General features: G+C 47.2%; 49 protein-coding genes and 1 riboswitch (2 of these 50 cut by a window edge). Of the genes, 11 read left to right on the top strand and 38 right to left on the bottom strand.

Annotated elements, in window-relative coordinates:
* On the top strand, positions 1–221 hold the 3' end of the coding sequence (locus ACFSVM_RS01725) for a helix-turn-helix domain-containing protein (protein WP_379262839.1). It extends 2,062 nt beyond the left edge of the window; the window shows 221 of its 2,283 coding nt (coding positions 2,063–2,283); its start codon lies off the left edge, out of view; it ends in the stop codon at positions 219–221.
* 91 nt (positions 222–312) lie between these two features.
* Here ACFSVM_RS01725 and ACFSVM_RS01720 read toward each other — a convergent pair whose 3' ends face one another.
* From ACFSVM_RS01720 to ACFSVM_RS01595, 26 genes are all read right to left on the bottom strand, one after another.
* Positions 313–1,935 carry an extracellular solute-binding protein gene (locus ACFSVM_RS01720; protein WP_076312195.1) on the bottom strand — a complete coding sequence of 541 codons (1,623 nt, stop codon included), beginning with the start codon at positions 1,933–1,935 and terminating at the stop codon, positions 313–315.
* Positions 1,936–1,974: 39 nt separating this feature from the next.
* The gene (locus ACFSVM_RS01715; protein ID WP_379260057.1) at positions 1,975–2,883 is read right to left on the bottom strand and encodes a carbohydrate ABC transporter permease; all 909 of its coding nucleotides are present in this window, start codon (positions 2,881–2,883) and stop codon (positions 1,975–1,977) included.
* A gap of 16 nt (positions 2,884–2,899) precedes the next feature.
* Positions 2,900–3,823: an ABC transporter permease gene (locus ACFSVM_RS01710; RefSeq protein ID WP_090726417.1), complete on the bottom strand. Its 924-nt coding sequence runs from the start codon at positions 3,821–3,823 to the stop codon at positions 2,900–2,902.
* A 471-nt stretch (positions 3,824–4,294) separates the two neighbouring features.
* On the bottom strand, positions 4,295–7,504 hold the full coding sequence (locus ACFSVM_RS01705) for an alpha-mannosidase (protein ID WP_379260055.1): 3,210 nt from the start codon (positions 7,502–7,504) through the stop codon (positions 4,295–4,297).
* 5 nt (positions 7,505–7,509) lie between these two features.
* On the bottom strand, positions 7,510–9,807 hold the full coding sequence (locus ACFSVM_RS01700) for a glycoside hydrolase family 3 N-terminal domain-containing protein (RefSeq protein ID WP_379260053.1): 2,298 nt from the start codon (positions 9,805–9,807) through the stop codon (positions 7,510–7,512).
* 311 nt (positions 9,808–10,118) lie between these two features.
* A complete protein-coding gene (locus tag ACFSVM_RS01695) occupies positions 10,119–10,937 on the bottom strand; it encodes a carbohydrate ABC transporter permease (RefSeq protein ID WP_047913487.1) in 819 nt (272 codons plus the stop codon).
* Between the two features lie 108 nt (positions 10,938–11,045).
* Positions 11,046–11,924, bottom strand: coding sequence for a carbohydrate ABC transporter permease (locus ACFSVM_RS01690; protein WP_076312198.1), 879 nt, complete (start codon positions 11,922–11,924; stop codon positions 11,046–11,048).
* A gap of 1 nt (position 11,925) precedes the next feature.
* Positions 11,926–13,029, bottom strand: a complete 1,104-nt coding sequence (locus tag ACFSVM_RS01685) for an ABC transporter ATP-binding protein (protein ID WP_076312199.1) — start codon at positions 13,027–13,029, stop codon at positions 11,926–11,928.
* 18 nt (positions 13,030–13,047) lie between these two features.
* Positions 13,048–14,376 (bottom strand): ABC transporter substrate-binding protein, encoded by a 1,329-nt coding sequence (locus ACFSVM_RS01680; RefSeq protein ID WP_379260050.1) that lies wholly within the window; start codon positions 14,374–14,376, stop codon positions 13,048–13,050.
* A 220-nt stretch (positions 14,377–14,596) separates the two neighbouring features.
* Entirely contained in the window at positions 14,597–15,265 is a 669-nt protein-coding gene (locus tag ACFSVM_RS01675; RefSeq protein WP_083655777.1) for a glycerol-3-phosphate responsive antiterminator, read from the bottom strand.
* Entirely contained in the window at positions 15,258–16,139 is an 882-nt protein-coding gene (locus ACFSVM_RS01670) for a metallophosphoesterase family protein (RefSeq protein WP_076312201.1), read from the bottom strand. Before ACFSVM_RS01670 ends, ACFSVM_RS01675 begins: the two co-directional genes overlap by 8 nt.
* A gap of 165 nt (positions 16,140–16,304) precedes the next feature.
* Complete coding sequence (locus ACFSVM_RS01665) at positions 16,305–16,739, bottom strand: helix-turn-helix domain-containing protein (RefSeq protein WP_076312202.1); 435 nt, start codon at positions 16,737–16,739, stop codon at positions 16,305–16,307.
* A gap of 497 nt (positions 16,740–17,236) precedes the next feature.
* Entirely contained in the window at positions 17,237–18,742 is a 1,506-nt protein-coding gene (melA, locus tag ACFSVM_RS01660) for an alpha-glucosidase/alpha-galactosidase (RefSeq protein WP_379260047.1), read from the bottom strand.
* A gap of 167 nt (positions 18,743–18,909) precedes the next feature.
* Entirely contained in the window at positions 18,910–19,797 is an 888-nt protein-coding gene (locus ACFSVM_RS01655) for a helix-turn-helix domain-containing protein (protein ID WP_379260046.1), read from the bottom strand.
* 12 nt (positions 19,798–19,809) lie between these two features.
* A complete protein-coding gene (locus ACFSVM_RS01650) occupies positions 19,810–21,717 on the bottom strand; it encodes a PAS domain S-box protein (protein WP_379260044.1) in 1,908 nt (635 codons plus the stop codon).
* 202 nt (positions 21,718–21,919) lie between these two features.
* Positions 21,920–24,199: a choice-of-anchor I family protein gene (locus ACFSVM_RS01645; protein ID WP_379260042.1), complete on the bottom strand. Its 2,280-nt coding sequence runs from the start codon at positions 24,197–24,199 to the stop codon at positions 21,920–21,922.
* A 196-nt stretch (positions 24,200–24,395) separates the two neighbouring features.
* Complete coding sequence (locus ACFSVM_RS01640) at positions 24,396–25,253, bottom strand: MetQ/NlpA family ABC transporter substrate-binding protein (protein WP_256209846.1); 858 nt, start codon at positions 25,251–25,253, stop codon at positions 24,396–24,398.
* A 31-nt stretch (positions 25,254–25,284) separates the two neighbouring features.
* On the bottom strand, positions 25,285–25,914 hold the full coding sequence (locus ACFSVM_RS01635) for a methionine ABC transporter permease (protein ID WP_076312627.1): 630 nt from the start codon (positions 25,912–25,914) through the stop codon (positions 25,285–25,287).
* A gap of 74 nt (positions 25,915–25,988) precedes the next feature.
* Positions 25,989–26,738: a methionine ABC transporter ATP-binding protein gene (locus tag ACFSVM_RS01630; RefSeq protein WP_379260040.1), complete on the bottom strand. Its 750-nt coding sequence runs from the start codon at positions 26,736–26,738 to the stop codon at positions 25,989–25,991.
* A 175-nt stretch (positions 26,739–26,913) separates the two neighbouring features.
* A complete protein-coding gene (locus ACFSVM_RS01625; RefSeq protein WP_379260038.1) occupies positions 26,914–27,603 on the bottom strand; it encodes a pectate lyase in 690 nt (229 codons plus the stop codon).
* Between the two features lie 252 nt (positions 27,604–27,855).
* A complete protein-coding gene (locus ACFSVM_RS01620) occupies positions 27,856–28,455 on the bottom strand; it encodes a response regulator transcription factor (protein ID WP_076312208.1) in 600 nt (199 codons plus the stop codon).
* A gap of 17 nt (positions 28,456–28,472) precedes the next feature.
* Complete coding sequence (locus ACFSVM_RS01615; protein WP_076312629.1) at positions 28,473–29,594, bottom strand: sensor histidine kinase; 1,122 nt, start codon at positions 29,592–29,594, stop codon at positions 28,473–28,475.
* A gap of 130 nt (positions 29,595–29,724) precedes the next feature.
* Positions 29,725–30,774 (bottom strand): fatty acid desaturase, encoded by a 1,050-nt coding sequence (locus ACFSVM_RS01610; RefSeq protein ID WP_076312209.1) that lies wholly within the window; start codon positions 30,772–30,774, stop codon positions 29,725–29,727.
* Positions 30,775–30,950: 176 nt separating this feature from the next.
* The gene (locus ACFSVM_RS01605; RefSeq protein ID WP_379260035.1) at positions 30,951–33,662 is read right to left on the bottom strand and encodes an energy-coupling factor transporter ATPase; all 2,712 of its coding nucleotides are present in this window, start codon (positions 33,660–33,662) and stop codon (positions 30,951–30,953) included.
* Positions 33,662–34,240: an ECF transporter S component gene (locus tag ACFSVM_RS01600; RefSeq protein WP_379260033.1), complete on the bottom strand. Its 579-nt coding sequence runs from the start codon at positions 34,238–34,240 to the stop codon at positions 33,662–33,664. The genes ACFSVM_RS01605 and ACFSVM_RS01600 overlap by 1 nt, the downstream gene beginning before the upstream one ends.
* 3 nt (positions 34,241–34,243) lie before the next feature.
* On the bottom strand, positions 34,244–34,852 hold the full coding sequence (locus ACFSVM_RS01595) for a YkoF family thiamine/hydroxymethylpyrimidine-binding protein (RefSeq protein ID WP_090726328.1): 609 nt from the start codon (positions 34,850–34,852) through the stop codon (positions 34,244–34,246).
* 154 nt (positions 34,853–35,006) lie between these two features.
* Positions 35,007–35,129, bottom strand: a riboswitch (TPP riboswitch).
* 121 nt (positions 35,130–35,250) lie between these two features.
* Here ACFSVM_RS01595 and ACFSVM_RS01590 point away from each other — a divergent pair.
* Complete coding sequence (locus ACFSVM_RS01590) at positions 35,251–35,901, top strand: LysE family translocator (protein ID WP_090726330.1); 651 nt, start codon at positions 35,251–35,253, stop codon at positions 35,899–35,901.
* A gap of 97 nt (positions 35,902–35,998) precedes the next feature.
* Complete coding sequence (locus ACFSVM_RS01585) at positions 35,999–36,235, top strand: DUF896 domain-containing protein (protein ID WP_076312214.1); 237 nt, start codon at positions 35,999–36,001, stop codon at positions 36,233–36,235.
* An 84-nt stretch (positions 36,236–36,319) separates the two neighbouring features.
* On the opposite strand, the gene ACFSVM_RS01580 is transcribed toward ACFSVM_RS01585, so the two are convergent.
* Entirely contained in the window at positions 36,320–39,616 is a 3,297-nt protein-coding gene (locus tag ACFSVM_RS01580; RefSeq protein ID WP_379260030.1) for a DEAD/DEAH box helicase, read from the bottom strand.
* A 248-nt stretch (positions 39,617–39,864) separates the two neighbouring features.
* The gene (locus ACFSVM_RS01575; protein WP_076312216.1) at positions 39,865–40,452 is read right to left on the bottom strand and encodes a TetR/AcrR family transcriptional regulator; all 588 of its coding nucleotides are present in this window, start codon (positions 40,450–40,452) and stop codon (positions 39,865–39,867) included.
* 151 nt (positions 40,453–40,603) lie between these two features.
* Here ACFSVM_RS01575 and ACFSVM_RS01570 point away from each other — a divergent pair, with 151 nt between their 5' ends.
* Together ACFSVM_RS01570 and ACFSVM_RS01565 are read left to right on the top strand one after the other, a co-directional pair.
* A complete protein-coding gene (locus ACFSVM_RS01570) occupies positions 40,604–41,806 on the top strand; it encodes an MFS transporter (protein WP_379262835.1) in 1,203 nt (400 codons plus the stop codon).
* 180 nt (positions 41,807–41,986) lie between these two features.
* Positions 41,987–42,763 (top strand): DUF817 domain-containing protein, encoded by a 777-nt coding sequence (locus tag ACFSVM_RS01565; protein WP_076312218.1) that lies wholly within the window; start codon positions 41,987–41,989, stop codon positions 42,761–42,763.
* 15 nt (positions 42,764–42,778) lie between these two features.
* Here the strand turns inward: ACFSVM_RS01565 and ACFSVM_RS01560 are convergent, their stop codons facing one another.
* Together ACFSVM_RS01560 and ACFSVM_RS01555 are read right to left on the bottom strand one after the other, a co-directional pair.
* On the bottom strand, positions 42,779–43,399 hold the full coding sequence (locus tag ACFSVM_RS01560) for a histidine phosphatase family protein (protein WP_379260027.1): 621 nt from the start codon (positions 43,397–43,399) through the stop codon (positions 42,779–42,781).
* 550 nt (positions 43,400–43,949) lie between these two features.
* Positions 43,950–44,462, bottom strand: a complete 513-nt coding sequence (locus ACFSVM_RS01555) for an AAA family ATPase (protein WP_379260025.1) — start codon at positions 44,460–44,462, stop codon at positions 43,950–43,952.
* A gap of 301 nt (positions 44,463–44,763) precedes the next feature.
* Between ACFSVM_RS01555 and ACFSVM_RS01550 the strand changes: the two genes are divergently transcribed.
* From ACFSVM_RS01550 to ACFSVM_RS01535, 4 genes are read left to right on the top strand one after another with little or no spacing between them, the layout of a single operon-like run.
* Positions 44,764–45,093, top strand: a complete 330-nt coding sequence (locus ACFSVM_RS01550; RefSeq protein ID WP_274338163.1) for a PadR family transcriptional regulator — start codon at positions 44,764–44,766, stop codon at positions 45,091–45,093.
* Between the two features lie 13 nt (positions 45,094–45,106).
* Positions 45,107–45,970, top strand: a complete 864-nt coding sequence (locus tag ACFSVM_RS01545) for a pentapeptide repeat-containing protein (RefSeq protein ID WP_205054025.1) — start codon at positions 45,107–45,109, stop codon at positions 45,968–45,970.
* A gap of 18 nt (positions 45,971–45,988) precedes the next feature.
* Positions 45,989–46,750 (top strand): ABC transporter ATP-binding protein, encoded by a 762-nt coding sequence (locus tag ACFSVM_RS01540; protein WP_379260022.1) that lies wholly within the window; start codon positions 45,989–45,991, stop codon positions 46,748–46,750.
* A 1-nt stretch (position 46,751) separates the two neighbouring features.
* On the top strand, positions 46,752–47,519 hold the full coding sequence (locus ACFSVM_RS01535; protein ID WP_379260020.1) for an ABC transporter permease: 768 nt from the start codon (positions 46,752–46,754) through the stop codon (positions 47,517–47,519).
* A gap of 103 nt (positions 47,520–47,622) precedes the next feature.
* Here ACFSVM_RS01535 and ACFSVM_RS01530 read toward each other — a convergent pair whose 3' ends face one another.
* The 8 genes from ACFSVM_RS01530 to ACFSVM_RS01495 all read right to left on the bottom strand — a co-directional run bounded on the left by ACFSVM_RS01530 (position 47,623) and on the right by ACFSVM_RS01495 (position 55,292).
* On the bottom strand, positions 47,623–48,243 hold the full coding sequence (locus ACFSVM_RS01530; protein WP_090726346.1) for a hypothetical protein: 621 nt from the start codon (positions 48,241–48,243) through the stop codon (positions 47,623–47,625).
* Positions 48,244–48,298: 55 nt separating this feature from the next.
* Complete coding sequence (locus ACFSVM_RS01525) at positions 48,299–48,757, bottom strand: hypothetical protein (protein WP_090726348.1); 459 nt, start codon at positions 48,755–48,757, stop codon at positions 48,299–48,301.
* 408 nt (positions 48,758–49,165) lie between these two features.
* Positions 49,166–49,681: a GrpB family protein gene (locus ACFSVM_RS01520; RefSeq protein WP_076312231.1), complete on the bottom strand. Its 516-nt coding sequence runs from the start codon at positions 49,679–49,681 to the stop codon at positions 49,166–49,168.
* Positions 49,682–49,713: 32 nt separating this feature from the next.
* The gene (locus ACFSVM_RS01515; RefSeq protein WP_090726350.1) at positions 49,714–50,646 is read right to left on the bottom strand and encodes a HEAT repeat domain-containing protein; all 933 of its coding nucleotides are present in this window, start codon (positions 50,644–50,646) and stop codon (positions 49,714–49,716) included.
* Positions 50,647–50,706: 60 nt separating this feature from the next.
* Positions 50,707–51,303 (bottom strand): hypothetical protein, encoded by a 597-nt coding sequence (locus ACFSVM_RS01510; protein WP_177178801.1) that lies wholly within the window; start codon positions 51,301–51,303, stop codon positions 50,707–50,709.
* Between the two features lie 193 nt (positions 51,304–51,496).
* Positions 51,497–52,918: an L-arabinose isomerase gene (gene araA, locus ACFSVM_RS01505; protein WP_090726354.1), complete on the bottom strand. Its 1,422-nt coding sequence runs from the start codon at positions 52,916–52,918 to the stop codon at positions 51,497–51,499.
* 57 nt (positions 52,919–52,975) lie between these two features.
* Positions 52,976–53,671 carry an L-ribulose-5-phosphate 4-epimerase gene (locus ACFSVM_RS01500; RefSeq protein ID WP_047913373.1) on the bottom strand — a complete coding sequence of 232 codons (696 nt, stop codon included), beginning with the start codon at positions 53,669–53,671 and terminating at the stop codon, positions 52,976–52,978.
* Between the two features lie 16 nt (positions 53,672–53,687).
* Positions 53,688–55,292 carry a xylulokinase gene (locus tag ACFSVM_RS01495; RefSeq protein ID WP_090726356.1) on the bottom strand — a complete coding sequence of 535 codons (1,605 nt, stop codon included), beginning with the start codon at positions 55,290–55,292 and terminating at the stop codon, positions 53,688–53,690.
* 369 nt (positions 55,293–55,661) lie between these two features.
* On the opposite strand from ACFSVM_RS01495, the gene ACFSVM_RS01490 reads away from it, so the two are divergent.
* Both ACFSVM_RS01490 and ACFSVM_RS01485 read left to right on the top strand, forming a co-directional pair.
* A complete protein-coding gene (locus ACFSVM_RS01490) occupies positions 55,662–56,744 on the top strand; it encodes a GntR family transcriptional regulator (protein WP_090726360.1) in 1,083 nt (360 codons plus the stop codon).
* A 709-nt stretch (positions 56,745–57,453) separates the two neighbouring features.
* Positions 57,454–57,671 carry the 5' portion of a hypothetical protein gene (locus tag ACFSVM_RS01485; protein WP_076312238.1) on the top strand. It continues 76 nt past the right edge of the window, so the window shows 218 of its 294 coding nt (coding positions 1–218); the start codon lies at positions 57,454–57,456; its stop codon lies off the right edge, out of view.

The raw sequence follows: 57,671 nt of genomic DNA, 5'->3' as shown, positions 1-57,671 counted from the left end.
TCAATTTCGTTCAGTACATCTGGCAGAAACGGCTCGATCGAATGATCCACCAGCTGAAGACAACCGATACACCGCTGAAGGATCTCATTCAGGAGGTCGGTTATCTGGATACACCGAACTTTATCCGCAAATTCAAGAAGGAAACCGGGCTTACGCCAGGACAATATCGCAAGCAGCACCGCAGCACCAATAATGATGAGGAAAGCGGCTCCGCCAGCTAGTGTGCGAAAAAAGCCAACATCCGTAAACTACGGTCTTTCGTAGAGGATGCTGGCTTTCTTCTTTTTTCACATTAGAGCAAGAGAATCTGTCTTATTGTCCTGCGGCATTCCATGTATCGTAAACTTCCTGATAAATCTCCTGAATGCGGTCCCCGCCCATCTTCTTCACCTGCTCCACGTAGCTGTCCCAATTGGACATAGGCTCTTCCCCGGTTACAAACTTTGCTTCCATCTGTGTTACATACGTGTTGAGGTCGGAGAGCAGCGCTGAGGCTTCATCCTGCTGTTCATTATTCAAGTAAGCATTCGGAAAAGGCGCTTTACCAATCGGTACGAGCTTCTCCTCATTCTCCTTGTTAATCCAATCATCAAACTCTGTTCTAAGCCCATTGGTCAGCTCAGGTGTGTTATATCCCGGGGTCAGCATGCCGAAGTTCGGTGTGATCGTGCCTCTGTACTCTTCGCGATCTCCACCGCCTGGAACAGGAAGCCATTCTTTTTCATACGTATCCTTATTGGTGTACTTCCACAGTGTTCCTTCAGGGCCTTGGTTAAACAAGGTTTGCCCTTCGATCGTATACAGATAATCAATCCAGCGCATAGTTGCTTCCGGATGCTCATTCACACTGGTAATCGCAAAGGTGCCGTTAGCGGACAGTCCTGGATGCATTCCATAGACTGGAGAACCCTCGATCTCGCTCGCAACCGGAGTCATCAGCGGATTATTCATTGCGTCATTCGGATCTCCACCCAAGGTAAAGTAGGAGTAGTAATCGTTAAAGACCGCAATCTGATTATTCTCGCCTTTAGCTTTTTTCTGCTCAGGCGTCTGGGAGAAGGTCTCATGATCCAACAGTTCCTCTTCCCATAGACGGTTCATGAATTCCAAATAACCCTTGTAGCCTTCCTGCATCGGACTGTAAAAAACTTGATCCTGTTTATCTACATAAACGACCGGATCGTAAATGCCCCAGAAGCCTAGGAAATACATCCGCAGATCATCCAGCTTAACCGACGTCAGCGGAATTTCGTCAGCCTGTCCGTTGCCGTTCGGATCTTCTGTCTTCACTCTTTTCAGAAACTCATACAGCTCCTCCGTTGTACCCGGAAGCTTGTCTACACCCAGGGCTTCCAGCATTTTGCCGTTATACCACATTGGACTGCGGTACCAGACAGCAGCACTGTCGATGAATGGGAGGGCGTATATATGTCCATCAGGTGTTGTAAAGGATTTGCGAATGTCGGGATTCTCATCGAACAATTTCTTAATATTTGGTGCGTAACCTCCATCAATGTAAGGCTCAAGCGGGATAAGAGAACCCTGAGTCCCGTAAGTCACCTGCTCTGCCGGTGTGAGATCCGCTGCATACAGGACGTCTGGCAGATCACCACTTGCAAAGACAAGGTTCTTCTTTGTTGCGAAGCTGTCAATCGGTGTGAGCTGATATTCGAACTTAATGTTCGTGAGCTTCTCTGCTTCCTGCAGGACCGGCATATTACTCCAGTCCGCTACACCAGCATCCTGGGACATCATGGTCATCGTGATCGGCTCGTCCACAATTGGAAAGCCCTCTTTCTTAACGCCAGTCTCCTCCGGGGTACCGGGCTCCGCCGTCTCGCCTGATTCAGAAGGTGAGGTTCCGCATGCGGCAAGCATGCTTGCGGAAAGGATCAAACTGAGAAGAACCGCTGACTTCTTACGAACTCTCTTCATGACAACAACTCCCTTTTCTGATGGTTTATATGGTAACGATCAGCCCTTTACGGAGCCGATCATAACACCCTGTACAAAATAGCGCTGCAAGAATGGATAGATAATGATGACCGGAAGCGTAGAGACGATGATAACGGCATATCGGACGAGCGCTGCTACCTCCGCTTTGTTATTGAGGGCCGTAGCGGATGTGCTGTCCATCATGCCAGAGCCTTGGGCCGACATTTCCTGCAGAACGAGAATCTGTCTGAGCACGAGCTGCAGTGGATATTTATCCGAATCATTGAAATAGATCATAGCGGAGAAGTAGCTGTTCCAGTGTCCTACTCCGTAGAAGAGCGCCATGACGGCAATGATTGGCATCGAGAGCGGTAATATAATTTTGAGAAACAGCTTCAAATTCGAGCATCCATCGATTTGCGCTGCTTCATGAAGCTCACCCGGGATTGTCCCCTGGAAGAAGGTGCGGGAGACGATAATGTTCCATACCGACGCGGCGGATGGAAGAATCAGCGCCCACATGCTGTTGATCATACCCAGCTCCTTGATCAGCAGATAGGTTGGCACAAGGCCTCCTCCGAAGAACATCGTGACCATAAACATCCCCATAAAAAAGTTTCTTCCTACAAAATCTCTTCGACTGAGTGCATAAGCTGCAGGTATGGTGACCATCAGGTTCACCGCAGTACCGACTACGGTGTATAGAATGGTGTTTGCGTAACCTGACCAGATCCGTGTATCCTGAAACACGCGCTGATACCCCTCAAAGGTAATATCTTTGGGAAAGAGCCACATCGCTCCGGAAGCAACGGCCTTTGGATCACTAATCGAAGCACTCATCATATAGACCAGCGGATAAGCGACAACAAGAAATGCAATCGTGACATAGAGATAATTCAGTGCCAGAAAAATTTTGTCTTGTCTCGTTTCTTTAATACCGGTTAGCATTGTCCAGCCCCCTCCTCTACCACAGACTATTCTCACTTGTCCTGCGTGCGATCTGATTAACTACAATGAGCAATATGGCGTTGATGACAGAATTGAACAGCCCGACAGCCGTTGAGAAACTGTACTGCGCATTCTCAAGCCCTGAACGGTATACAAAGGTCGAAATGACATCCGAAGATTCCATATTCAGCGGATTCTGCATGAGGAGAATCTTCTCGAAGCCGACGCCGAGCAGACTTCCCATGTTCAGAATGAGCAGAATGGTCATCGTTGGCACCAATACAGGAATGTTAATGTTCCATATCCGCTGCAGCCGGTTCGCCCCATCAATGATGGCTGCCTCATGAAGGCCAGGGTCTGCTGCTGACAACGCAGCCAGATAGATGATCGTTCCCCACCCGGCACTCTGCCATACGCCGGACAGCACATATACCGTCTTAAACCAGGCTGGACTTGTCAGAAAGGCTGGGGCATCAAAACCAAGCCATTCAATAAAATGGATTAGAATCCCCGTTGAAGGTGATAGGAATGAAATGATCATCCCGACCATAACGACCATGGAGATAAAATGAGGTGCGTAAGTGACGGTCTGGGCAAGCTTCTTGAAGCGCTTGTGCTTCAGTTCATTGAATGCCAGCGCCAGAATAATCGGAATCGGAAAACCAACAGCCAGCTCATATAAGCTGATCGTCAGCGTATTCCACATCAAATCCCAGAAATAATAAGAGTCAAAGAATCGAATAAAGTGATCGAAGCCAATCCAAGGGCTGCCGAATATCCCGCGAACCGGATTGTAATTCTTGAACGCAATCTGGATGCCATACATGGGTCCGTAATGGAATATAAGAAAATACAAAAATGCCGGTGCAATAAACAAATACAGCTCCCAGTTTCTCCAGATCTTCTGCCATTGCTTTCTGCTGCTTTTTGGCCTCGACATCGTCTGTTGTTTACTGACCGCCTTGATCTCCTGCACACAGGTTCGCCTCCTTCTGTCATCACTCATCTTGATCTTGCGCCAGGAGCAAGCCTCCAAATACAAATCCTGATATGTCAGTTTTGTTGGCGCAGCTTTAGGTTAACGATAGTGGATAAGGCTTCATTTCGTAAACATGTCATTTTGGCACACGGCATAAACGTTGATACATCAAGGTTTTATCAGGTTATAGTCAACAATTTACAATTCAATAATATGTTATTTTCGCACATAAGAAAGCGATTACATATGTGAAAACGGAAAAATACCAATAGAAAATGACTGTTTATTTCGATCCAACTTTACATATAATTTACCTCATTTTATTTGTAAGCGATTTTACGGTGTGAAATTAAGTGACATGTTTATTAAAAAATATAAAAAAATATCTTCGACCCGAAATTAACTTAACATGGTCGAAGATACTGTCCAAGACTATTTCATTTTTATCGTCTTAATTTCATAAGGCCGGAAGCTGAGATCAATGACTCCCTCCTGATGACTCAGCATACTCCGTTCTTTCTCCAGTGCATCGGATTCAAACACCTCGCTCAGCTTGGCAGGCCAGGTAAGGCGTGCCTGTCCATTTCCTCCAGAAGCTTCATACATTCTGACAATCCACCCCGTGCCGTCTTCTGCCGGTTTGAGTGTATCCAGAATGACATGCTGACTTTGAAATGGAAGCAATGAATATCTTTCCGGCAAAGTACCGGAAGAAGCATTGGAGCGTGCCTTACTCAACTGAATATCCGTATTCAGCTCTGCTGCCTTGCGGAGCGTCCCTGCCTCCTGCCAGCTTCCTAGATGCGGATATAGAGAGTAGGTAAAGCTATGCTCTCCCAAATCCGCTGTGAGATCCGGCCACTTCGGAGCCCGCAAGAGAGACAATCGAATCGTGCTCTCCTGAATGTCATATCCGTATTTACAGTCATTCAGCAGACTGACACCATATCCATGCTCTGACAGATCAACGAAGCGATGTCCGCACACCTCGAATTGGGCTTGTTCCCAGCTCGTATTCCGATGAACTGAACGCTCAATGGTGCCGAAAGGAATTTCGAATACCGCCTTGTTGGTCACGACCTGCACTGGGAAAGCAGCCTTGAGCAGCTTATGCGCTTCATTCCATTCCACATGGGTCTTGAAGTCAATACGCTTGTCGTGATGATAAAAAATAACGTCCTGCCGAATCGTCGACTGGCTCAGCTTCCAAGTGAACCGGAATATGTCCTGTACCTTGCCATGACTGAGCAGCTGTCGATGGACCAGGATCGGATCATCCGCCTTCTGCTGTTCATACCGAGGATCAATATCCCAAGCATCCCAATAGGTCGGCCGGTCGTGATACAGCTCCAATCGGTTGAGTTGCTCTCCTGGCCTTACAATTTCACGTGCGGCATCCTTATCCCATAGACTTGTTATTTCTCCATTTGCTCCAAATGTCACGGAATAATAGGCCGTTTCCCATTGATCAGGGAATTCCGCGGGTTGAGATGTTGCCTGTTCCTGAGCAAGGTCGTCCCCCGTCGCGATTCCTTGTTCTTTCAACCAAATGGTTCGATAACCAAAGGCTGGAATATCCTTCACAAGCACATGTAGACGCGAAGCTGGTTGTCCCTGCTCCTTCTGCTGCTTATCCTGCTCTTGCTCGCTATCCGGCTGATCATCCTGCTCCTCCTGCTCGTCATCCGGCTGCTCATTCCGTTCATATTGCAGAACCTGACCTGTCTCATCATAAGGAATCATATTTGCACCATGCACATCAAGGTCCACGATCGCATTTCTGGCCCATCCAAGACTGTTACATACGATATAGGGAATTCCAGCTCCATCAAGTGAAACGTGCTCTGCGATTTGCCGCAAACGTTCAGCTAACACTTCCGAGCCGATGTTAAAAATCTGTTTATACTCCTCAGAAGAGGTATCGTAAGTTTCCGTAATGGCAGAGCCAGGGATGATATCATGGAATTGATTCAGCAGAATCAGCTTCCACCCTTGCTCCAAATTCACGGATTCGATATGACCATTGTTATGATCTCCCCCTGCCAGCTTACTCAGGCTGTGCCATACTTCAGCCTCTCTATACAGAACTTCTGCCTTTCGGTTAGCCCGTTTATTCCTGGCATGAGTCGTATAGGTACCTCTGTGCAGCTCCAGATATAAATCCCCATGCCATTTGGGAAGCCGGTGCCGGGCCTCTTCCGTCGTCTGGAAGAATGCTGCAGCAGTACTGTACCGAACCTCCGGCTGTCCAACGAGCAGCTCACTGCGGTCCATGTATTCCAGCATCTCCCGGGTTACGCCGCCTCCTCCGTCTCCATGTCCATAGAGAAGCATCTGCTGTGGATGAACAGCCCGCTGCCGATAAGATTGCCAGTGCTCTTCGATATCCTTCGGCGATGTATCCTCATTCAATCCATGATTGAGATAAGAGAGCATCGGTGTACCATCAATACCGACCCATTGAAACAGGTCAAACGGAAATACATTAGTGTCATTCCAGTTCAGCTTGGTCGTCATGAAATAGCGAATACCGCCATGCTGCAGAATCTGGGGCAAGGAGGCACAATAACCAAACGTATCAGGGAGCCACTCGATCTCCGAAGTACGTCCGAATTCTTGTTCATAGAATCGCTGTCCATAGAGCATCTGCCGCATCAGTGACTCACCACTCGGAATATTCAGATCCGGTTCCACCCACATCCCCCCGACCAGCTCCCAGCGGCCTTCTTGAATGCGGCGTTTAACACGTTCATACAGTTCAGGGTCATGCTCCTTCAGGAATTGATACAGGATCGGCTGACTCTGTGCAAATTGGTACTCAGGGTACTCATCCATCAATCGATCTACGGTGGAGAAGGTTCGGCTCGTCTTGCGTACCGTTTCCCTGACCGGCCACAGCCAGGCAATATCAATGTGTGACTGACCGACCATATGCTCTATCCCTTCCGCACTTCCACCGATCTGCTTCACTAGAGCAATGAGCTGCTCCTCCAGCTCCCTTATCCGGCTTCCTTCACGAATGTCGGCTTCACTCATTCCGAGATAGCCATCCAGCGTCCGGTACATCGCTTCACGCAGTCTGACTCTCCGCATATCACTCTCCGCCAGCTGCTGTGCCGTGCCCAGTAGTGTTCGAAGGGTATACATTAAGCTCTGAACTGGACGATTCACCTTTACAAGCAGGCTGGTTATGCTGGAGATCGGTGCAGGTCTGTTCGCTTGATGGTTTAGCGGGTCAATCGGCTCTGGAATCGGATCATAGAGCTCAATCGTTAATTCCAGCTTTGAATTCTTCCCGGCATATGCCGGGTCAAGTGTCACATAGGTATGGTTCCGGTCCAAGCCCTGATAAGAAGTCCCATTGACTCTGAGTAGTCCTTCCCCGCTCCCGGCGTTAAACACAAGGCCGATCCCTTCCTTCCCCCAAGTCTCCGGCCAATCCAGCTCTTTTCTGAAGAAATAGGTGATTCCGTGCTGACCGGGAAACTGCGTAAGTGCTGTCCCCTCTGGAAGGGAGGTCTCCTCATCATATTCACCAGGCATGTGATACGTTGTGCTCGTCATTCCCCAATCGTTAATCTCTGTACTCTCCAGCCACTGTCTCTCGGATAGTTCCCGAATCATTCTTTGAATTCGCTGCATTTCGCTTAACCCTCCAGTACAGTAAGTTCTGTGGTCAGTGTGTCATCTACATGTCTGCCAATCCTGATGTGAAAAAGTCCGGGCTCAACAACCCGCTTATAATCTGCTCCAACATACTCCAGTTCTCCGCGTCCGATAGGAAACGTGATGCGTCTCTCCTCACCGGGTTCAAGCTCTACCTTGCGGAATCCTTTCAGCTCAAGCTTCGGTCTTGTATACAGACTTGCTGCATCCGAAATATACAGCTGAACGACTTCTGCCCCTCGGCAATCTCCTGTATTCTTTACGATGACTTCGGCTTCGACCGTATCCTCTATATACATCTCGGAGGCAGACAAACGGAGATCGCTATATGTAAACGAGGTGTAGCTGAGTCCATATCCGAAGGGATACATCGGCTTACTATCCTCTTCCAAATATCTTCTACCGCGTGAGCGCTTGCCCCGGTAATGTACAGGCAGCTGACCGACATGCTTCGGTATCGAAACGGTCAGCCGGCCTGACGGATTAACATCACCGAACAATACATCGGCTGCAGCATGTCCTCCCTCCTGTCCAGGGTACCAGGCTTCGAGAATAGCATCCGCATGTGCATCGAGCCAAGGCTCTGTTATCGGGCGGCCATTAATATATATCACGATCAGCTTCTTGCCAAGCTTATGAATCTCCTGCGCCAGCTGCAGCTGTACACCGGATAAAGTCAAGGTCATCCGGTCAATTCCTTCTCCACAGTCCATGTCATTCCATGTATCAGTAACGACAGAAGCACCGGTCCGAAGATCAATGGTCCCTTCTCCAAAATCCCTTGCACTCGACCCGCCAAGCACAAGCAAGACCGTATCTGCCTGGGCCGCACAGGCAAGTGCCGCCTCAAAGCCTTCACGGCTGTCCCCTTGAATTCGGCAGCCAGGCGCATATAATACCCGCTCGGGATGATCAGCGAGCTTAGCCTTGATTCCGTCCAGCACTGTCGTTACAGCCCCATCCGGCTGAGGAGATGTATAATCACCCAATTGATTATAGGCTTGATCCGCATTGGGTCCGATGACGGCGATTACACCGTTCGTCCTTGACAGCGGCAGAGCCTGGCCTTCATTTTTGAGCATTATGATTCCTTCGGCTGCCACCTGTCTTGCCAGCCGCTTATGCGCTGCGCTGCCGATGACTTCCCCGGCCTTCTTGGGGTCGCAATATGGATGATCGAACAGACCCAGCCTGAATTTCAGCGTCAGTACCCGCCGCACCGCCTGATCCAGTACTTCTATGTCTACCCTTCCTGTCTCCACGGCTTCTCCCAAATACTTCGCAAACATCTCCCCGGACATCTCCATATCAATACCGGCTGTGATCGCTTGGGCTGCGGCAGACAGACCATCCTCCGCGGTATCATGACCCCAGGCCAGCATATTGATTGCACCACAGTCGGTGATGACCATACCGTCGAAGCCCCACTCTGTGCGAAGAATGTCCTTCAGCAGTTCTTTATTCGACGTGCACGGTGTACCATCAATTTCATTGTAAGCCGGCATGATAGAAGCGGCTCCTGCCTCGACTGCACGGCGAAATGGATACAAATCAACTTCTCGCAGCTCACGCATCCCCATATGAACAGGGCCGGCATTTCTTCCGCCTTCCGAGCTGCCATATCCGGCAAAATGCTTCAGTGTAGCCGCAACAGAGGTCTGTTGATCGAGTGAATCACCTTGCAGTCCTTTAACTGAGGCCACTGCAAACTCACCAATCAGATAGGGGTCCTCACCGAAGCATTCTTCGGTTCTTCCCCATCTCGGATCACGCACCACATCAAGCACCGGCGAATACGTCACTGCTCCGCCCTGACTTCTCGTCTCCAGTGCAACAGCACGGCACATCTTGCTGTATAGCTCGGTATTCCACGTGCTGCCGATTAACAGAGGGACGGGAAATACAGTTGCACCAATGGCCATATGACCATGAGAGCATTCCTCTCCGAACAAGATCGGAATTCCGAGCCGCGAGTGCTGGATCGCATAACGCTGAATTTCATTGACCGCTCCTGCCCCCAGCTCAGGTGATAGTCCGTTCTCTATCGTTACCTCTGTCCATGGATCTGCCCTGAGAACACCATAGAGTGAGCCAATGCCGCCCTTATGCACCTGTCTGCGAAATTCTTCTGTTAAATTAATCTGACCTTCTGCGTTCTCGTACACTTTCCAGCCGAACGGCTGCACCAATTGTCCGATCTTCTCTTCCATTGTCATTTGCTTCAGCAGATCTTCCGTACGTTCTGTCACCGATTTTGCTGCATCTTTATAGATCATCATGCCAGCTCATCTCCTCTTTGTCTGTCGCATCAGCATTCACATCAAATCTATTCTTATAAGAGAGACCTTGAGGTCTATCCTTGCGAACACCATATCAGCTTTGATCTGACTGTAGAAGATAAGAGCAAAAATAACATATGGGCCGAAAATAACACACTTGCACGATTGTTGTGGATCCATTCCAGTCAGCTGCTCAAGTACAACTAAATTACGTAACATCCTGGAACGTAAAAAAAGTCCGGCTGTCAGCCGGACTTCAATTTAGATATAGTCGTTTCATGTATACAATTATCTATCAAAAGTTAGCTAAACTATTTCACACCGTTGTACACAAACGCCTTGATGATCGAACGCTGGGCGAAGAAAAAGACGACGAGAATCGGCAGAACCAGAATAAGATTGGCTGCCATAAGAATATTCCAAGTCGCGACTCCCTCCGTCTGTCGGATCTTCGCAATCCCGAGCGGCAGCGTTCTTGCTGTTTCATTCGTCGTCATGACAAGCGGCCAGAAGTAGTCATTCCAGTGACTGATGAAGCTGAACAGAGCAATGGTGATCAGTGCTGGACGTGCCATCGGAATCATCAGCTTCCACATAATCTTCCACTCCTTGGCCTTGTCGAGTCTGGCTGCTTCAATCAGCTCCTCGGGAACCTGTTTAAAGGACTGACGGAGCAGGAAGATGCCAAAAGCACTGGAGGCAAAGGGCAGAATCAGACCCAGATGGGTATTCAGCATGTTCCAGGAGCTGAGCTGCAAATAGACGGGAAGAAAGATCAGCTGGGATGGAATCATCAAGGTAACCATTACAAGTCCGAACAAAATACCCGAGCCCTTGAACTGAAATCTGGCAAAGGCATAGGCTGCAGGGATAATCGTCAGCATTTGCAGAATCAAGATCCCGACAGCGATGAGTACACTGTTCATAAAATAATGGAGAAACGGACCCGAGTTCCAGGCCTGGATAAAATTCTGCCATTGCGGATTATTTGGTATCCAATCCGGAGGAAAAATCATCGTCTCCGGCAGTGTTTTTAGAGATGTGGAGATCATCCACGCAAAGGGCAGTGCGAAGATCAGGACCAGGATCAGCAAGCCGATGACGTTGACGACCTTCAGGACGCTGTTCATTGCGCTCAGCCCACTCCAGCTCTGCTGTCTGCCTGTGTTCCCCGCGGTCTCCCTCGTTCTAGCTGTAGGATCTATTGCATTCACTTCATTTCCTCTCCTTCCTCATGCTTACCGGTAATGGACGCGTCTTGATAACATACGGAAATAAATGATGGTAAGCAAGCCGACAATGATAAGCAGTATGACACCCGCTGCAGAAGCGTAACCGATCTTGAAGAAGCGGAAGCCGTATTCATAAATGTAATAGACGAGTGTATTGGTCGAATTCACCGGACCGCCCTGCGTCATAATGGCAATGGTTTCAAACACCTGGAACGAACCGATCATGCTCATAATCGCCAGGAAGAATAGCGTTGGTGACAGCATGGGCAGCGTCAGCTTCCAGAAGGTCCGCAGCGGCTTGGATCGATCGAGTGCAGCGGCTTCATAGATACTTGGCGGTATGCTCTGAAGTCCTGCGATAAAGACAAGTGTATTAAAGCCGATCCCTTTCCACACGGCCACCAGAATGAGTGACATGAGTGACGTATCCGGATGCGACAGCCAATCCAGCGGCGCCATTCCAAACAGCCCGATAACCCAGTTGAGCAGCCCGTATTCCGGATCCATCAGCCAGCTCCACAGCAGGGAGATGGATACCAGAGAAATAATATGCGGACTGAAGATCGCGCCCTGAACAAACCCATAGAACAGCCCCGAGCGGTTAAGCCATAGTGCGATCAACAGTGAGAAGCTGAGTGTCAGTGCCACGGTGGCAAAGGTGTAAATTGTCGTATTCAGAAGAACCTGCATAAACTCTGAATCCGACAAAAGATCCGAAAAATTTTGCAAGCCTACATAATTCTTCGTCGGACTGACAAAATTCCAATCAAAAAAACTAAGATAGATCATATAAAAGATCGGATAAATAAAGAACACACCAAAGATCAATAGCGATGGAGATATCATTCCATAAGGTCTAAGCTTCTCCCAGAAACGAGATGTCATGCTACAGCCCTCCACCGATCGAGATCAATTCCGGAGCATTCGGCTTGGCCCCTTCATGCTCTTGCCTGATTTCATACTGCTTCAGTCTTTGACCTTCGGTATTAAAATAGTACAGGCGCTCATACGGAACCGTAATGTTGACTCTGTTATCCGGTACAAGCGGCTCTAGAAAGGTCTTGATTGAGAACACGCCGAATGGAGACCCAATCTGATAGATATTCTCTGCACCCAGACTTTCCCGTGTCATGATCTCTCCATCCAGGCGAAGACCTTCCGAGGAATCCTGTGGATTCAAGAGGGCATGCTCTGGCCGGAAGCCGAAGCTTGCTATGTCCTGTGATTTTCCTTGTGCCGAATGAAGCTTGAATCCCTTGTACGGAAGCACATTCATAGCCGGAGTACCAATAAACTGGGCTGCAAATACGTTAGCCGGATCGTTGTACAGCGTCATCGGCGATGCTGCCTGCTGAATGACGCCTTTGTTCATAATAACGATCTCATCCCCCATAGACATGGCTTCCACTTGATCATGAGTGACATATACAAAGGTCGTGCCGAGCCGTTTATGCAGCTGAATCAGCTCCGTCCGCATCTGGTGGCGCAGCTTCGCATCGAGGTTAGAGAGCGGCTCATCCAGGATGAACACCTGCGGCTTCTTGACCATGGCACGTGCCAGCGCTACCCGCTGTCTCTGCCCGCCGGACAGCATCTCCGGCTTCTTCTTCATGTAATCGCTGAGACCCACGATCTCAGCGATATCCTTGATGAGCTTCTCCCGTTCCTTCTTCGGCACCTTCCGATTGACGAGTCCAAACTCGATATTGTCATACACGTTCATTGTCGGGTACAAGGCATAATTCTGAAATACCATGGCCACATCGCGGTTGCCTGGAGCCACTCCGTTGACGCATATGTCATCAATCCAGATCTCGCCCTTTGTCTGCTCATCCAGACCTGCAATCATTCGTAGTGTCGTCGATTTACCACAGCCCGAGGGTCCGACGAGGACGGTGAAGGAACCGTCCCGAATCGTCAGATCCAAATCCTTGATAACCTCTTCTTCCTTGAAGAATTTGCTGATTCCCTTCAGCTCAATTCTGCCCATAGTAGAGCCACCTCCCGTTTATTTGCTGAGCAGCGCGTTTGCTTTCTCAGCCGCTTCATCCAGCGCCTGCTGAGGCGTCACATTAGCATCGAGAATTGTTTTTTCAATTGCGCTCTTCATGATTTGTGCAACTTCCGGATAAGCCGTCTCCATTGGACGAGGTCTTGCATATTCCAGCTGATCCACAGCTACTTTATATTGCGGATATTCTTTGTACAGGGACTGCATTTCTTCTGTTTCCAGTGCGGACAGACGAGTTGGCAGGTATCCTACATGCTCACTTTGATAGATGGTGCTCTCCGTCGTTGTCATGAACTTGATGAACTCCCATGCTGCTGCCTGCTCCTCCTCTGTAAGCTTGGACGTCATCACGAGCTGACAACCGCCTGTTGGTACACCATAGGATTTGTTTGCCGGCATGAAGGCAGTGTCGAACTCAAAATTATTTCCTTCTGAAATATCAATTGCTCCTGCTACGCCTGCTGTAGAACCGAATTTGAATGCCGACGTTTGGTTAGCCCAGTCCTTGTCAGCCGTTGCCCCTGCCTCGTCCCCTACCGGGATTTTGATCAAGCCTTCGTTTGCAAGCTTCTTCCAGAATTCCACCGGTTCAACACCTTCTGGGGAATTGAACAGTACCGATTTACCGTCTTCAGCCAAAATTTGTCCTCCGGATTGGGCAACAAGTCCTTCGTAGAACCAAATATCGACCGGCATGGTCATCAGTGAGATTAATTTTTCCTTAAGTTTACGTCCATATTCCTCGAATTCTTGCCAGTTCTTTGGTCCGGCAGGATCAAGGCCTGCTTCTTCAAGCACAGTTACGTTCATATACATGATCGGTGTGCTGCGCATGAAGGGAAGTCCGTACAGCTTATCGTCTACATAGGCATTTCCCATAAGGCCCGGGTTAAAATCATCCATTTGTACTTCCTCAGCATCCTGCTCTGCTAATGGACCAAGCTCTTGAATCATTCCGTATCTGGCAAATGTTGCAGTTGATGCGATTTCCAGGTCGGAAACGGCAGGTGCATCCCCTGCGGCAAATGCAGCCTGAACCTTGGCATGCAGGTCGTCATAATTTCCTTGGTATTCAGCGATGACTTCAATCTCATCCTGGGATTCATTGAAGCGTTTAACCAGCTCCTGCTTCGCCTCTTCGATCTTGTCTCCGAAGGCATACCAGTATTTGATCTGAATCTTCTCTCCTGTGCCTTCACTTGCACTTGCCGAGCCTGCCCCCGCATTCGTCGCCGAGCTTTCTCCGGATTCACCGCCGCAGGCGGATAGCATAACCGCCATTCCCAGCATGAGTGATAAGAACCCCCGTCTTTTATTTCTTTTCATTTTCTATTTCCTCCTAATCGTTTTAAAGCCGCTCTTGGACATGACAAAAGAAACCTGAACGAAACCATTCAAGGCTCTATACAAGGCCTCTCTGGTCTGTTCAGGTTTCTCCATCACTCCAACCCACTGGCTATTTACTTGTCTATATATAAGTGGATGCTTGTCTCTTCATCCTGCACTTATCTTATCTCTTCATTGTTAACGGTATTAATTGCAATTGTTAAACATGAGTTAAGTTAAAGGCTTCCTTCCACATGGAGGTGCTCGACGAGGAAACAGCTGTTGCCCCATACTTGAGACATTCCTTGGCATGTCTGCGCTCGGTAAGCAGTCCTCCTGAGATAATGGGCAGCTCTGTCATCGTCCTCACTTTACCCAGCACTTCAGGAATACGGGCCGGCATGATCTCAATGACGTCAGGCTGTGCCTGATCCAGCGATTGGGCAATGTTATCAAGCCCTTCCGAATCAATGAGGAAAAAGCGCTGAATCGTCAAAAGTCCAAGCTTCTGTGCCTTTTTGACCACCTGAATCTTCGTCGTAATGATCCCATCCGGTTTAATTGCATTCGCGAGGTAATCCAGCCCCGGCTGATCATAGGATAAGCCCCCGATCTTCTCAACATGCACGAATACCGGAATTTCGTGCTTGCGAAACAGATCTACATAGCCCTTGATGACCCCGATGCTTCCTGTCAGCAGGAATACACAGCTTAAACGGTCTTTATGCTCAAGTGCCGTCTCCAGCTGTCTGACATCACGAATGGAAGCTACATTTCTATAAGTTTCAAGCCGCTCAAGCAGTGTACTGACCGAAGCCCTTGTCCTGGTGCTTGTCAGGCTCTTCTTTACATAAGGCTGCTTAACGGCACTCGTCTGCTCTTTAGACATGACCTTGACCAGGTGCTGCTGTATCTGCAGATACGAATGAAGCCTGTTGACTCGTCAGCATCACACGGCAGCCTCTCTCAAGCTCTGTTCCTCTTGCATGGACGGACGGGGAGAAATGCTTCATGTGAAGATGAATTTCCGGGAGCTGCTTAGGAAGCTCAGCATCTTCAATGTCGACTGCCGTGATGTCGATATAATCGTCTCCAAGCTCCACCATCCGGAATGCATGCTCGTCCAGGCAGGCGGACAGCTGAACAAATGTCCAATTATTCTGCTTGGTAATGGAATCCACATGTGTATGTCCGTTAAAATAGACAGCCGTTCCCTGCTTCTTGCTTAAGATCCGCCACATATCGATGGATGGGTCGATTGAACCCTTATCCCGATCTGACCCCGTTGTCGTCAAATGAACCGGATGGTGAGCAAATACGAGCATCGGCTTCGTGCCTGAGCTGACAATGACATTCTCAAACCAGCTCAGCTGCTCCTCATCCATCCAGCCTCCCCAGTTGGTCAGATCCATCTCTCTAGTCGTATCCAGAAACACAAGAATCGCTTTGTCCATCGTAAGTGCCTGGTAGCGGGCTTGTCCGGTCAAAGTGAGCAGATCCCTCTTGGTCTGGGAATAGGTATCATGATTACCGAGCACATGGAAGAAGCTTCCGTCATATTGTTCGATAATGTCATACACTTCATTGATTTCTCTCTCTGTACCGAAATTCGTAAGATCACCCAGCGATATATGCATATCGGCTTCAGCGCTCATGAAATGGTGCAGCATTTTTTTATAAAACGCATCTCTTGCCGTAACCCACGCCTCAGTACTCTCGTCCGCTTCGTGGTAATGCAAATCTCCCAGGATCGCCAGCTTCATATTCTAACACTCTCCTTATGCGTTTGCTTAGGTCAAGTATAGGAAGAGAATGTTATCTGGAAATCACATCCAATAGCTGTTTATGTAAAAATTTTGGTTCAGGTGACGAAAAAAAAAAAAGCGAATCTTCCTCTTTAATGGAGATTCGCCGTTTAGCTTAATAACCTATGCTTGCATTACACTCGTTTCAATCTTGATCGTTGTTCTTAGTCCCAGGACATTCATGACGGACTGAATCTTCTCTGTTGTAGCCCCGCTGTACTCATTGCGTTCATCCCTTGATACCTGTGCCTCGGACACACCTAATCTCCTGGCAAGCTCAGCCTGCGATATATTCATAAAGATCCGGTATGCAATCAGATTCTTTCCGAGATCCGTTATGCTCTCCAGCGGACCAAATGATCCCTTCTTGATCATTTCATAGTCATAAATCTCTTCGGCCAGCTCCTCTTTAAAAGACAACAGTGGACGAAGGGCCAGGTCTGTCTGTTCTTTACTCATACCGTTGCTCTGATAACGCAGCTTCTCATTCGCAATATAAGCCTTATGATCCTTCATTTTTTCCAAAGCTCTTCGGTAAGCGGTTTCAGTCTTGATCATTTACACTCATTCCTTTACTCCTCATACTTGTAATGCTTTTGTCAGCAGATCATATAAATATGTATGGCTTGATATGCCCAGAATATACGTAAATCGAGCAATTTTTTATTAACATTTTTGTTAATAATTATATGGCAGAATAAACAGACGGTCAATAATGAAAGGAATGAAAAAAGCCTGCCCCCGCTTTAGGGACAAGCTCTCAGATTATGTATGGTGATTGCTGTTTACGATCTTCGTCTTACCGAATAAGGTATTTCTTTGAGCAGTACTCCTAGCAGGAGAAAACATAAATAACTAAACATTACGACCATATCCATACTTTTTACCATTATTTTCTCCTCCAATATGCTTTTATCCTAAATTTAACAGCTGGTTTTCCTTTTGTATACTATATATCGAATAATGACCGTTACTTTTTAACGCCTTACTGCACTAAATAAAAAAAAAAGGCAACGCCAGCTTCGCTGTGTTGCCCTATACCTTATGGATTAGATTTAACTTCCAATCTTCTCGCGATCCTTGCCTTTGTCGGATTCACCTGCATTCTTATTTGCCGCTTCACGATCCTGCTGCATTTCCTCAATGGTCTTCACTTTAAGCCTTGCAGCCCCTTGATAGTCCCGGGTTGGAATCAGGTTGCCTGCAGCAAGCCGTTCCTTGGCAGAAGCAATCGCTTCGGTATATTGCGGAAGCCACTTCTCGCCAGCGACCAGCATCTCATCAACCATTTGCCATATTTCCTTCGGATTGCAGACCGCTCCTACGAGGGGGTCCATCATAAAGGCTTGACGGAGCAGCTGATCATCTCCATGAATAGCCGCTTCGACTGCAAGACGCTGTACAGAGATGCTCACATTGCATACAGCTGCCGGTCCAAGCGGGAGATCCCCGACATGCGGCATCGAGATCCCGTTCCGATCGACATAGCCTGGTGCCTCGATAATAGCATCATCTGGAAGGTTAGAAATAACACTGTTATTCACTCGGTTGAAATGTCCCCGGTATACTCTGCCTGTCTCCAGACTCTCAATGATATAGGAGCCATGCTCCTGTCCACGTTTCTCCGGCACAAATTGGTTCGGCTCCTCCTTCATCCAGTTAGGAAAGTCCGTCTCGAACCAGTTTCTTCCCTCTGTACACACCCGAAGATATCCGCCGGTTTCCCCATTAATCCAGCTCCCCAGATCAATCCATTCCTGGATTTCATCCGGACGCTTGCGATACCACGGTACATATTCACTAAGATGGCCATTCGATTCCGTACTGTAATAACCGAAGCGGCGCAGCATATCGATTCTCACTTTTTCTGTACGGCTGAACTCTGGATGCTTCTCGAAAGCCTCTAGCAGTCCTGCAGTCAGATCCTTGCCTTCATGGCTTGCTTTGATATACCAGGTCTGGTGGTTGATTCCGGCGCAGACGATATCGACATCCTTCATCTCAAGCCCATACACCTGTGCGATTTGATGATGTCCATGCTGTACGCCATGGCATAAGCCTACTGTATTTACACCACCGTATTTGTTGCAGGCCCAGGTCAGCATCGCCATAGGATTAGAATAGTTCAACAGCAGTACATCCTCCGAGCACATCTCACGGATATCCTTGCAAATATTCATCATTTCAGCAATTCCGCGCTGTCCGTACATGATGCCGCCTGCACACAGCGTATCTCCAACGCATTGATCGACACCATATTTTAGTGGAATATCGACATCCGTCGCAAAAGCTTCCAGTCCACCGACACGAATTGTACATATGACATATTTCGCATCCTTCAGCGCTTCACGTCGATTCGTGGTCGCCTTAATCTCGATGGATAGTCCATTCTCCCGAATGTCACGTTGACATAACTCAGTTACCATATCCAGATTATGTTGACTAATATCTGTAAATGAAATTTCGATATCGCTAAATTCAGGTACGGTCAGCAGGTCACGCAATAATCCCCGAGTAAATCCAATACTTCCTGCTCCAATAAATGCTACCTTAAAAGACATCAGCTTCTCATCCACCTTTCCATATTAAGACCCTTGATATTCTCTTCGTCATTGTAGCAATATCTATTCAGGAAGCGTTACCAATATCGTGACTTCTTCATCTGCCGTATGTACAAAATCCTCACCTGTGAACACCAAAAAGAAGAGATCGCAAGACCTCTTCCTCTCTAGTCCCAGGATTTTCTCTCACCCAGTTCCCGATATTTAACAGGCGTTAAGCCTGTATGCTTCTTAAACAAAGTGTGAAAATATTGACGACTGCTGATCCCCACATAATCCGGAATATCCTGAACTGGAATTTCCGTCTGGGACAGCAGCATCTTCGCCTTATCCATCCGAACCCTGGTCAAATACTCTGTCAGTGTTTGGTCGGTATGTTTCTTGAATATTCGGTGCAGATAGCCTGGATGCAGGTTAACATATGCCGCCACATCCTTAACCTGAAGCGGCTGATCAATATGCTGACGCATATATTGGATACTCCTTGTAACGTATCCGTCCGCAAGCGGTTCACTGCCTTCTGCTGTACTCCTCAGCCTGGCGATCCGCACGAGCAGCTGGCTGAACAGAAGCTCAATCATGAAGCTGGTATCTGCGGAAGGCTGCCGATCCAGCTCCAGCACCAGACTCTTCAGCACATAATAGACTCCTTCCGGATCAGATAACACAAGATGCCTGAACGGACGCGCCAGAAACACAGCGACCTCCTGCTCCTCCCTTGCTATATGTCCAAGAGAGAAGGGGCCCGAATACGGCTGGAAGCCGAATTCTACATTCAGCATTCGGCAGGGACCCGCCTGCTCCACGATTAACCGATGAGGAACCCCCTCATCGAGAATAATAAACTCACCTTTACGCAGCACAATACGCTCGGTACTGCCGTCATCCCCCATAACATCAATGGCACCTGTTCCTTGGATCATATACATGATCTCCGTCCAGCGATGCTCATGATATTCCATCTTATAATTCTGCCACTGTTTATAATAATAGGCATAAAAGCCAGGGCCAGCCTCGGAAGGAGAGAGCTCATGATGAAAAAAACTGCCTCTCATCACCGTTCCTCCTTACGCCTCTCGCTGTGCGATATACTTTTGAATAACAGCTGAAACGGCAGTCATGCTGAGCGGCTTGCTCACATAGTCATCCATGCCAAGCTCCAAATATTTATTGCGATCCCCATGAATGGCATGTGCCGTGACGGCGACAATGTAAGGACCTTCAGTGCCAGGCATCTCTTGGCGAATCATCCTTGTTGCCATCAGACCATCCACGACAGGCATCTGGACATCCATAAACACCATATCGTAATCCTGTTCTTTACAAGCCTGTACTGCCTGTTCCCCGTTTGGCACTACCGTTACCCGATACCCCAGCCTGTCCATCATCTTAATGAACACCAGCTGATTCACCTCATTATCCTCAGCCACTAGAATCTTCAGTGGTTCAACAGAAGCTCCATGATCCTGTTCTGTCTGATCACTCCTTGGACCTGCGGAAGGAGGCTGAAGTCTAAAGTTAGCCGTAAAGATGAATCTGGATCCCGGACCATCCGGTCTCGGCTCATACCAAATCTCTCCTTCCATCAGCTCAACCAGCCTCTTGCATATCGCAAGTCCAAGACCCGTACCTTCAATCTTTCGAGTCATATAATTATCGACCTGATAGAAGGGCTCAAATAACCGGAGCATCTTATCTGCAGACACACCAATTCCTGTATCCTCAACCTCAACTTTGAGCCTCACATGCCTGGATGTCTGTTCGACTTGTTCAACACTTACCGATACACTGCCGCTTGGCGTAAATTTAACTGCATTGCTCAATAAATTCATCAATATTTGTCTTACCTTGGTCCCATCACCAAATAGATACTCAGGTACATTCGGCGCGATCGATGTCGTAACTTCGATCCCTTTCTCAATGGCTCTTGGCTGATTAATATAGTAAGCCTCGGACAAAGTTGTTCTCATGCTAAACAATTCATGGACCAGATCAATCTTACCGGATTCAATCTTGGAAAAATCCAAAATATCGTTAATAATGTTCAGCAAGGTACTGCCGCTCTGCTTAATAATTTCAACATACTGGCGTTGTTCCGATTCAAGCTCGGTTTCCAGCAGCAAATCCGTCATTCCAATGACACCGTTCATCGGGGTACGAATCTCATGACTCATCATTGCCAGAAACTCGCTTTTTGCCTTATTCGTTTTCTCAGCCGTTTCTTTCTCGATCAGAAGCCGCCTCTGCTCGGTAATATCCTTCAGAATTAGATAGAAGCCAACACGGTTATTGTGAATAATAATTGGAGCAAGAGAAGCAAGGACCTCGACAAGATGACCGTCCTTGTGCTTAATATGATCGATCCCCTCTTCAATGAGCGCATGATCAAGCTCGTCTGATTTCAGATTTGCCAGCACTTGCTCGTCAATCAGCCTGGCAATTCTCGTCCCGATTAACTCGGCAATGGTGTAACCCGTCAGTGTCTCTGTCATTTGGTTGCCATTGATGATGTTGCCGTCCAGGCCAAATGAGATAATGGCATCATGATTGTATTTTTTTAGTGAAGTGTATCTTTCCACACTTTCATTCAGCTTTAATTCTGCTACTTTATTTGCAGTGATATCTATAAGATGGGCAATGAAATAGATAGGCTCCTCTGATATTTCATCCAGCACCAAAGACACGTGGACACTGGCCCATACCGTGTTTCCGTTTCTATGCACATATTCCTTGTCAAATTTAATTGAAGAAGTAGCACGTTCCAGTAACGCTGATGGATGGACCGCTTCGGAGAAAATGTAATCCATCGCCGGAAGGGTCATGAGCTCCTCCAGCTTATAACCTAAGATGTGACAGGCGGACGCATTCGCATGAATCCAATTGCCCTGGGTCGATACTAGAGCAATGCCTACCGGTGCTTGATTATAAATATGTTTCGATATCGCTTGCTGATCAAATTGCAGGAAATCACTCATTTAACGCCCCTCCTCGTTCAAATATTATACATGAGGTGTCAACATAGGAGGAGATCGTTTTTAGAAAATAGACAAAATTTATAGATTCTATTTCTGAAATGTAAAAAAGCGGCTTCGCTGTACAAGCGAAACCACCCTTATGCGTCACACGAAGTCACACTGCACTCCCTCGCTGCCCATCTTCACTAACCTCAAGTCTTACTTATTCTATAGTCCCTGCCTTGCTTAACAATCTGTACAGCACTTCGGCTGCCTCTGCACGGCTTGTGTGTGCACTTGGATTAAGACGACCCGCTTGATCGCCTTTGATCATCCCGCTGTGAACCAGGTTTGCGAAGCTCTCCTTCGCCCACTCCTGCACGTCTGCGAAGTCTTTATACTTGCTTAGTATAGAGATCGCTCCTTCCTCTGAGGCATCCACAAGACGGGCTGCTCGATTAACCATTACGACCATCTCTGCCCGTGTAACAGGAGCACTTGGGTCAAACGAGCTGCTGGTTCTGCCGAAGATCAGATTATTCTCGACAGCAGCCTGCACATCGTCTGCATACCAGGCATTTGAAGCGACATCTGTGAAGCTGCTTGCTTCACTCGAGACTGGAGTCAGATCCAGTGCGCTGACGAGCATGGAAGCGAATTGAGCCCGGGTCACGGACTTATTGGGAGCAAACTGCTCACTGGTTATCCCATGAATGATTCCGCTTGCGGCTAGTTCAGTAATGCCGTGAGCCGCCCAGTGACCATCCAGGTCTGTGAATGAAGGAGCTTCACCTGGTGTATTGTCTTCCGGAAGCTCGCCAGGATTCGTTTCAACCTCTGTATTCATTTCCAGAATGGTAACTGTACCACCAACCTCATTGGCTACCAGAAGCAGCGGGCTGCCTGTCGGACTGTCGGCAGCAGGGATGAACTCCAGCCCTTCCGGTCCCGTATCTGTTGCCAGGATGTCCTCCTGAGCGTATTTGCGGGTATTCACATAGCTTGTAAACACAGGCTTCTCCGGGTTCGTCACATCGTACACCATGACTCCTCCGGTTCTCTCGAGACCCGTAAAGGCATAGAGCTTGTCTCCTACCTCACCTACGGTTACATATTCCGGCTCAGGGCCCTTCTTCGGACTGCGGTCATCCATCTCTTCATCATCATTGCTTACATTGAAGAATTCCGGGTTCACTTCTCCTGTAATGCGCTCAAAATCGCTTCCGCTGTCATATACCTGCTCCATTGTATCTGCATTCCAGATGGAGAAGGACCGGCCTCCGTATAAGTACAATTCTTCGTATACGTCATTTTTCAGGCCCATTTCGGAAATGACACGAACATCATCGTAGTCTTCCGTTTGACCCAGCCACTCGGATAAGGATGAAGACAGCTTGTCGTCTTCTTTTATATCCGATATCTTGAGCTCATTCTCAAGACCTTCCCATCCTGTAGCATCTCCTTCATTCGCTGTGAAGAGATACGTTTGGCCATTTATGGTATACGAAGCAATGCCATCCGGCATATACAGGCTTTTGAGCGGAGCATTCTCAAGCTTCACCTGACCATCTGAGATCAGATCGGCCTCGTTTCCAGGCTTGCTCAGATCCTTGGCTCCAAGTCCTTGCACAGACACTACCTTTGCCTCTGCCAGATCAATTGCAGCAATGGCATTGTTCTCCTGCAGAGCTACATATGCCGTCTTATTATCGTCAGACAGAGCAATATATTCCGGCTCAAAATCCGTTTCTGCCTTCGCCTTCGTACCAATTGAAGCGATGATTCCATCCTCATTCACATCACCGCGAATATGTACGTCATCTCCGATCACGGACGGATCGTTGAACAAGACCTGCTTTACTTCATTTGTACGTGTATCAATGATGGTAACACTGCCCTTCGGATCTGCCCCGATGCCATCACGAGGCTCTCCCTCATCCGCAGTCAAAATATAACGTCCATCCGGGCTGATCTTGATCATATCCGGCTGTACACCTACCGTATATTCCCTGAGCAGCTTGCCATCGTAATCCAACACCAGCACTTTGCCTGCTTTCATGGAGGCTTTCTCTTGTACTGCTACAGCAACATATGTACCTGCTGTGTTCACATCCACACTTGTCAAGTCGCCGACTTCAAAATCACCTGCTGCCGCAAGCGCCTCAATATTAATGCTGTTCACTTTGCGGGTCTTGCCGTCTTCCTCAAGCTTTACAATATCCAGACTTGGCGGCTGCGTAGCTCCGTTGACCAAGTAGAAGCTGCCATTGTCCTTGTTGTATCGGACGATCTCAGCAATACCGCCATCGGCATTGGTTACGCCTACTTCATAGCTCCCGATCTTGCTGATCTGAAGCGCATTCAAGCCATGAGCTGCGTTTGCCACAGCAGGTGCTGCCGAATTGCTGGCTGCATCTACATCTGCCGGTCCTGCCGGCACCATCCCCAGCGTCAGCCCTGCGGCCAGTAACATCGTTATGTATCTCCGTGCCTTAATTCTCATATTCTCTCTCCTCAATGAATCAATGATTTAAGCTGCATTTTGCCATTGTATAAACGAACTGTTAAGGGAGCAGCAGCATTGTGTATGACAGGTGTAAAACGGACGGCGAGAGAAATAAAAAGTTTGAGTAAATAAAATGAAAAGCATACCTATCCTAAAAAGAAGGAGGCCCCATTAGATGGGACCTCCTGTTTCATTAGAACGCCGGAATCATTGTATCCGGGTGCTTCTCTTCAATATATTTTCTTGCCTCATCGCTGGTAAGCACTTCGGCCAGCTTCTGAATGGCTTCTGAATCCTTGTTATCCTCGCGCGCAACGAGTGAAATCGCATATTTCTCATCCATTTCCTCTGTTACAATCGCATCCTTCGGTGTCAGGCCAAGAGGAGACGCATAGGCAGGATACATCGTTACGAGATCCACATCCTCATATGCACGAGCAAGCATCAGCAGATCCACTTCCTGGAACTTATAGTTCTTCGGGTTCTCCACAATATCGGATTGAAGTCCGTCAGTGCCGACGCCTTCTTTAAGCTTGATCATCCCATTCTGGTCAAACATGGCAAGCGAGCGTCCGATGTTTGCCGGATCATTCGGAATGGCAATTGTTGCACCATCCGGAAGCGCATCAATACTGTCATAATTCTTGGAGTAACCGCCGTAAATAATATGGTAAATCGGAGTGACTACCGTAAGATTCGCATCGGCATTATCGTTGTACTGCTGCATGAATACTTGATGCTGAAAGAAATTCGCATCCACTTCTTTATTCTTGAGTGCATCATTAGGCTGAATGTTATCTGACACGTTCACAACCTCGAGCTCGATTCCTTCTTCCTTCAAGGTTGGCTTCAAGGCTTCCATCATATCAACCATGGCCGGAAGACTGCTTGCCACTCGCAGAGTCTGGGATTCACCCGCCCCTGATGCGCCTTCGTTATTGTCAGCTGTATCGCCGCTATTCGAGCCGCAGCCCGCCGCGACCAGCATTATTGTCACTATTAATAGGAGCCCTGTCCACTTCATAACTCGTTTGCTGCTTAATGTTCTCATCAATTACAAATTCCCTTCCAAGTTTGATTAGTTAGCGTTTGTCCAAGCTTCTCGATAACAGATTACCCAAATACTGAACCAACTGTACAAGCACAATCATGATCAAAATCGTAAACACCATCAGCTCAGTCTCATATCTTTGATATCCATAGCGAATGGCGAAATCTCCAATTCCACCGCCTCCCACGACGCCGACCACGGTCGAGTACGAGATGAAGCTGATGGTTGAAGTGGTAAGACCCCGAACCAAGCCGGAACGTGCCTCAACAAATAAGAATTTGAATATAAACTGCGGGAGTGTCGCTCCCATAGACGAGGAAGCCTCGACAACCCCTCTTGGCACTTCAAGCAGTGATTGTTCTGCCAGACGCGAATAAGTGGCAATCGCCACTACGGCAAGCGGTACGGAAGCAGCGACGGTTCCAAGCGCGGTCCCCACAATCATCCGGGTAAAAGGAATCATGAAGACGACCAGCAGCAGGAATGGAAAGGACCGGACAATATTAACGATAGAGTCGAGGATGCCAAATAGTGTCCGATTCTCATATTTCTGTCCTTTGCGCGTCAAATACAGAAGTGTTCCCAGCGGAAGACCGAGCAATATGGCTGCTGCCAGTGAGATCCCGACCATCAGAAAAGTCTGTCCAATCGACTTCCACATCTCAGAAGAATAGGTCTCTACATAATTGGGGTAGAAATGAACGACATAATCATAGAGTCCTGTAAAAAAATCACTCAACGCTCGTCACCTGCTTCCTGTTCCTCGTACCAGGCCAGCATATCTGGAGGCAGCGCACCCTCAGCCAGCTTTACGGTCCGAAGGATCTGGCCCGAGTCCATGAAGGAAACGGATTGGCACAGCCGCTCCACAACAGATACCTCATGCGTGACAATCACGATGGTAATACCCATTTCCCTGTTGACATGCTCCAGCAGCTCCAGCACACCGCCTGTTGTCTTCGGATCAAGTGCAGATGTCGGTTCATCACAGAGCAGTACCTGGGGCTTATTCGCAAGCGCTCTGGCAATGGCTACCCGCTGCTTCTGCCCTCCGCTGAGCTGAGCCGGATATTGCGCGGCCTTGTCTGAGAGTCCAACAAACTGTAAGTATTCCTGAACGCGCTGATTCCGTTCCTCTCGTGAAACCCCAGCAAGCTCAAGCGGAACAGCGACATTCCCATGCACGGTTCGATTAGACAGCAGATTGAAATGCTGAAAGATCATTCCGATCCTTCTTCTCGCTTCCCGCAGTTCGCCTTCCTTCATCCGGGTCAGCTCCCGATCCCCCATATAGACTTGTCCCTGATCCGGCCTTTCCAATACATTCATCATACGAAGAAGAGTAGACTTTCCCGCGCCGCTTGCTCCGATAATGCCGTGAATGGACCCTTGCTCAATATGAAGAGACACATCATCAACGACGGTCAAGCCACTGCCATGATGCCCTGCCCCGAATGTCTTGCTGACATGGCTTAGCGAAATCACGTAAAATTCAGTCCTCCTTAATCATAAAAGAGCCCGCACCGGTTCGATATACATGACCCGGGCGAGCGTGTGTAACACTTTTTCAAAAAATACAACCTTATAAATCATAGCATATATGAGTTTGAAATTCATACATTTTCAACATTTCAGGTCAAAATGTTGAAAGTCTTAAGCCTTAGTATTGGGTATTCCCTGACTGTGACGTGTTTCCAGAAGCAAAGCCCTTGAATAAGGTAGGTACATCATGATATCGGGTATTCGTAATCTTGCCAGTGGATGTGCTGCTGTCTGTTCGCAGAATGGAATCCTTAACGTTCGAAATATCCGAGCTGTCCACATTCATCACTACTTTATAGGAGCTTCCACCGTTCTGACGAACGAGCTTGCCAATATCGTCGGCTCTGAAGTTCTTGATATTGAATGTACCTGCTGCATTGGCTTGGAATACTTTATCATAGGCTTTGTAGGCTGCTCCGCCTGTAATGTTCACCGTTCCGGAGGATTTCAAGGTTAATGCGTCCTCACCCACATCCTGCCATGTTACATTCGTAATATTACAGTTTCCATAACAGTGTACGCCATCCGCTGCAGGTGCGCCGAGAATAACGTTCTTTAATGTAGCTCCGGCTTCCAGTCGGAATACCGGCTTCTGTCCTTCACCTTGTCCACCATCCCCGAGCGTATTCGGGTTAGCTACGAAGGTCTGCCCCTGACCGTCATATGTTTTTCCCGCAGGTACAATAATGGTTTCATTTACGGTTGTAGCCGCATTCATACTTCCTGGCAGTATACCAAATGCAGCCGCGACCAGAGTCGTAGACAACAAAGCTCCCGTTAAACGCTTCTTCAACACTGTCTTCATCATTCATCCCGTCCTTATCCTTAGAATTTAAATACTGGTCCTCACGATACAGCGCGAATGTGCACCTTCACTTGCATCGTGTGTCCCAGCATATCAAAGGACTTATAAGTACCGGAATAATCATTAGACAAGTTAGCTCATTTAATGAGTATCTAAGAGTCATGTGTCTTCTATATAACTGTTTTATCAGATAGTTCACAAGCGAGGTTATATACTGCATATCACCGTAACACCAATAATCATTAGAAGTGTTTTTTACTTAAACCATCCTTTTTCCTTAAAGTGCTTGATGGCCTCAATCCGGTTGCTGACTCCGAGCTTGTCCAGAATGACCGACACATAATTGCGCACCGTTCCTGTCGTAATGTACAGCTCATCCGAAATTTCCTTCGTATTCTTTCCATCTGCAATCAGCTCAAGCACGGCCTTCTCCCGATCGGTCAGCGGGTTCTTCTCGCCATATCCTTCGTCAACCAGCTCAGCCGCATAAATTCTTCTTCCTGACATGACACTTCGAATCGTCTGAGCCAGCTCCTCAATGGGACTGTCCTTGAGCAAGTATCCGCTGACACCTGCCTTTAGAGCGCGCTCAAAATAACCTGTACGGGCAAATGTTGTCAGTATAATGACTTTGCAGTCCCTGCCCTTGATTTCCTCTGCGGCGTCCAGCCCACTCTTGACCGGCATCTCAATATCCATGATGCAAATGTCCGGCTCATACTGATGGACGAGCTTGATTGCGTCCTCTCCATTATTTGCCCTGCCGATCACTTCCATATCCTCTTCAAGATCCAAGAGGGATGCGAGAGCTCCTAACAGCATACGCTGATCTTCTGCAATTACGATTCGTATCAAGATAACTCACCCCTATTTCACTCTGCCGCGAGTACTGCATGTGGCACAGCAATACGCAGCTCGGTTCCTTCATGTGTCGCAATATGGAGACTTCCGTTCACAAATTCAAGACGTTCCCTCATCCCCCGCAGCCCATTGCCACGAGACTTCTTAGCCGCGTCTCCAATCCCTCGCCCATTATCCTTCACGATGACTGCCAGCTCGGTTCGCTCAGGTTGAATCGTTATAACACACCTGGTTGCCTCGCTATGCTTCACCACATTGGTTACGGCTTCCTTCAACGACATCCCGAGCACATTCTCGTTCATTAAAGAGAGGTCACTTAGATGCTCTTCCCCTTCAATATGAAGCTCAATGTCAGCCGCCTTCAAAATCTGACGGATTCGAAACAGCTCGTCCTCCAGCCGCGCCCCTCTCATCTGGGTGACCATCTCGCGCACTTCCTTCAGTGCGGTGCGTGCCGTTTGCCGTACATCATCCATCTCACTCTGTGCACGCTTCGGGTCACGGACAACTAGCTTGCCCGCCAGTTCGCTCTTCAGGCCAATGAGCGACAGTTTTTGCCCCAGCGTATCATGCAGATCACGAGATATCCTCTGCCGCTCTTCGAGCTTGACGAGCTCAGAGATTCGTTTGTTGGCATTTTCCAGCTGGCCTTCGAGCCGATCTTGTTTATTTTTGTTATAGGTGCTGACAGGCAGCAGAATAACAGCTATCATACTAATCAACACGAAGGGGAGCTGCTTAATGACCACTTCATTCGCAGAAGCGAGTGAGTAATTAATCGTAATAAAGGTGCTTACGAGGTGTACGGTATAGAGGGTAATAAACCCGGCCTTATTTTGAATCGTCCCGATAAAGAACGCCAGAAACAGCGAAAAATAAACAAAGCCAAAGATGATCGCCATCGTCACCGAAATCGCAATTTGCACACCATACCAGATATATACTGGCCATCCCCTCATCACAAGGCCAAGCAGATTTGAAGCAAAGAAGATGATGATCAGCAGAACACCAAATACTACATATCCCTTAGAAGAAGATCCGATAATAAAATAAAACGGCAATATAAAACAGACCAGCCATACATACGGGTTCAGACCCGTATTCTTGCGGAACATATCCTGCCAGCGATGCATGCTGTTCATTTAAGCTCACCTGCTCATTTCCGAGAGTTCATCATCCGCTGCAATCCCAATAATAAAAAGACTACAGATATGATTATCTATAGTCATCTTACCATAAGCGTTGAAGTCTTATGCTTTCTATTTAAATAGCTGCTGCCTTTTTCTCTGCGAGCTCGCGCTGAGCACGCTCCTTAAGACGCTGCCCTTTCTTGTACTGCCTGAACGTAACAAATCTCTTCATATCCTCGTTCCACAATCTGAATCTCATGGCCTTGAAGCTCTCCAGGACGGTAATCGTCGTTGCTTGCTGCAAAGGCGGAGTGGCATTGTGCGCCTCTTCCAAATGGTAGTTTGGCACCCTCGGGCTCAGATGGTGGACATGATGGAATCCGATATTACCCGTAATCCACTGCAGCGGCTTCGGAAGCTTGTAATAGGAGCTGCCTTCTACAGCAGCTTGAATATAAGACCATTCATCCTCATTCTCGAAATAGGAATCCTCAAAGGTATGCTGAACATAGAACAGCCAAATGCCAAGCATGCTTGCAAAATAGAATATCGGCACTTGTACAAGCAGGAATGCCTTCCAGCCGATGGCCAGAATAAGCAGCGCGTATACAATTACAATCAGCAGATTCGTCAAATACGTATTTAAGCGTTCCTTGCGCTTAGCGCCGCGCCGATTAAATCGATATTGCAGCAAGAACACCGCGATCGGGCCGATCCCGAACAGAATGATTGGATTACGATAGACACGATAATAGAACTTGGTATACCACGGTGATTCATTATATTCGGTGACAGTCATCATCCAAATATCGCCGATTCCCCGTTTATCCAGATTACCGCTGGAGGCATGGTGCACCGAATGACTGTATTTCCATTGCATATAAGGGGTAAGTGAGATCACACCGGTCAGCGTACCCACAATGTTGTTTGCTTTTTTATTTTTGAAGAAAGAACCATGACAGCAGTCATGAAATATGATGAATGTCCGAATGACAAAACCGGCAGCAATCAAACTTATAGGCAAGCTGAGCCAGTAGGATACCGACAAACTTGCATATGCCAAATACCAAAGCACAAATAAAGGAATAAGCGTATTTACCATTTGGATGATGCTTGATTTGAGCTCCGTTTTTTCGTAAGGAGCCACTTCCTTTTTCAATTGGGATTTAAATGATGCAGACATGACATCGTCTCCTTCACAGCAGGACAGGTACAGGAATTGATGCTTAACGATCCTCTGGACTCGTGTCCTTATTCTCCTTCCATTGTAAAAGAAGAATGTCAGCCCTTGAAGTCATAAATGTCAACTCATGAGTATGACAAATGTCATGTATTCTCCTATTTCGCATGTTGATCCACTTACAGCTGTCCTCCATACCACTCCAAATAACCAAGCTGATCAGCGAGAATAAAACATATAGAGATTGCAGCGAGCAATACGCATAGAAAAGTCCAATCCTGCCACCTAACCTGAAGCTTCAAATAAAAATCACGATGGCGTTTCCCCGTGAATCCTCTGGATACCATGGCAACGGCTACTCGCTCGGATTTGCGGATACTGCTGGCCAGCAGCGGAATCGAGTACCTCTTGAACGCGTGAAGAATAAAGCGAATACCCTTCTCCCGCTGAATCCCTCGCATACGGTGAGCCTGCTGCATGGTCGCCAGCTCTTCCCGGAACAGCGGCAAGAAGCGATATCCCGCCATAATCCCGTAAGCCAGCTTCGGAGACAGCCTGCACTGCTGCATCAGGCTAAACATCAGCTTCACCGGATCTGTCGTAAGAATGAACAGGAGTGAAAGCGCAGAGAAGGTGAGCGTACGAAGCCCGAGAGACAGAGCGGTAAGCACCGTTTCTCGTCCCGCCTCAAATCCGCCGATCCTGATCCATACTTCATCATTCATAACGATGCTCTCTCTGGGAAAGACAATCGCTGTCCATACATAGCCGAGGGCCATGATCAAGAATGGTGCAAACAGCAGCACCCATCTGCGCCAGGATACCTGACCAAAGCATGCCGTAAGCAGTATCGTTACCATTAAGGCGCTTAGCTGCGTGACGGGATCAAAGGCGAAGGACAACAGAACGACGCCAAGGGTGACGGCTAGAGCCTTGATACTTGGATTCATATGATGGAGATTCCAGCCGCCGCGCTGAGCAGGATCGGAAGCACTCCCGGCTGATTTCACTGCACTTCCAGCTTCGAGTGTGCTTGCGTTTGCTTCGTTTGTCCTTGTAAGTGGTTCGTCTGAACTTGTAAGTGCTTCGTTCACACTTGAATGATGGACAGGGGCTTCAGCTGTATTCGGGAACTTCTCCGTTCGGATGCTAGTGTCCGTGTCTAACGCTCTTGCCAGCTGTACCTCAAGCGGCAGCACCAGCTTCGCCTCGGCAAGTCGCTCCTCAGGCCAGTGCCACAGTGCTGAAGGTCTGTCATTCAGCTCTATCTTTCCATCCATCACTACAATCACACGGGTAGCGTAAGCGCGGACCCATTCCATATCATGTGTAATCATAATGACCGTAAGCCCTTGCCGGACTCTGGCCTTCAATGCTTCAAGCAGCCTTAGAGATGCATAGGCATCCTGTCCATAAGTGGGCTCATCACATATAAGCACCAGCTGTTCTTCCACAAGCATCGCTGCTACGCTGAGCCTTCGTTTCTGGCCTTGACTCAGTGCATAGGGACTGTAATTTGCAAGGTGGGACAGCCGGAACTCGGCTAGAAGCTCTGCTGTCCTCAGCTGAACCTCTTCTTCGGACTTGCCCTGCAGGCGCAGTCCAAATGCAAGTTCCTCGCTCACTTTATCCGTAACGAACTGATGCTCGGGATGCTGAAAGACGAGGCCGACGCGCTTGCGAATGACAGACTCCGGCAGCAGGCTCATATCCTCTCCGCCAGCAAGCACCCGTCCCTCCTTAGGTGTGAGCAATCCGGACAGAAGCCCGGCCAGCGTAGATTTCCCTGCTCCGTTCGGTCCGGTTATGGCGATGAATTCACCTGCTCTTACACGCAGAGAGACATCCTGAATGACAGGCCGATCGTGTCGATAGAATGTCATTCCATGTGCCTCCAGCACAGGAGCACGTCTCTCCTCCTCTCCTCTAGAATACAGAGATTGCTCAGCCCTCTCCCGCAAGTAGTGACTAACCTGCCCTTGCTCAAGTGCAGAACGTGATATCCAGTAATTGATGAGCTCCTCAGCGGTGAGTGGAAGAAATTCAGTCGATCCCGGTACACATTCACTTAGCTGCCGCTGCAGGGTCACTGGACCAGGCACCCATATTCCCATTCGCTCCAGTTCAGCGTGATACATGGAAAAAAACATGCCCGGTTCATCCATTCGGCATATCTGCCCTTCGTGGTCCATTAGCGCAATACGATCGATGTCTGCCATCCAGGCATCCAGCTGATGCTCGATTAGGAGCACCGTTATTCCATGCTTCTTGCGAAGTGATGAGATGAGCTGAGCCAGATTACGAGTAGCCACCGGGTCAAGATTGGCCGTCGGCTCATCCAGCACAAGGATGCCGGGGCGAAGCGCGAGTGCACAGGCAATCGCCAGACGCTGCTTCATGCCGCCGGAGAGAGTGTGAATCTGAGCCGTTCTGTACGGCAGCAGGTCAACCATCTCAAGCGCTTCATCCATTCGGCTGCGGATCCTCTCTTGTGGACATTCCACATTTTCCAAGCAGAAGGCAACCTCTTCTTCCACTGTCAGCATACAGAACTGGCTGTCGACATCTTGAAAGACAATCCCTACAGCTTGCGCATGCAATGCTGCACTCTGCTCTACCATCGGCCTGCCCCATATCCTGACGTTTCCCGTGACCAGACTCTCGATCTCTTGCGGATAAATTCCGTTCAGACACAGCGCGAGCGAGCTCTTACCGCTCCCGCTAGGTCCCAGGAGCAGCAGCATCTCACCTGGAATCAAGTCGAATGTGATCCTATTTAATACAAGCGGAGCTTCTTCCTCATACTGAAGAGTCAAATCTCTCACTTCAATGGCAGCAGAAGATTTAAATGTCTCATCAGCCGGCTGATCTTTATGTGTTTGGAGTACCATTATGCTTTGTGTGACCGGGCTGCTGCTCTGGCAACCGGGAAGCTCCGCAGCACACCCGTACGAACCAGCGCATCTGCAATCCATTTTCCGAGCAGACCGGCCAGAATTGCTCCGCTGATGATCCGAACCACCAGCATTGCGATTACAAATTCGGGTGATAATGCAGCAAAGCCGGATCGGGAGTAGCCCCAGGCAAAGCTGAACACGGCCGCCCCTATTCCTGATAGCATCAAGACGGACAGCGAATACTTACGATAACGAACCGCTGCAAAGACCATTTCTGCTCCAAGACCTTGAATCATCGCCGATACGATAAGAATGGGACCCGTCGTGTTTCCAATCAGTACTTCAATAATGCCTGCAATGGTTTCGGACAGAAAGGCCGCCCCTGGCTTGCGAATAATGTACGCAGCAATAATCGAGACAATGAACCAGATTCCGAAGATCACCTCATAACCCATCGGTCCCATGACACCGGTGAGCAGGTTTCCAATCTGTAAGAACACGAGATAAATGACGGCAAAAACAACGGACAATGAGCTTAATACGATAATGTCACGCAGCTTCCAGGCTCCCATACGTTATTCCGCCTCCCCTTGCTTCTTATTAGAAGGACTGTTGCAGGACAGCGTTACGGTCATTACGACATGGGACACCGATTCCTGCGTCACTTCAAAGGACTGCTCCAGTGTCTTAAAAATGGTATGTACATCCCCTTCTAAGCGTGTAGCGTAATGAATACCTCCGCCGTAGCTGCCATCCTTCTTCGCAATATCAACGACGTTCGCAATCTTCTTCATGTATTCCGGCTCTCCGAGAGCATATAAGGCATATTCCGCTGCTCCTTCGATACGGATGGAGGAGATCATATCTTCATTCATCCGAACGGCATCTTCTGACATGTACACATCACCCGCCGAATCACCCGGACAGCCAATAGAGAAGGTGCCGCTGAACACTACGTGCTCGCCTGTCTTGGCTGCATGCAGATAAATCGCCTTCATAACATCAAAAACATGCTCAAGCCTGCCGCGTACGCAGGTACTTACATCACCGGTCTCTGTCCATACCTTGGAGGTATCCGCCTCTTGGATTGCACCCAGAATAATATCAACAAATCGATCACTCATCGGATACAGTGAAAAACGACAGCCCACAATCCGACTTGTTCCACATACTTCTGTACTCATTTCTCCATCTCCTCAAGTTTGAATTGTTGAAACAACACAAAAAAGAGCTGCACCCCTAAGTGAGTGCAGCTCAATAAAATGTGATGCCCAGAATATGGTTTCGTCTGAACTGAAGCTTATGTCCAGATCAGATGCCGGTTCCGGGCCTATATCATTTCATATCCCCGCACTTCCCCACGCTAGTATGATCTAGATCGGGTGTAAAGGGTTAACCGCCATCGTTCATATCATCGACGTATTGGTCTCTCAGCCAGTTAAGGCACCCCTAGTGCTGTATTTCGATTATGCTGTTCCAATCGTAACCCATTATACTGCTTTCTCCTGTTTTGTAAAGACTCGATTGTCTACACAAATTGTTAAACATGAATTATGATATTTACAACAAAGGAGGGCTCCACATGCTGGGTATTATTAACTTCGAAGTATTTCTGATCTCGTCCATCCTGCTCAATATTACGCCAGGGCCTGATACGATGTATGTTCTTGGCAGAAGTGTGGCTCAGGGGAAGCGGGCGGGCATTGTTTCGGCGCTTGGCATTACCGCGGGGGGCGTTGTGCATACACTGCTTGCTGCGTTCGGTTTATCCGTGATCTTGATGAGCTCTGCTGTTCTGTTCAATGTCATCAAGGTTATAGGTGCAATTTATCTAGCGTATCTCGGCATTCGAATGCTGATCGACAAGGCATCGCCTAAGGCTAAGTCTCATGGTGGACCTGCAGATATGCCTTCCGAGTTATCGAATTCCAAAATATTTACGCAAGGCCTCTTCACGAATGTAACCAATCCTAAAGTCGCCATGTTTTTTCTCGCATTTATGCCGCAATTTATTGCCCCGGGCAGCGATGCTTCGCCACTGCCTTTTGTAGTGCTTGGTCTTACATATTGCTTGACCGGAGGAATCTGGAGCATCCTGATCGCCGCCTTCTCGTCCACAGCAACGGGTAAACTGAGAAATAACGTCAAGATGAAGACGATCCTTAACAAAGCTACAGGGTTCATATTTATTGCAATGAGTATTACGCTGCTCAGAACCAAAGCTGTAGAGTAGCAGATAACAGCCTATCTTCTACCCTTCGGGTTGCAATAAGCCGTATCATACAGTAAACTGTCAGGATACAATGTAGCTTGAAAGGAAGGCTGATACCATGGAGATCCCTTCATTAAATAGAATCAATGAGCTGAGTCGTAAACAGAAGAAGGAAGGCCTTACACCGGAGGAAATCACCGAACAGAAGGCACTTCGTGAGGAATATTTGAAGGCCATCCGCGGACAGGTATTGTCCACCATATCCGGACTGACCATTGTAGATCCGAATGGAGACGACGTTACACCAGAGAAGCTCAAGCTCGAGCAGCAACAGGATAAATCCAAGCTGAACTAAAGTAAAAAAGGATAGAATCGAGTACCCGTTCAACAGCGGGTATGTGCCGATTCTATCCTTTTCTTTTATGCAGGATTATCCATGCTAGATCGCTAGTATTTCGCGGATTTCTTCCTCACTTAAGGCGGATGAGGATTCCTGTCCAGGCTGAATCACTTCTTCAATGAGATTTTTCTTGCGCTGCTGAAGCTCGTACATTTTGTCCTCTACGGTTCCGCGGCTCACCAGCCGGATAACCTGAACCACATTCTTCTGTCCCATCCGGTGTGCCCGGCTCGCTGCCTGGTCCTCTACCGCAGGATTCCACCACAGATCATACAAAATGACAGTATCAGCCCCCGTCAAGTTAAGTCCCGTACCGCCGGCCTTGAGCGATATAAGGAAGAAATCCTTCTCCCCTTCGTTAAAGCGCTGGCACATTTCAACACGCTCTTGGCCTGGTGTCTGTCCATCCAGATAAAAGAACGGAATACCCTGAGCTCCGAGCTCTCTGCCGATGATGCCCAGCATTTCAGTAAATTGAGAGAAGAGCAGCACCCTTTTGCCTGCACTCCGGCTTTCTTCGATGAGCTCCATCAGCTGCTCAAATTTCGCTGAGCTGCCCTGATAGCCCTCCACGAACAGCCCTGGATGGCAGCACAGCTGTCTTAGCCGGGTCAAGCCGGCCAGAATCTTGATTCGATTCTTGTCGAACTGCTTCTCGCTCAGATGCTTCACGGTCTCAGCACGCAGCTTGGCCAAAAAGGCAACATAGAGCTTCTTCTGCTCGGTCAGCAGCTCGGAAGTGTGCAAGGACTCGATCTTCTCCGGCAGCTCCGCAAGAACATCGGCCTTGACTCTGCGCAGCAGGAATGGACGAATTCTACGGGCAATAGCTTCTCTTGATAACTCGTTGAAGGCTTTTCGCCCCTTGAACAGCTCCGGAAATACAACGTCAAAGATGGACCACAGTTCTTCAAGGCTGTTCTCGATTGGTGTCCCGGTAAGTGCAAACCGGTGTCTCGCATTTATCGCTTTTACCGCATGTGCGGTCTGTGTTGCATAATTCTTGAACGCCTGCGCTTCATCCATAATAAAAGCATGGAAATGCCGTTCTCCATACATTTCCGCATCCATACGCAGAAGCGGATAAGATGTGATAAGTACATCCGTTGCCGTGTGCTCGCGGATGAGCTTCAGCCGCTCCGTCTTGCTTCCGTCTACGATGACGGTCGTGAGCTCTGGCGCAAATTTCTCAAGCTCATTCTTCCAATTGTAAATAAGAGAGGCAGGCGCTGCGATCATCACAGGCTGCTTATGCTCTCGAATGGATTGAAGCTCAGACACGATGTAGGTGATGCTCTGCAGTGTTTTGCCGAGTCCCATATCGTCTGCCAGAATACCGCCAAACCGGTAGGAGGCTAACGTCTTCATCCATTGATATCCCTGCTTCTGATAGTCTCGCAGAATAGGAGCCAGCCTGGCAGGAACAGGGAAATCCATATGTTCAGGATGGACGAGATTCTCCATGAATTCCTTCAGTCTGCTGCCAAACTGTACTTGGTCTCCCAGATCTCTGTCCATCACACGGAGTCCTGCAGCGACCGGAAGCTTCATGATTCCGTTCTCGATCTCTCCCTTGCGAAAGCCCATATCGTTCATGAGTCTCACTATCTCTTGAAAGGCAGGTGCTGACAAGGGCATGAGCGCCCCATTCGACAGCTTATGGTATCTTCTTTTGGCTTCCACGCTCTCGATCACATGCTTGATTTCATTCACGGGTATCCCGTTAATATCGAATTTAAATTCCATCCAGTCGGTACGCTCATCCATATCCATATGAATCTTTGGAGCAATCGGCTCGGACATTACCCTTACCTTCACCGCTGAAGTGGCATACACATCCAGCAGCTGCTCAAGCTGAGGCATCGTGTAATACAGAAAATCAAATTCCGCATCCTCATTCTCCAGGTAATATCCGGATTCCGTCTGGGTAAAATCACTCGTTTGCATGAGCCGGATAATTTGTTCCTCTTGCGGCTTATCCCGAATAATGATCTTGTTCTCTGGGAGCCTTGCCTTCTCCTCCAGCGGATTGATCACGACATCTCCGTACTGGAACTCGAGACTCGCCAGCAGCTTGTCCCGAACGCGATCCAGATACAGCCTTGCTTTCAGCGGCACCTGAATCATATGGCTGGACACTTCCTCTGCCAGGTGCACTCGCCCGAGCCGCATCAGACCCGGAACGACCTTCTCCATATAAGGGCTCATCTGCTTGGCAGGTATCGTGAGCTTGGGAATATGAACACGTGAGAGCTTCTCCTGTAATCCCGCGATCTGGCTGACGGATTCCTCCGACATTTTGTAGAAAATACCGTTCTTTAACGCCATCCGATATTCCGGCAGGATCAGTACATCGCGAATCCCCATAGCCGTCAGCTCATAGCCTGCGCCTGTGTCCGTCTTCGTAAATTCAAAATCCAGGGGCAGCAGGCTGTCTGTACAGGATACGCCGCTGAAGATCTGCTCCTCCTGCTGCGTATATGCCTCTGGTACTTTCTGAAGGAGGGGCGCGATTCGCTCCCATGCCAGCGGAGGTATCAGCAGCAGCCTGTCCTGATTTCTGCCACGTCCGGGATAAGAGTTAATCGATTCGTGATACATCTCCTCCTGACGCTCCAATTGGATGAGCTCTTTCAACACCGCTTCGTCATGAGGTCTGAAATAATGAGCTTCGGGGTTATAAGTAAAATTTTTCGAGAAGACATACGATCCCCCATGCTGCATCCGGCTAAGAAACTGCTTCATCTGCTGAACGATATACAAGCGCTTCGCTCCAAGCTTCATCTCCAGCCCGATCATCTGCTTATTCAAACCGTAAGGAACAGGCCTGATCAAGTACTCTATGCGAAGAGGCTCCCTTGTCTCCATAATATATTTGGCTGCCGGACTCACTCGGCTCGTGCTGCTGAAGAGGGCAAGCACATCCTCTATAAGCTGCTCCTCACTCGCTTCTCTGTGGAAGCGCGGGGTTAAACGTCCCTCTGGAACGACGGTCTCGGGATGAAGCAACGAAGGGTATGACTTCACTTCAATCCGCCCCTCCTGCTGCATCTCGCTGATCTGAAGAAGGACAGCCGCAATATGCTTGCAATAATAATTGTAATTGGTGTAGGCAGGGCAAGTGCACTGCGCTTCCACATCGCCTCCGGCATTCATATGGATCGAGACATCATATTTATTTTTGCCGCCGCCTTTAACTACCGCCTGAAAATTGCCAGCCGATGCGTCCGATAGCGTAATACCTACCATGCCCGCATTATAGTATTCCTCACCACGTTCATAGAACTTCTTGCCGCACAGCAGTTTAATTTTCTTCCGATTCAGCATTGTCGTCATGTCGCTTTGTTACCTTCCTTCTGGCCTTCACGTTTCAATTCTTGTAACTGCAATGATACCATTAATGCGCGACAGTTTCACTTCATAAGTCTCTTCCTAAATTTGATGTACAGCAAAAAAAGCACCGGACAATGACAAGCCATAGTCTAGTGCTTTCGAGGATAGAGTGATTGCTCCCATAACTTTGTTCATAAAGTACTTTAACAGCTTCTGCCCGGCAACATCCTGTATATTGAATTGAATTAAATTTATGCCCTGCCAACTAAATATTTCATACCCTCGAACGCTGCTAACACAATGGGTCTTACCTTGTCCTCAGCTAACGGCTCTCCTGTAACTAACAGACGGTAAAATATCGGACCGTAAAGCAGATCAATACTAGAATCTACATCCAGCTCTGCACTCAGCTCACCGCGTTCGATCCCCTTCCTCAATATTCCTGCGGCTTCCGCGCGTCGAGGCTTAACATAGTATTGCCTAAATACTTCGCTCAGTGTTGAATTCCCCTGTCCATGCCCAATCAGCTCAGAGATCACTTTTCCTTCCTTGCCCGCCATATATAATAATAGGTTCATCGCATGAATTAATATATCTTCCTTAACCGATCCTGTATCCGGTACAGGCAGTCTGCTAGCCGCTCCCTTAAAAAAACTATCCGCAGCAACAGCAGCTTTATTAGGCCACCATTTGTATATGGTGACTTTACTCACTCCTGCTTTCTCAGCGATTTTTTCAATCGTTACCTCTTCAAATCCACTTTCAAGCAGCAGATCATAAGCCGCAGTCAATATGGAATGCTCAATCGTCACATCTCTTGGGCGTCCCTTCTTCGCCAATCCAATCCCCCCGTTCAATCCTTTGTTCTTTGTTCCAGTATAAATGAAAAATTGGGTATTTACAAAACGCTGCGTTCAGTATATATTTTGTTCAACGATTAAGTGAACGATGCGTTTACTTAATCTAAGCATGTTAAAGGAGAGAATGATGATGAATGAGGACGTTATTACCAAACAAAGCAAGCTTTCTACTGCGATGATGATTCTTTTCGCAGCCGCATGCGGTCTGATTGTCGCTAATCTATACTATTCTCAAACTCTTGTAGGTCCCATCAGTACAGAACTGGGCCTATCCACTGAAGCTGCTGGACTCATCGTAACTTTAACCCAAATAGGCTATGTGGCCGGGCTGTTATTCATTGTTCCTCTAAGCGACAAGCTTGAGAACCGCCGTCTTATGATCTCTGTTCTCTCTATTGTAGTCGTTGCACTCATCGTAGCAGCCGTTTCTAAGCAATCCCCTTTGTTTTTGACAGCAACCTTTTTCATCGGAACGGGTTCCGTCGTTGCACAAATTCTTGTCCCTCTTGCAGCACACTTGTCCAGTGAACAAGAACGCGGCCGTGTGGTAGGCAACGTCATGAGTGGGCTTTTACTCGGGATCATGCTGGCCCGGCCTGTCGCAAGCTTCATTACAGACATCTGGGGATGGCGGATGATTTATGTTCTGTCTGCTGTGCTCATGACTCTATTGACCATTTGGCTCTCGCGTTCTTTACCCCGCAGAAAACCAGAAAATAAATTAACCTATCTCAGCCTTGTCGCCTCGTTAATTCAATTATTCAGAAAGTATCCGATATTAAGACGGCGCGCATTCTATCAAGCCTGCTTATTTGGAGCTTTCAGTCTCTTCTGGACCGTCGTCCCTCTCAGACTCGCAAATGACTTCGGATTTACACAAGGCGGTATTGCTTTATTTGCCTTGGTCGGTGTTGCAGGAGCAATAGCCGCTCCTCTTGCTGGAAGATTAGCCGATAAAGGGCTAACTAAGAACCTGACTCTCACAGCACTCTTAACCGCAACGGGTTCCTTTCTACTCATTGCCTTGCTCCATGATCATTCTTACGTCGCACTCGTGCTGCTATTCATCTCAGCCATCACACTGGATATGGCTGTGTCCGGCAACCTGGTTGTCAGCCAAAGGATCATATACTCTCTCGGAAATGAAGCAAGTGGGAGATTGAACGGAATATTCATGGCTATCTTCTTCATTGGCGGGGCAGCCGGTTCATTCCTTGGCGGTCTAACCTATGCATTCGGCGGCTGGATATGGAGTGCGTGGCTTGGTGTTCTGTTACCGTTGTTTGCATTCCTTTATTTCCTGACAGAATATAAACAGCAACATAAGCGTTGATTCCATCATCGATTCACGAATCTGCATTTAAAAACAAGAAACTCTAATTAACCAAGTTTCTATTTTTCCAAGCATATAACACCTGTATGATGAATTAAAGATAAGAGAAAGCCCCGATGACTACATTCATCTGAATGCATCCTACTCATCTGATTATGGAAGGAAAGGAGGCAACATTACTTGAAATCGATTGTACAGCTGCTCCATTTTGGATATCATCAGGCGATGAGCTGTATCTTCCCTGTCGCGATCTTTGCAACGCTGGCCATAACCAGTGTTATTGAGATTCCTTTCCTCTACCGGTACGACGCCATTCTATTGATATTGCTCGCTGTGCAATTTTTCATGTACCGCAGCGGACTGGAAACGATGGACGAGATCAAGGTCATCTGTGTATTTCACGTCATTGGCTTAGTACTGGAGCTGTATAAGGTATGGATGGGATCGTGGTCCTATCCCGAGCCTGGATATACGAAGATCTTCGGTGTTCCTCTCTACAGTGGATTCATGTATGCAAGTGTAGCCAGCTTTATGTGTCAAATATGGCGGAGACTGCGAATGGACATGACAGGATGGCCGGGAACGCTGTCGTCGATGCTGCTAGGGGGAGCCATATATCTTAATTTCTTCACACATCATTTCATCCCCGACTTTCGCTGGTGGCTGACTCTGCTTGTGTTCATTGTGTTCTGGAAGACATGGATCATCTATCGGGTACGGGCTAAAACCTACCGAATGCCTTTGACGGTTGCCTTCCTTATTGTGGGCTTCTTCATCTGGACAGCGGAAAATATTGCAACGTTCTTCAATGGATGGAAGTACCCTGATCAGCATGACACCTGGCAGCTTGTGAGCTTCAGCAAGATCAGCTCCTGGTTTCTCCTTGTGATTATCAGCGTCATCATTGTGGCTCAGCTGAAATATGTAAAAGCAAATCGGAACATAAGAAAATCATAAAAAACGGAGCAGGGTCTAATCCCGCTCCGTTAAGTGCTCCGTATCATTTTCAATTGTTGTTTGCCATTGGCCATTGATATTCTCCAATTTATGAATGCCTGTATAGGAAGCCGGGAACTTATTATTCTTATTCGTCCATTCCAAGTCTTTCAAGATATGATATACGATATTAATAACCCCGCCATGAGTTACCACAAGAATGTTCTCCGTATGCTGCTTGGATTGTTCTTCGCATAAGGAATTGAAGGTCTCTTGAATTCGCATGTGAAATTCCATTGGGCTCTCACCGCCAGGATACCTCTCATCCATTTTTAAGCTCGAAAAATACAGCCCTGGATATCGTTCGTTGACGATTTCATGAGGCATTCCGGCAATAACTCCGTTATTCATTTCTCTCCAATCCCTGCTTCTTTCGACGGACAAATGCAGATCCTTAGCCAGTTCATTCGCCGTATCCAATGCCCTTTGCAAGTCACTACTGACAATCCGGTGGATTGGATGAGTGCTCTCATTATCTTTGAAATACCTGCCCAGTTTCTCTGATTGCCTATAGCCTTCAATATTCAGACCTCTTTGACTCCAGCCCCCACGATATCCTTCATCATCGGCACCATGCCTTACAAAATAGATAGCCATTGCTCTTCCCCCTAATTTCAACGTGGTTAGGTTAGTTATTCTTTCAAGCAAGCTAAAATTGAACACCAACTATACTAACACATATGGAAGAAATTAACTTATATTCGCTTGTTCGCAGGTAATTTGAATACCGCTTCAAACTCTTTATTGTTCATATGGCCTCCAAACTTTTTACATATAGGAATTTTAACTTTTCCTCATTTCATACGTTTTGAATAGAAAGGAGTGATCAACTTGTTTTTCTTTATATGTTTTTTCCTTATTGGCATTCTGGCACTTGTCATGGGAATTCGAGCCTTAAGAAAACCTAATTCTTGGCCATTCAATAGATTTGTCGATGAACATGGCGAAACTGATCTGGTTAATGTGAAATTTAGGGGGATTTTTCTTCTTGCTTATGGCGTAGTTTTTACTATCTTATCTTTTCAGCAGCTTATATGAGATTGAGGTGTGGATTCCTGTAGTGAAGAAGCCCGGCGCTTAGTAAAAGAGAGCAGCACCAGTGACTGTCACGGTGTGCTGCTCTCTATTTTTGTCCCCAACACAACCATCAACTAAATTGCCTGCGAACTCCTTCTAATTGCTGACACAACTGCTCAAAGCTATCTGCTGCCGTTTGATGAGCTGTGTCGATAACGATGCGGTCTCTGTCCCAAGCGTCATACTCCCGATGTATGACCTGCTCCCACGTTGGAAGAACAAGACCCGGAATATCTACTGCACGCGTTTCGACTCGCTGCCTATGTTCATTTTCGTCAGAGCAGACTACTTCAATTTCTACAAAAGGAGCTTTAACCGACTCAGCTGCATTGCGCCAAGCTTCGCGTGTGATTAGGATCGGATTCACCGTATCTGCAATGACGTCGAGACCAAGCCTGAGATTCTGGGAGGCCAAGGCATAACACACAATGTAGCCTTCCGGTCCATCCACCTTCGCTCCAGCATCCCGCATAGCCTGCTCTACAACATCCACCCGGAGATACACTGCACGTAACTCACGAGCCAGCATGGAAGACAACGTCGACTTCCCGGTAGCTGGCAAACCGCTAAATATATATAGCAACAAACCCACCTCCTAATAAATGAATCCTTTCTGACAATGAAATGAATTGATATCTCTTATTCAATCATTAAAACATAATTTACCTCTCTCGTCTTTTCTCTCCATGCTCTAATGCAGATGTTTTTCTTTTGCTGCAGCAGACATATGATTCATCCATCGACTACCCCAGCTTCAACAACCGCAGTTCTGCATAAAACCCATGACAGAAGTACATTTATTACGAATTAAGTATTTTATTTAAAATACTACCTTGACTGTCAAAGTACTTTGATGTACTATACAGTTAACGGAGGAGATAAATATGAGTAAGAACAAGATTACTTCAGATTTACTTCGCGGACACACAGATACCATGATATTGCGACTATTATCCGAAGCTGACCGTTATGGCTATGAGATCGTCAAGATGATTGCCGAGCGCTCGGAAGGCGAGTATGAATTAAAGGAAGCGACGATGTACTCCAGCGTCCGGCGATTAGAAAATGATGGAGAGATCGAATGGTACTGGGGTGACGAATCTCAGGGTGGAAGACGTAAATATTTCCGAATTACCGAGAAAGGCAAGGCGATCTATGTCCGCAACAAAGACAACTGGGAATACGCCAAGCGAGTACTTGAAAATTTATTATAAGGAGATGGTTGTTATGAACGAGAAGCTGACGAGTTACTTGAACAGTGTGTTTGCACCCTATGATGGAGTGAAGAGCGTTACCGAATTAAAGAGCGATCTGCTCTTTGATCTGGAGGAGCGGTACCGTGAACTAAAGGCTGAGGGCAAGGATGATGAAACTGCCTTTGCAATGACTATTGACAGCATCGGAGATATTGAACAAACCGTGATCGAGGTGGCTAACCTCTCCCGCTCGCTGGAGCGGCAGGTAGTGACCAACTTAAAGGCGAGCAACCTGCCTCAGAGCGATTTTGCCGGCGTCACCGCCCACAAAGGAAATTTCTCATCAAGCGTTTTGCAAGGATCTGACTTCACGAATGCAGATTTGGCCGGCAGCTCGTTTCATTCTAGCAATGTACGCGATGCGATATTTGACGGAGCAAACCTTACAGACTGTAACTTTTCCACACTTGATCTTGCGAATGGCCGCTTCCATAAATCGATCCTTGTACGTACCAACTTCAGCAAGTCGTGGCTGGCTGGTGCCAAATTCTTAAATACAAGACTGATGGACGTCAATCTGAGTATGGCCTACCTTAGAGAAACTACTTTCCAAAATTGTATCTTCGACGGAGCGGACTTCAGTAAATCGGATCTGGGAGGCATGTGCTTTGACGGGCAAACGTTTATCGGCGTTAAATTTGACAAAGCGGGGCTGCACGAGGTCTCGTTCAAGGGCGCTACACTGAGGAATGTGTCATTCCAAGGGTTCCCGCTGTCCAAGAAGTATTACCGAGCCATCAAAACGATCAATTTCGAAGGTGCAGTCATGGATAAACTGACTTACGCATCGCTTAAAGGCCTAGAAGCCGATTTGTCCAAAGTGACAGTTCGATAAATAAGGAGGAGAAAACGTATGAGCAGCATATCTATTAAGGTTACAGGTCTTCAAAAATCCTACAAGCAGCATCAAGTCCTAAAGGGGGTAGATTTTGAGGTTGAAAAGGGCAGCATCTTTGCCCTGCTCGGCTCCAACGGGGCTGGTAAAACAACAACGGTCAGAATTCTCACAACACTGCTTAATCAAGACAGCGGAACCGCGAAGGTGAACGGATTCGATGTAGCTGCTAATCCTGATAAGGTACGCCAGTCAATCAGTCTAACCGGACAATTTGCCGCCGTGGATGAAATTTTGACCGGACGAGAAAATCTGATTATGATCGCCAAGCTGCGATATCTCAAAAATCCACGCCAGGCAGCTGCTGAGCTGCTGACACGTTTTGGCCTGACCGATGCAGCCGACCGCAGAGTGTCTACGTATTCCGGTGGAATGCGGCGCAGACTGGACATCGCCCTGAGCCTTGTGGGAAATCCGGAGGTTATCTTCCTGGATGAACCAACCACCGGACTTGATCCGGAGGCGCGCATCGAAGTGTGGAAGACGGTAAAAGAATTGGCTGACGGAGGCAAGACGGTGCTGCTCACCACGCAATATCTGGAGGAGGCAGAACAGCTTGCCGACCGAATTGCCATATTGCACGAGGGCCGGATTATCGCGAGCGGTACGCTTGCCGAGCTTAAACAGCTGTTCCCATCTGCAAAGGTGGAGTATGTCGAGAAACAGCCTTCACTCGAGGAAATCTTCCTCGCCATCATCGGAACTAAGGGGGAAAAGTAAAATGGAAATGACAAAAAAGCACTTTTTCAGCGATATGGGTGTTATGCTTGGCCGTTCCATGCGGCATATTTTCCGCAGTATGGACACCATCGTCACCGTCTGCATCACACCTATTGCCATGATGCTGCTGTTCGTTTATGTATTTGGCGGTGCAATCCAAACGGATACCGATAACTATGTCAACTATCTGCTGCCCGGCATCCTGCTGATCGCGATTGCCAGCGGTATATCTTATACGGCTTACCGTCTGTTCCTGGATAAGCAGCGAGGCATTATTGAGCGGTTTAACACGATGCCCATTTCCCGTTCCGCCTTACTCTGGGGGCATGTTCTAACCTCGGTCGTATCCAATGTTCTATCTGTTATCGTCATCATTCTTGTAGCGCTTATTATGGGTTTTCGCTCGCAGGCGGGTATACTCCCTTGGCTTGCAGTTGCCGGAATACTCATCTTGTTTACACTGGCTCTAACCTGGGTCGCGGTGATTGCCGGACTGTCCGCAAATTCAGTCGAAGGTGCAAGTGCCTTCTCCTATCCACTGATCTTCCTGCCATTCATTAGCTCGGCGTTTGTTCCCACCGATACGATGCCGACGGTTGTTCGCGCCTTCGCTGAGAATCAACCGGTGACTTCGATCGTCGAAACCATCCGTGCGTTATTGTCCGGTACACCCGTAGGCAACGATATCTGGGTTGCTCTTGCATGGTGTGTCGGGATTACCATCGTCTCCTACTTCTTTGCCATACGAGTTTACAAGAAACGAGTATAATTAGGATGCTTGAATAGTAAATGGAGCACTTGCCAATCCGGCAAGTGCTCCTTTTTATTATATGAATATGACAGTCATCGAACCATGTGTAACCTATATTATGTCAGTCATCATAACGTAAAGTAAAGACTAGCGCCCACTCTGTCTCGCCTAAGGATTCCTGTGTCAGATCCATCATATATATTTCATTGGTGCTTGTCGCTTGCATTGCGAATACATAGATTGGCTGATCGAAAGTATACGATTGTGGTTCTGTATGATCCACCAGCCCCTTTGTGGCCAATTCGGTATCCAACTCAATATTGAAGGTGGATAGACTCGATCCCGAGTTGCTAGCGTTGTTCACTTTAATAATAGCCGTTTCTTTATCTTTCTCTATTCGCAACGATTCAATTGAAATTATGATCTCTGTTTCTTTAATACTCTGTCCATCCAGACTGGAAAACAAATGCCCCACTGATCCTATCGTCTCCACCTTCTGGCCCTTCTCCCAGATGTCTATATCCAGGCGAGCATTCGGCTTCTCCCCCTCATACTCTAATTTAAAAGCGCCAGACATCATGCCAAGGAAAGGTCTTAACTTTCTCACTTCTCCTTGGGACAGATCAACCGGAGTCAGATGTATGCTCGTAGTGTTCGGAATCTCGGGTAAAGGCTCATTTTTCTCACTTATACACCCTGTCAGAACGACTATGCAGATCAGAATCCACCATCGAAGCCGCAAATACTCACCTTCTTCTTTTTTTATTCATCGCTCCTATATGTATGTTCTAATTCCATTATAAAGGGTCCATTGCCCATAAGATTCCAATTTTATCATTATCTAAAGCGATAACACCTGTATCTATCGTATTCCATTTAGATTTGCTTATGGTTGCCCAAGAGTAGAGCTTAAAAAGCTCACCGTTCGAGTCAAAATGTCCATTTGTATAAAACATCACTTCTGGCTGAAATTGATCTACAAAATAGGCACTTAACTTCTCAGCCCATGGCTTACTCGGTAAATCAATATTGTGAGTCATATTTGTAGAAATGGCGTAAGTAAGAATTTTTGCTGCATAAGCCTTCCCGATGTGTCTGAAATTCCATACATTCTCGCCATTATGTCCCATCTGCTCTATGAACGATTCCAGTATACGATCTTTCTCCAGTTTACTTCTTAGTTCATAACCGTATGTGACTTTGCCTCCATCTCTTTTTGCTAATAGACGACGGAATTCCTCTTCACTTTGTATCATTTTGGGCTGGCCCTCTCAATCTGTACAATGTCATTAACATAACTTATTGCTCAGCTAGCTTAGTATCTAATGAAAGAAGATCCACACGAACGATTCCCACACTTTTATAGCCTAATGCCCTACTCTATGCCTTTCTATCTCAATGATTTGATAGGCTTCGTTCACTATAAAAAATAGAGACATGATGACAATGGAGATACCTACCCAGCGAAGAAGCACTGATTTTCGTCCTCTTTGTTTGATCTTACAATAAGAAATACTCCAACTGCTAACAGTAGTGCAGCGACAACAAATATCAAGCAACCTCCCCCTCCTGGTGCGACACTGCTCATTGGCGTATGCTAGCCGTAAGCGCACAATTTCATCATTGCACCGTCAAACATGATTTCCAAAGTCACCGTTATGTGCTTAATGCTGCGATTCTCTATACCAAGCAAGCGCAAGCTGCTCCATTTCTGTTACATAAGCTTTTTTAGCCGGGCTGTACTCACTTGTATGCTCATAGCGCTGAACCAGTTCCTCTTTAAATCTGCCGTATCTTTCTGCTTCCTCAGGATGACTTCTCAAATAGTCTCTAAATATAAGATGCCTATCTATATGCGAATTGCCTGATTCGTAAAAGTGAATATGATGGGTTCTATGCTCTCCGCCCTTGCGAAACAGTCTTCTCCCCGGAATTCCCCATTCCCCGGCAACATCATATCCTAGCGAGAGCATGGTATCATTGAAGCGGTCAACTCGATCAATCTGATTTACGATACAGATCATATCAATTACAGGCTTGGCCATTAAACCGGGAACTGCGGTGCTTCCAAAATGCTCAATGTTTATAATCTCACCCTTGAATATTGTCATTAGAAAGTCGGCCTCTTCTTGAAACAGCCTGCTCCATGCCTCGTCGTAATCACTCAGTCTCACTTTCATACCATCACTCCTCAAGATAATCAGAGTACTTATCAGCTGAAAGATAACACTCGCTGCTTCTCTTCATCAAAGAGATAATCGTACTTTTTAGTCTTAATCCATAAAATTAAGTTCTGAATTTGATGATGATCATCTTTATAACGACTCAAAAAATCCAAAGCAAGAATCAAATCATCACTTGCCCACTTTCGTTTTCTGTTCACCATCTTCTTAACCCGATTACAAACCGCATCAATAGCTCTCTCGTCACCATGATGATGAATAGCAGTCACAGCATAGGATTTTACAGCAGGTGAAGGATCCTTTAAGGCTTCAACAAAGATCGGAAGATGCGAAGAATCTCCCAGCGCATCCAGTGCGCGAATTACTGAACTTCTTACCTCACCCTGATCGTGCTCCAATCGAGTGAGAAGATGAGGAATCGATCTGGCAGAGCCTGCCTCACACAAGGAGGCCATTGCATAGCAGAGATCGTTCACATCGCTCGAGTTCATTATTACTCCCAGAAGAGCTGTCTCGCTGGCTTCACAATTGCATTTTTTCAAAGCCATAATTGCTGAGTGTCGAACTAGCCAACGACTATCTTGAATCCATTTTATAATAGGTGTACATTCCGGAACCTTATCCTGCTCAGCGATTTGATCAAGTATTGAGCTCAAAGTATACTTGTTTGTTTCGGTATCAAGCCGTTCTATTAGAACATCAACAACACGGCTATCACCCGTATTTGATCCGATTTTACCAAGCATAAAATATATATTACGTTTAAAACTCTCTTCTTTGCTGTTCTCTTCTAACAAACGATGGAGAAATGGGATCACAGCTGCATCCGTTAAGCCTTCAGCAATTCGGGCTGCATTCCAAGCGGGGGTTCCCTCATTAGTCCAACTTCTTTCGTCTTCCCTATACATTAATTCATGGCCTGACATTTGATACAACAGCTCAAGCAATTGTTGATTGTTCATGGTGCAAGCTCCTGATTCTGTTCGATATATGATGTTTCAATTATACCAGGTCCTCCTTGTTTACCTATGTTTGCCCCCTCTTCTTTTCTTCAAAAAGATCATCGCTGCTACCGCCAATATAACAACCAGTATGCCGCCGATAAACATCTCCATGTCATAGTCTTTGTTCGATATTTGACTCATCTCATCTGCAAGATTGACTTCATTTCCTGCCTTTCTCCCCTGGCCCAAAAATTCCAAATCCTGCTCAGCTTGCGATATTTCTGCTGTACGGCTGCATAGGCTTGTGTAGAGATCGCTATTCTCAACTCTGTAGCTGTACACAAGATAGGTGCTTCCTGCCTCAAAATTGATGCCGCACGAATTCTCCTCACCCTCATCGTATACAATGATTTGTGATTCATTAACACCCTTCCATGTCTCTTCAATATCCATCAGATTCGCATCCCTGTATTCTATCGTCCCTCTGACGCCTTCCTGAATACGTTCCTGCTTGATCTCAAGCACTTTACCTGTATATACTGCTTCAGCATGTTCATAAGCTTCATTTGGTTCAAAGCTTACACAGTTACAGGCAAAAGCCTTGTCTGCATGGAAAACTCCATAAAAATTTATCAATAGCGCAGCTGCGATGATAGCAATTACACACTTCTTCACTCTATCAGCTCCATTAATTTCTAAATATTCCATCTTCGTTATATAGACGATTATCAGATATGAAAGGTTTCGTTCCATTCCTGTTATAATCCGCTCTTTTGCATTAAAAAAAGAGGAACCGGCATACTGCCAATTCCTCAATTCTATTTGGGTATTTTTGCATCATTAGTTCTAGCTAATCTATACAAGCTCCCTATTTAATAACAACATAGTCCAAATTCACAAGCTTCGCATAGGTTATGATCTGATCGGTGGTGAGGTTCAAGGATACAACGGTATGGTGACCGCCGCCGTTCTCAATCCACGCTTTGACGCCATCCTGGAAGTTCGGCTTCACATTCCACAACACACGGGCAACAGGAAGCTTAGGCGCAGGCGTTGTTGGCTCAAACAAAGATACTTCGTTAATGAGCAGCTTGTAATGTGTGCCGAAGTCAGCCATCGATACGACAACACCTTCTCCTGCCTTGCCATCGAACACAAGACGTGCTGGATCTTCGCGATCGCCGATACCCAGTGGAGAAACGACAACTTTAGGCTTGTTAACCGCCAGTGTTGGATCTACCTCAAGCATGTGAGATTGAAGTATGGATTCCTGACCTGCCGCGAGCTCATAAGTGTAGTCTTCCATAAAGCCGGTAGACTCGTTATGGCTCATGACTTTGAGCAGACGATCCAAGGCTGCTGTCTTCCAGTCGCCTTCACCCGCAAAGCCGTAGCCTTGGGCCATCAGGCGCTGTACCGCAAGACCCGGAAGCTGCTTCATGCCATGCAGATCCTCGAAGTTCGAAGTAAAGGCATTGTAGCCTCCTTGATCGAGGAAACGCTTAAGGGCAATCTCATAGCTCGCTTGGACTTTGACACTGGCTTCCCAATCTTCCTTGCTGTAAGTGCCATAATCAAATTCGTACAGCTCCGCATATTCACTAAACAAATCATTGATTTCTTCTTCAGTTACCTCATTGACCACTTGCACAAGGTCGCCGATGCCAAAGTAGTCCACTGTCCATCCAAATTGGATTTGAGCCTCTACCTTATCCCCTTCTGTAACGCCAACGTTACGCATGTTATCGCCAAAGCGGGCTACTCTGATGTTGAAGCTCTCGTTATAAGCAACAGCGACGTCCATCCAATCTGCAATTTGCTGCTGCACTTCCGGACGTTCCCAGTAGCCAACTACAATTTTATTTTGTTTGTTCAGCCGTGCATTGATAAATCCATACTCGCGGTCACCATGTGCTGCCTGGTTTAAGTTCATGAAGTCCATGTCAATAGTTGCCCAAGGGATGCTCTCGTTATATTGTGTAGCCAGGTGAAGCAAAGGCTTTTGCAGCAGCTTCGTTCCACGAATCCACATTTTTGCAGGTGAGAACGTATGCATCCAGGTAATTACGCCGGCAACCTCGTCACGATAGTTGACTTCCTTCATAATGCTTGTAATTTTGTCTGCACTGACTGCGAGATCCTGCAGTACAAGCGGATAAGGCAATACGCCGCTGTTATTCAGCGCATCTGTCATTTCCTGTGCGTGTGCCTTCACTTCGGATAGAGCTTCTTCTCCATACAAGTGCTGTGAACCTACGACAAACCAAAATTGTTTTGCTGCTGCTGACATATGTTCATCCTCTTTTCTATAAGTTGTATTTTATAATTTCGGGCTCTGCCCCCTGCTTTACTTCTGTCCGTAATAAGCGTCTTTACCGTGCTTGCGCAAATAATGCTTGTCAAGAATACGCTGTGGCAGCTCTGGAGCGAAACGGTTTAATTCTCTGGCAAACAGATTCATCTTGGATACTTCCTCCAGCACGACACTGTTCATCACCGCGGACTTGGCATCCTTGCCCCAAGTAAAAGGTCCATGTCCCTGGAGCAATACACCAGGGATCGACATGATATCAATACCACGCTGCTCGAAGGTTTCGATAATGACGCGACCTGTCTCTGCCTCGTAACCACGATCCACTTCCTCCTGGGTCAAGAAACGCGCACATGGAATCGATCCATAAAAAGTATCCGCATGAGTTGTTCCCATCACAGGTACATCAAGTCCAGCCTGAGCCCAGACCGTTGCCCACATGGAATGCGTGTGTACGATGCCGCCGATCTCTGCATAGTGCTTATATAGCACGGCATGTGTCGGTGTATCAGAAGAAGGTCTCAGTTCTCCCTCAACCACATTGCCATCCAGATCCACAACGACCATATCGCTGGCCTTCATCGTTTCATAGCTGACACCGCTCGGTTTGATGACGAATAATCCGCTCTCCCGATCAATTGCACTAACATTACCCCATGTATATTTTATTAGACCTTGTTTCGGCAAATCGAGGTTCGCCTGGAACACTTCTTCTTTCAGTTGTTCTAACACCTTGGTCCCTCCTATTTCACACTAAATTGTCTACAGCAGCCTGCTCAATGACAAGCCCCTTCTTGTATCGCTCGATAAAGACCTCAAAGCCCTTCACATCCGCTGCATCCGGACGAATCTCTTCTTCTTCCACATCGCTGAATACTTTCTCATCCAGGAAATTCTCCAGACTCTCTTCACCGTTCTTGTTCAGGAGGTATGAAGCGAGAACCGCCATCCCCCAAGCTCCACCTTCTCCGGCCGTCGATGTAACCGATACGGGCACGTTAAGTGCGGCTGCCATCATTTTCTGGCCGACAACCGGCGTCTTGAACAATCCGCCATGAGCCAGGATGCTGTCGATCGCAACATTCTCTTCCTTCGTCAAGATGTCCATCCCGATTTTTAGAGCGCCAAATGCAGTGAACAGATGGACTCTCATGAAGTTGGCGAGATTAAATTTGCTCTCCGGGGAACGTACGAACAGCGGGCGTCCCTCTTCAAGACCTGTAATATTTTCACCGGAATAATAGCCGTAGCTCAGCAAGCCTCCACCGTCAGGATCAGCCTCCAGCGCTTTGTTCAGCAGCACGCTGTACAGCTTCTCTGTATCCATCTTTTGCCCGGCTGCTTCAGAGAACTCACGGAACAATCCGAGCCATGCGTTGAGGTCACTTGAACAATTGTTCGCATGAACCATACCCACTGGACTGCCGTTTGGCGTCGTAACCATATCGATCTCCGGGTAAACCTTGGACAGCTCCTTCTCCAGGACGATCATGGCAAAAACAGATGTGCCTACCGAGACATTACCCGTACGCTTTCTTACACTGTTCGTCGCCACCATCCCTGTACCCGCGTCCCCTTCCGGTGGACACAAAGGAATGCCTGGCTGTAAATCTAGTGTTGGGTCCAAAATCTTGGCCCCCGCTTCGGACAGCGCGCCTGCTGCTTCGCCTGCAGAATATACCTTAGGCAGCAGGTCACTTACCTTCCACGGATATCCTTTATCTGCAACCAGCTCATTAAACTGCTGGATCATGGATTCGTTATAATTTTGCGTAGATTCATCGATGGGGAACATGCCTGACGCATCCCCGATGCCAAGTGCTTTCTTTCCTGTCAGCAGCCAGTGTATATAGCCGGCCAAAGTTGTCACGAATCGAATCTGAGGCACATGCTCTTCCTCATTTAATATCGCTTGATAGAGGTGAGCAATGCTCCAGCGTTCAGGAATATTGAACTTGAATTGTTCCGTCAATGCTCTCGCCGCTGCCCCTGTTGTTGCATTGCGCCAGGTCCGAAACGGAACGAGCAGTTTATCTGAATCGTCAAAAGCCATATATCCGTGCATCATTGCAGAGAAGCCGATCGAACCGACCGTTTGGAGGGTCATTCCGTAATTCCGTTCAACCTCCTGCTTCATCTCCCGGTAAGCCTCTTGCAGACCTGTAATAATATCGTCCAGGCTGTACGTCCAAAAACCATCCTTCAGCTGATTCTCCCACTCGTAGCTTCCAGATGCGATCGTTTGAAACCGTCCATCAATAAGAACAGCCTTGATCCGTGTGGATCCAAACTCAATACCAAGCGACGTTTCTCCCTTAGCAATCGCTTGTTCGATGCTTACTTGACTCGACATTACCTTGGTCACCTCTCTGGCAGCGCTTCATTATTAGATCATTGTAAGAAGGCGCTTTCTAAATTGACAGGTATAGTATATTTTTTGTACGTACATTTGTCAATATTATTAGTTATATATACATACAAATATGGACATAATATATTTTTGTGCTTTCTTCTAAATCGGTCATATAAAAAGCTTTATCGAAGCGTTCTGGCATGAGTTTACAAATATAGTGATACCTTGCTAGTTCTACCTAAATACAGCGCACGGTAATTTAAAATAGGGCCTTCTCTTTATTTATTTCACATTCATGCTATAATTTGTACATACAAATTTGACAAAAGAACGATTAACATAGCGAACAAGTGTGGAAGAAGGAGTTACATGAAACCAAAGTATCAAGTCATCATTGATGATATAAAGAGTAAAATACTATCCGGAGATTATAGCGTAGGAGAACAAATTCCTACGGAGTCTGCTCTGCAATCGATGTATGAGGTCAGCAGACAAACGGTTCGGAAGGCGATCCTGGAGCTATCTAACGAGGGTTTTTTGCGGAGTGAAAAGGGGTCCGGCACCTATGTCAGCAACCAATATCGGCTGAGAACAGGCGGGGGCTCTAGTAAAAAGACGATCGGTGTCATCACAACCTACATCTCTGACTACATCTTCCCCTCTATCATTCGCGGGATTGAGAGCAGACTGAATGAGGACAATTATTCACTCCTGCTGGCCAGCACTAACAATGATGTGGCACAGGAGAAAAAGGCGCTGGAGATGATGCTCTCCTACGGTGTGGACGGACTGATCATTGAGCCTACCAAGAGCAATCTGTACAACCCAAATATTGCATATTACCTGTCATTTAAGGAACAGGACATCCCCTTTATTATGATTAATGCCTATTACGAGGAGATTGATGTTCCTTTTATGTGCCTCGATGACGTGCAGTCCAGCTATCTGGCGACAAAAGAAATGATATCGAACGGACACACTCAGATCGGACTCATCTCCAAAATGGATGATTTGCAAGGAAAGTATCGGATGAAAGGCTATATCAAAGCACTTGGAGAAGCCAAATTACGCTTTCACCCAGAGCTCGTTTTTTCCTTTGATACGGAGACGAAGCAGGCGCTATCGAGCAATCTAAAGGATTTTCTGGATGTGAATAGAGAAGTACTGACCGCTATCGTCTGCTATAACGACGAGGTTGGTCTTGAAGTGGTTCATGCGTGCAGACAATTGGGAATCTCAATTCCGGAGGAGTTATCCATCATCGGTCAGGACAACTCCTATATCGCCAAGAATGCGAACATCCAGTTAACGACGCTGACTCACCCTCAGGAAACGATGGGACGCGATGCCGCCGACTGGATCATTAGGAAATTACAAGGCAAAAGAGACTTGCCGGACAGCACGTACTATCAGCCCGAGCTGGTTTACGGTGAGACCGTTCAGAAGAGATAAATGGTGAATATATGCATTAAAACAAGGCAGCCGTTACGGCTGCCTTGTTTTTTAAAGTTGGTATTCGGATGCTTACTATCTTCCAAATATGTCCATCGTGATCATCATTGCTTTAAAAGGACAGCAACAAATGAATCTTACTTTCGTATTGTTATATGACATTTTAAATTTATCTATATAAACAATATTGCATAATAATTGGTATTATATTATATTCATTTAAGTTTTATTTAACAGCAGCTTGTAATTCAAATCACTTATTGGTACAGAGGTGAAGGCTAAGTGTATCTCATTATGTTTCTACATTTGGTCCTAAGTGCAGCTTTGACCTGGTTAGGAGTAACAGCTTCAAATATAAATACTCAATTATCGAGAAGCTATGCTAGTTCGCAATCGCCTGGTCACTTAACTTATGAAGATCAGATGGGTTTATTGGTTTTGCCTATTTTTGCATTAATAGTTGCTTTTATAGTGATCAATATTATTACTGCAATCATACTTCGAAAATTACACAATAAAGGTATTTTCAATAACAAAAAACTTTACTTTATTGGGTCGCATTGTATTATGTTAATGGTTTTTGTAATCACAATATATAATCAAATTTTTAATTACAACCCCTAATTAGATCATAATTGAAGATGCTATAACGCTGTACTTGAAATTTACATCATTGTTTAGACTGGAGAATTTACTGGAGGATTTACTAATGTATTTACCAACAATAAAATCAAGGCTTCGCTATGTTGGTGTTGTAGCTAGTGTGCTAGCTATTTGTTATTATTTATTCTTATATAAGAGTACGACTAGCGCCATTGTCACTTTGCAGTCCATTGATGATCATACCATCCAAGTTCTGATGGGCGATTCTATAACCCGAGTCGATATTAAAACTCATGAAATGGTTCGAAATTTACTTATAGAAGG

This window comes from Paenibacillus shunpengii, from assembly GCF_042684905.1.
GTDB lineage: Bacteria > Bacillota > Bacilli > Paenibacillales > Paenibacillaceae > Paenibacillus > Paenibacillus shunpengii.
The sequence above is the reverse complement of the archived record's forward strand: the minus strand, read 5'-3'. Positions and strand labels throughout refer to the sequence as shown.

What these genes read in the sequence shown, in the direction of transcription:
- ACFSVM_RS01720 (WP_076312195.1), bottom strand. Translation starts at nt 1,935, where the DNA reads ATGAAGAGAGTTCGTAAGAAGTCAGCGGTTCTTCTCAGTTTGATCCTT.
- ACFSVM_RS01715 (WP_379260057.1), bottom strand. Translation starts at nt 2,883, where the DNA reads ATGCTAACCGGTATTAAAGAAACGAGACAAGACAAAATTTTTCTGGCA.
- ACFSVM_RS01710 (WP_090726417.1), bottom strand. Translation starts at nt 3,823, where the DNA reads ATGTCGAGGCCAAAAAGCAGCAGAAAGCAATGGCAGAAGATCTGGAGA.
- ACFSVM_RS01705 (WP_379260055.1), bottom strand. Translation starts at nt 7,504, where the DNA reads ATGCAGCGAATTCAAAGAATGATTCGGGAACTATCCGAGAGACAGTGG.
- ACFSVM_RS01700 (WP_379260053.1), bottom strand. Translation starts at nt 9,807, where the DNA reads ATGATGATCTATAAAGATGCAGCAAAATCGGTGACAGAACGTACGGAA.
- ACFSVM_RS01695 (WP_047913487.1), bottom strand. Translation starts at nt 10,937, where the DNA reads ATGAACAGCGTCCTGAAGGTCGTCAACGTCATCGGCTTGCTGATCCTG.
- ACFSVM_RS01690 (WP_076312198.1), bottom strand. Translation starts at nt 11,924, where the DNA reads ATGACATCTCGTTTCTGGGAGAAGCTTAGACCTTATGGAATGATATCT.
- ACFSVM_RS01685 (WP_076312199.1), bottom strand. Translation starts at nt 13,029, where the DNA reads ATGGGCAGAATTGAGCTGAAGGGAATCAGCAAATTCTTCAAGGAAGAA.
- ACFSVM_RS01680 (WP_379260050.1), bottom strand. Translation starts at nt 14,376, where the DNA reads ATGAAAAGAAATAAAAGACGGGGGTTCTTATCACTCATGCTGGGAATG.
- ACFSVM_RS01675 (WP_083655777.1), bottom strand. Translation starts at nt 15,265, where the DNA reads ATGTCTAAAGAGCAGACGAGTGCCGTTAAGCAGCCTTATGTAAAGAAG.
- ACFSVM_RS01670 (WP_076312201.1), bottom strand. Translation starts at nt 16,139, where the DNA reads ATGAAGCTGGCGATCCTGGGAGATTTGCATTACCACGAAGCGGACGAG.
- ACFSVM_RS01665 (WP_076312202.1), bottom strand. Translation starts at nt 16,739, where the DNA reads ATGATCAAGACTGAAACCGCTTACCGAAGAGCTTTGGAAAAAATGAAG.
- melA (WP_379260047.1), bottom strand. Translation starts at nt 18,742, where the DNA reads ATGTCTTTTAAGGTAGCATTTATTGGAGCAGGAAGTATTGGATTTACT.
- ACFSVM_RS01655 (WP_379260046.1), bottom strand. Translation starts at nt 19,797, where the DNA reads ATGAGAGGCAGTTTTTTTCATCATGAGCTCTCTCCTTCCGAGGCTGGC.
- ACFSVM_RS01650 (WP_379260044.1), bottom strand. Translation starts at nt 21,717, where the DNA reads ATGAGTGATTTCCTGCAATTTGATCAGCAAGCGATATCGAAACATATT.
- ACFSVM_RS01645 (WP_379260042.1), bottom strand. Translation starts at nt 24,199, where the DNA reads ATGAGAATTAAGGCACGGAGATACATAACGATGTTACTGGCCGCAGGG.
- ACFSVM_RS01640 (WP_256209846.1), bottom strand. Translation starts at nt 25,253, where the DNA reads ATGAGAACATTAAGCAGCAAACGAGTTATGAAGTGGACAGGGCTCCTA.
- ACFSVM_RS01635 (WP_076312627.1), bottom strand. Translation starts at nt 25,914, where the DNA reads ATGTGGAAGTCGATTGGACAGACTTTTCTGATGGTCGGGATCTCACTG.
- ACFSVM_RS01625 (WP_379260038.1), bottom strand. Translation starts at nt 27,603, where the DNA reads ATGATGAAGACAGTGTTGAAGAAGCGTTTAACGGGAGCTTTGTTGTCT.
- ACFSVM_RS01615 (WP_076312629.1), bottom strand. Translation starts at nt 29,594, where the DNA reads ATGCATCGCTGGCAGGATATGTTCCGCAAGAATACGGGTCTGAACCCG.
- ACFSVM_RS01610 (WP_076312209.1), bottom strand. Translation starts at nt 30,774, where the DNA reads ATGTCTGCATCATTTAAATCCCAATTGAAAAAGGAAGTGGCTCCTTAC.
- ACFSVM_RS01605 (WP_379260035.1), bottom strand. Translation starts at nt 33,662, where the DNA reads ATGGTACTCCAAACACATAAAGATCAGCCGGCTGATGAGACATTTAAA.
- ACFSVM_RS01600 (WP_379260033.1), bottom strand. Translation starts at nt 34,240, where the DNA reads ATGGGAGCCTGGAAGCTGCGTGACATTATCGTATTAAGCTCATTGTCC.
- ACFSVM_RS01595 (WP_090726328.1), bottom strand. Translation starts at nt 34,852, where the DNA reads ATGAGTACAGAAGTATGTGGAACAAGTCGGATTGTGGGCTGTCGTTTT.
- ACFSVM_RS01590 (WP_090726330.1), top strand. Translation starts at nt 35,251, where the DNA reads ATGCTGGGTATTATTAACTTCGAAGTATTTCTGATCTCGTCCATCCTG.
- ACFSVM_RS01585 (WP_076312214.1), top strand. Translation starts at nt 35,999, where the DNA reads ATGGAGATCCCTTCATTAAATAGAATCAATGAGCTGAGTCGTAAACAG.
- ACFSVM_RS01580 (WP_379260030.1), bottom strand. Translation starts at nt 39,616, where the DNA reads ATGACGACAATGCTGAATCGGAAGAAAATTAAACTGCTGTGCGGCAAG.
- ACFSVM_RS01570 (WP_379262835.1), top strand. Translation starts at nt 40,604, where the DNA reads ATGAATGAGGACGTTATTACCAAACAAAGCAAGCTTTCTACTGCGATG.
- ACFSVM_RS01560 (WP_379260027.1), bottom strand. Translation starts at nt 43,399, where the DNA reads ATGGCTATCTATTTTGTAAGGCATGGTGCCGATGATGAAGGATATCGT.
- ACFSVM_RS01550 (WP_274338163.1), top strand. Translation starts at nt 44,764, where the DNA reads ATGAGTAAGAACAAGATTACTTCAGATTTACTTCGCGGACACACAGAT.
- ACFSVM_RS01545 (WP_205054025.1), top strand. Translation starts at nt 45,107, where the DNA reads ATGAACGAGAAGCTGACGAGTTACTTGAACAGTGTGTTTGCACCCTAT.
- ACFSVM_RS01540 (WP_379260022.1), top strand. Translation starts at nt 45,989, where the DNA reads ATGAGCAGCATATCTATTAAGGTTACAGGTCTTCAAAAATCCTACAAG.
- ACFSVM_RS01535 (WP_379260020.1), top strand. Translation starts at nt 46,752, where the DNA reads ATGGAAATGACAAAAAAGCACTTTTTCAGCGATATGGGTGTTATGCTT.
- ACFSVM_RS01525 (WP_090726348.1), bottom strand. Translation starts at nt 48,757, where the DNA reads ATGATACAAAGTGAAGAGGAATTCCGTCGTCTATTAGCAAAAAGAGAT.
- ACFSVM_RS01520 (WP_076312231.1), bottom strand. Translation starts at nt 49,681, where the DNA reads ATGAAAGTGAGACTGAGTGATTACGACGAGGCATGGAGCAGGCTGTTT.
- ACFSVM_RS01515 (WP_090726350.1), bottom strand. Translation starts at nt 50,646, where the DNA reads ATGAACAATCAACAATTGCTTGAGCTGTTGTATCAAATGTCAGGCCAT.
- araA (WP_090726354.1), bottom strand. Translation starts at nt 52,918, where the DNA reads ATGTCAGCAGCAGCAAAACAATTTTGGTTTGTCGTAGGTTCACAGCAC.
- ACFSVM_RS01495 (WP_090726356.1), bottom strand. Translation starts at nt 55,292, where the DNA reads ATGTCGAGTCAAGTAAGCATCGAACAAGCGATTGCTAAGGGAGAAACG.
- ACFSVM_RS01490 (WP_090726360.1), top strand. Translation starts at nt 55,662, where the DNA reads ATGAAACCAAAGTATCAAGTCATCATTGATGATATAAAGAGTAAAATA.